49 protein-coding genes (1 of these 49 running past the window's edge) are annotated in these 57,671 nt (G+C 63.9%); 28 read left to right on the top strand and 21 right to left on the bottom strand.

The features are described from left to right. From VLT15_01740 to VLT15_01730, 3 genes are all read left to right on the top strand, one after another. Positions 1-929, top strand: partial view of a M20 family metallopeptidase gene (locus VLT15_01740; GenBank protein HSR43937.1) — the 3' portion only. The gene continues 274 nt to the left of window position 1, outside the view; 929 of the gene's 1,203 nt are visible here — the last part of the coding sequence; the start codon falls outside the window, past its left edge; it ends in the stop codon at positions 927-929. A 247-nt stretch (positions 930-1,176) separates the two neighbouring features. After that, positions 1,177-2,145, top strand: a complete 969-nt coding sequence (locus VLT15_01735) for an ABC transporter ATP-binding protein (GenBank protein HSR43936.1) — start codon at positions 1,177-1,179, stop codon at positions 2,143-2,145. Beyond that, complete coding sequence (locus VLT15_01730) at positions 2,142-3,554, top strand: ABC transporter permease subunit (GenBank protein ID HSR43935.1); 1,413 nt, start codon at positions 2,142-2,144, stop codon at positions 3,552-3,554. The genes VLT15_01735 and VLT15_01730 overlap by 4 nt, the downstream gene beginning before the upstream one ends. A 63-nt stretch (positions 3,555-3,617) precedes the next feature. Here the strand turns inward: VLT15_01730 and VLT15_01725 are convergent, their stop codons facing one another. Both VLT15_01725 and VLT15_01720 read right to left on the bottom strand, forming a co-directional pair. Then, positions 3,618-4,223, bottom strand: a complete 606-nt coding sequence (locus tag VLT15_01725; protein HSR43934.1) for a DUF2807 domain-containing protein — start codon at positions 4,221-4,223, stop codon at positions 3,618-3,620. Positions 4,224-4,345: 122 nt separating this feature from the next. Then, complete coding sequence (locus VLT15_01720) at positions 4,346-4,636, bottom strand: hypothetical protein (protein HSR43933.1); 291 nt, start codon at positions 4,634-4,636, stop codon at positions 4,346-4,348. A gap of 412 nt (positions 4,637-5,048) precedes the next feature. Here VLT15_01720 and VLT15_01715 point away from each other — a divergent pair, with 412 nt between their 5' ends. The 5 genes from VLT15_01715 (at position 5,049) to VLT15_01695 (ending at position 11,294) form a co-directional block, all read left to right on the top strand. After that, positions 5,049-5,522, top strand: coding sequence for a MarR family transcriptional regulator (locus VLT15_01715; GenBank protein ID HSR43932.1), 474 nt, complete (start codon positions 5,049-5,051; stop codon positions 5,520-5,522). A 3-nt stretch (positions 5,523-5,525) separates the two neighbouring features. After that, positions 5,526-6,251: an ABC transporter ATP-binding protein gene (locus tag VLT15_01710; GenBank protein ID HSR43931.1), complete on the top strand. Its 726-nt coding sequence runs from the start codon at positions 5,526-5,528 to the stop codon at positions 6,249-6,251. A gap of 9 nt (positions 6,252-6,260) precedes the next feature. Next, entirely contained in the window at positions 6,261-8,702 is a 2,442-nt protein-coding gene (locus tag VLT15_01705; protein HSR43930.1) for an FtsX-like permease family protein, read from the top strand. A 298-nt stretch (positions 8,703-9,000) separates the two neighbouring features. Further along, the gene (locus VLT15_01700) at positions 9,001-10,698 is read left to right on the top strand and encodes an ATP-dependent DNA helicase RecQ (GenBank protein ID HSR43929.1); all 1,698 of its coding nucleotides are present in this window, start codon (positions 9,001-9,003) and stop codon (positions 10,696-10,698) included. A gap of 122 nt (positions 10,699-10,820) precedes the next feature. Next, positions 10,821-11,294 (top strand): hypothetical protein, encoded by a 474-nt coding sequence (locus VLT15_01695; protein HSR43928.1) that lies wholly within the window; start codon positions 10,821-10,823, stop codon positions 11,292-11,294. A gap of 32 nt (positions 11,295-11,326) precedes the next feature. Here the strand turns inward: VLT15_01695 and VLT15_01690 are convergent, their stop codons facing one another. After that, a complete protein-coding gene (locus VLT15_01690; GenBank protein ID HSR43927.1) occupies positions 11,327-11,632 on the bottom strand; it encodes a hypothetical protein in 306 nt (101 codons plus the stop codon). A gap of 246 nt (positions 11,633-11,878) precedes the next feature. On the opposite strand from VLT15_01690, the gene VLT15_01685 reads away from it, so the two are divergent. Further along, the gene (locus VLT15_01685) at positions 11,879-13,021 is read left to right on the top strand and encodes an acyl-CoA dehydrogenase family protein (GenBank protein ID HSR43926.1); all 1,143 of its coding nucleotides are present in this window, start codon (positions 11,879-11,881) and stop codon (positions 13,019-13,021) included. 113 nt (positions 13,022-13,134) lie between these two features. On the opposite strand, the gene VLT15_01680 is transcribed toward VLT15_01685, so the two are convergent. Next, positions 13,135-13,497 carry an MbtH family NRPS accessory protein gene (locus VLT15_01680; GenBank protein HSR43925.1) on the bottom strand — a complete coding sequence of 121 codons (363 nt, stop codon included), beginning with the start codon at positions 13,495-13,497 and terminating at the stop codon, positions 13,135-13,137. Positions 13,498-13,518: 21 nt separating this feature from the next. Here VLT15_01680 and VLT15_01675 point away from each other — a divergent pair, with 21 nt between their 5' ends. Both VLT15_01675 and VLT15_01670 read left to right on the top strand, forming a co-directional pair. Then, positions 13,519-13,971: an SRPBCC family protein gene (locus VLT15_01675; GenBank protein ID HSR43924.1), complete on the top strand. Its 453-nt coding sequence runs from the start codon at positions 13,519-13,521 to the stop codon at positions 13,969-13,971. Positions 13,972-14,033: 62 nt separating this feature from the next. Next, positions 14,034-17,525 (top strand): adenylate/guanylate cyclase domain-containing protein, encoded by a 3,492-nt coding sequence (locus tag VLT15_01670; GenBank protein ID HSR43923.1) that lies wholly within the window; start codon positions 14,034-14,036, stop codon positions 17,523-17,525. Between the two features lie 46 nt (positions 17,526-17,571). Here the strand turns inward: VLT15_01670 and VLT15_01665 are convergent, their stop codons facing one another. Together VLT15_01665 and VLT15_01660 are read right to left on the bottom strand one after the other, a co-directional pair. Next, a complete protein-coding gene (locus VLT15_01665) occupies positions 17,572-19,161 on the bottom strand; it encodes an NAD(P)/FAD-dependent oxidoreductase (GenBank protein ID HSR43922.1) in 1,590 nt (529 codons plus the stop codon). 69 nt (positions 19,162-19,230) lie between these two features. Further along, positions 19,231-19,530, bottom strand: coding sequence for a YciI family protein (locus tag VLT15_01660; protein HSR43921.1), 300 nt, complete (start codon positions 19,528-19,530; stop codon positions 19,231-19,233). Positions 19,531-19,616: 86 nt separating this feature from the next. Between VLT15_01660 and VLT15_01655 the strand changes: the two genes are divergently transcribed. Both VLT15_01655 and VLT15_01650 read left to right on the top strand, forming a co-directional pair. Next, on the top strand, positions 19,617-19,865 hold the full coding sequence (locus VLT15_01655; GenBank protein HSR43920.1) for a hypothetical protein: 249 nt from the start codon (positions 19,617-19,619) through the stop codon (positions 19,863-19,865). A gap of 384 nt (positions 19,866-20,249) precedes the next feature. Further along, positions 20,250-20,453, top strand: coding sequence for a cold-shock protein (locus VLT15_01650; protein HSR43919.1), 204 nt, complete (start codon positions 20,250-20,252; stop codon positions 20,451-20,453). Between the two features lie 160 nt (positions 20,454-20,613). Here the strand turns inward: VLT15_01650 and VLT15_01645 are convergent, their stop codons facing one another. Next, entirely contained in the window at positions 20,614-20,787 is a 174-nt protein-coding gene (locus tag VLT15_01645) for a hypothetical protein (protein HSR43918.1), read from the bottom strand. 171 nt (positions 20,788-20,958) lie between these two features. On the opposite strand from VLT15_01645, the gene VLT15_01640 reads away from it, so the two are divergent. The 3 genes from VLT15_01640 (at position 20,959) to VLT15_01630 (ending at position 23,368) form a co-directional block, all read left to right on the top strand. Then, the gene (locus VLT15_01640) at positions 20,959-21,213 is read left to right on the top strand and encodes an RNA-binding protein (GenBank protein HSR43917.1); all 255 of its coding nucleotides are present in this window, start codon (positions 20,959-20,961) and stop codon (positions 21,211-21,213) included. Between the two features lie 317 nt (positions 21,214-21,530). Then, the gene (locus VLT15_01635; protein ID HSR43916.1) at positions 21,531-22,550 is read left to right on the top strand and encodes an LLM class flavin-dependent oxidoreductase; all 1,020 of its coding nucleotides are present in this window, start codon (positions 21,531-21,533) and stop codon (positions 22,548-22,550) included. 29 nt (positions 22,551-22,579) lie between these two features. Further along, the gene (locus VLT15_01630) at positions 22,580-23,368 is read left to right on the top strand and encodes an SDR family NAD(P)-dependent oxidoreductase (protein ID HSR43915.1); all 789 of its coding nucleotides are present in this window, start codon (positions 22,580-22,582) and stop codon (positions 23,366-23,368) included. A 24-nt stretch (positions 23,369-23,392) separates the two neighbouring features. Here the strand turns inward: VLT15_01630 and VLT15_01625 are convergent, their stop codons facing one another. Together VLT15_01625 and VLT15_01620 are read right to left on the bottom strand one after the other, a co-directional pair. After that, positions 23,393-24,373 carry an ornithine cyclodeaminase family protein gene (locus VLT15_01625; protein HSR43914.1) on the bottom strand — a complete coding sequence of 327 codons (981 nt, stop codon included), beginning with the start codon at positions 24,371-24,373 and terminating at the stop codon, positions 23,393-23,395. Positions 24,374-24,756: 383 nt separating this feature from the next. Further along, positions 24,757-26,073 (bottom strand): MFS transporter, encoded by a 1,317-nt coding sequence (locus tag VLT15_01620; protein ID HSR43913.1) that lies wholly within the window; start codon positions 26,071-26,073, stop codon positions 24,757-24,759. Positions 26,074-26,147: 74 nt separating this feature from the next. On the opposite strand from VLT15_01620, the gene VLT15_01615 reads away from it, so the two are divergent. Further along, positions 26,148-26,597, top strand: a complete 450-nt coding sequence (locus VLT15_01615) for a MarR family transcriptional regulator (protein HSR43912.1) — start codon at positions 26,148-26,150, stop codon at positions 26,595-26,597. Positions 26,598-26,679: 82 nt separating this feature from the next. Here VLT15_01615 and VLT15_01610 read toward each other — a convergent pair whose 3' ends face one another. Both VLT15_01610 and VLT15_01605 read right to left on the bottom strand, forming a co-directional pair. Continuing rightward, positions 26,680-27,507, bottom strand: a complete 828-nt coding sequence (locus VLT15_01610; GenBank protein ID HSR43911.1) for an MBL fold metallo-hydrolase — start codon at positions 27,505-27,507, stop codon at positions 26,680-26,682. After that, complete coding sequence (locus VLT15_01605; GenBank protein HSR43910.1) at positions 27,504-27,899, bottom strand: PAS domain-containing protein; 396 nt, start codon at positions 27,897-27,899, stop codon at positions 27,504-27,506. The genes VLT15_01610 and VLT15_01605 overlap by 4 nt, the downstream gene beginning before the upstream one ends. 185 nt (positions 27,900-28,084) lie before the next feature. Between VLT15_01605 and VLT15_01600 the strand changes: the two genes are divergently transcribed. Further along, entirely contained in the window at positions 28,085-29,938 is a 1,854-nt protein-coding gene (locus tag VLT15_01600; protein HSR43909.1) for a TM0106 family RecB-like putative nuclease, read from the top strand. Here VLT15_01600 and VLT15_01595 read toward each other — a convergent pair. After that, positions 29,851-30,927: a HAMP domain-containing sensor histidine kinase gene (locus VLT15_01595; protein HSR43908.1), complete on the bottom strand. Its 1,077-nt coding sequence runs from the start codon at positions 30,925-30,927 to the stop codon at positions 29,851-29,853. The two genes, VLT15_01600 and VLT15_01595, sit on opposite strands and share 88 nt — an antisense overlap. A gap of 103 nt (positions 30,928-31,030) precedes the next feature. Between VLT15_01595 and VLT15_01590 the strand changes: the two genes are divergently transcribed. The 3 genes from VLT15_01590 to VLT15_01580 all read left to right on the top strand — a co-directional run bounded on the left by VLT15_01590 (position 31,031) and on the right by VLT15_01580 (position 36,551). Beyond that, positions 31,031-33,373: a 1-deoxy-D-xylulose-5-phosphate synthase N-terminal domain-containing protein gene (locus VLT15_01590; protein HSR43907.1), complete on the top strand. Its 2,343-nt coding sequence runs from the start codon at positions 31,031-31,033 to the stop codon at positions 33,371-33,373. Between the two features lie 30 nt (positions 33,374-33,403). Continuing rightward, entirely contained in the window at positions 33,404-35,701 is a 2,298-nt protein-coding gene (locus VLT15_01585; GenBank protein HSR43906.1) for an aminotransferase class III-fold pyridoxal phosphate-dependent enzyme, read from the top strand. A gap of 118 nt (positions 35,702-35,819) precedes the next feature. Beyond that, positions 35,820-36,551 (top strand): hypothetical protein, encoded by a 732-nt coding sequence (locus VLT15_01580; GenBank protein HSR43905.1) that lies wholly within the window; start codon positions 35,820-35,822, stop codon positions 36,549-36,551. A gap of 41 nt (positions 36,552-36,592) precedes the next feature. Here the strand turns inward: VLT15_01580 and VLT15_01575 are convergent, their stop codons facing one another. Then, positions 36,593-37,069, bottom strand: a complete 477-nt coding sequence (locus VLT15_01575; protein HSR43904.1) for a CoA-binding protein — start codon at positions 37,067-37,069, stop codon at positions 36,593-36,595. Positions 37,070-37,363: 294 nt separating this feature from the next. On the opposite strand from VLT15_01575, the gene VLT15_01570 reads away from it, so the two are divergent. Together VLT15_01570 and VLT15_01565 are read left to right on the top strand one after the other, a co-directional pair. Next, a complete protein-coding gene (locus tag VLT15_01570) occupies positions 37,364-38,071 on the top strand; it encodes a hypothetical protein (GenBank protein ID HSR43903.1) in 708 nt (235 codons plus the stop codon). A 161-nt stretch (positions 38,072-38,232) separates the two neighbouring features. Further along, positions 38,233-39,129, top strand: a complete 897-nt coding sequence (locus VLT15_01565; GenBank protein HSR43902.1) for a radical SAM protein — start codon at positions 38,233-38,235, stop codon at positions 39,127-39,129. A gap of 13 nt (positions 39,130-39,142) precedes the next feature. Here VLT15_01565 and VLT15_01560 read toward each other — a convergent pair whose 3' ends face one another. Continuing rightward, complete coding sequence (locus tag VLT15_01560) at positions 39,143-39,802, bottom strand: hemolysin III family protein (GenBank protein ID HSR43901.1); 660 nt, start codon at positions 39,800-39,802, stop codon at positions 39,143-39,145. A gap of 168 nt (positions 39,803-39,970) precedes the next feature. Here VLT15_01560 and VLT15_01555 point away from each other — a divergent pair, with 168 nt between their 5' ends. After that, entirely contained in the window at positions 39,971-41,329 is a 1,359-nt protein-coding gene (locus tag VLT15_01555) for an MFS transporter (protein ID HSR43900.1), read from the top strand. Here the strand turns inward: VLT15_01555 and VLT15_01550 are convergent. The 5 genes from VLT15_01550 to VLT15_01530 all read right to left on the bottom strand — a co-directional run bounded on the left by VLT15_01550 (position 41,239) and on the right by VLT15_01530 (position 48,670). After that, complete coding sequence (locus VLT15_01550) at positions 41,239-42,045, bottom strand: hypothetical protein (protein HSR43899.1); 807 nt, start codon at positions 42,043-42,045, stop codon at positions 41,239-41,241. The two genes, VLT15_01555 and VLT15_01550, sit on opposite strands and share 91 nt — an antisense overlap. Before the next feature lie 54 nt (positions 42,046-42,099). After that, positions 42,100-43,605 (bottom strand): aminotransferase class V-fold PLP-dependent enzyme, encoded by a 1,506-nt coding sequence (locus VLT15_01545; GenBank protein ID HSR43898.1) that lies wholly within the window; start codon positions 43,603-43,605, stop codon positions 42,100-42,102. Between the two features lie 6 nt (positions 43,606-43,611). After that, positions 43,612-45,174 (bottom strand): FGGY-family carbohydrate kinase, encoded by a 1,563-nt coding sequence (locus VLT15_01540; GenBank protein HSR43897.1) that lies wholly within the window; start codon positions 45,172-45,174, stop codon positions 43,612-43,614. A 76-nt stretch (positions 45,175-45,250) separates the two neighbouring features. Continuing rightward, positions 45,251-46,267: an LLM class flavin-dependent oxidoreductase gene (locus tag VLT15_01535; GenBank protein HSR43896.1), complete on the bottom strand. Its 1,017-nt coding sequence runs from the start codon at positions 46,265-46,267 to the stop codon at positions 45,251-45,253. A gap of 111 nt (positions 46,268-46,378) precedes the next feature. Beyond that, entirely contained in the window at positions 46,379-48,670 is a 2,292-nt protein-coding gene (locus VLT15_01530; protein ID HSR43895.1) for a DUF6351 family protein, read from the bottom strand. Positions 48,671-48,843: 173 nt separating this feature from the next. On the opposite strand from VLT15_01530, the gene fadI reads away from it, so the two are divergent. From fadI to VLT15_01515, 3 genes are all read left to right on the top strand, one after another. Continuing rightward, positions 48,844-50,151, top strand: coding sequence for an acetyl-CoA C-acyltransferase FadI (fadI, locus tag VLT15_01525; protein HSR43894.1), 1,308 nt, complete (start codon positions 48,844-48,846; stop codon positions 50,149-50,151). Beyond that, on the top strand, positions 50,151-52,304 hold the full coding sequence (gene fadJ / locus VLT15_01520) for a fatty acid oxidation complex subunit alpha FadJ (GenBank protein HSR43893.1): 2,154 nt from the start codon (positions 50,151-50,153) through the stop codon (positions 52,302-52,304). Before fadI ends, fadJ begins: the two co-directional genes overlap by 1 nt. Positions 52,305-52,511: 207 nt before the next feature. Next, a complete protein-coding gene (locus VLT15_01515; GenBank protein ID HSR43892.1) occupies positions 52,512-53,705 on the top strand; it encodes a M20 family metallopeptidase in 1,194 nt (397 codons plus the stop codon). A gap of 24 nt (positions 53,706-53,729) precedes the next feature. Here VLT15_01515 and VLT15_01510 read toward each other — a convergent pair whose 3' ends face one another. Continuing rightward, positions 53,730-54,383: a hypothetical protein gene (locus VLT15_01510; protein HSR43891.1), complete on the bottom strand. Its 654-nt coding sequence runs from the start codon at positions 54,381-54,383 to the stop codon at positions 53,730-53,732. A gap of 93 nt (positions 54,384-54,476) precedes the next feature. Beyond that, positions 54,477-56,639, bottom strand: a complete 2,163-nt coding sequence (locus tag VLT15_01505) for a hypothetical protein (protein ID HSR43890.1) — start codon at positions 56,637-56,639, stop codon at positions 54,477-54,479. Positions 56,640-56,905: 266 nt separating this feature from the next. Between VLT15_01505 and VLT15_01500 the strand changes: the two genes are divergently transcribed. Further along, positions 56,906-57,517 carry a hypothetical protein gene (locus VLT15_01500; GenBank protein ID HSR43889.1) on the top strand — a complete coding sequence of 204 codons (612 nt, stop codon included), beginning with the start codon at positions 56,906-56,908 and terminating at the stop codon, positions 57,515-57,517. Positions 57,518-57,671: the final 154 nt, after the last annotated feature.

Raw genomic sequence — 57,671 nt, 5'->3', positions numbered from 1 at the left:
AGTACGACGCGCTGCCATCCGTCGGACACGCCTGCGGTCACAATCTGATCGCCACCGCCGCTCTGGGCACCGCCGTTGCCCTGCGCCCGCTCGTCGACGAGTTGGGAATCCGGCTCACCATTCTCGGCACCCCTGCCGAAGAAACCCATGGAGGAAAAGTCGACCTGATCCATGCCGGTGCCTTTACCGATGTTGCGGCCGCACTCATGGTGCATCCCACCCCGGAGGATCTGGCCGACCCGGCGGAACTGGCCATTCGGCACATCGAGGTCACCTTCCTGGGCAAGGAATCCCACGCGGCGATGGCGCCGCACCTCGGGATCAATGCACTCGACGCCTTCGTGCAGGCGTACGTCAATATCTCCACGCTGCGCCAGGCCCTCCCACCCACCGATCTCGTCCACGGAATCATCACCCACGGCGGCGAGGCCCCCAACATCATCCCGGCACGAACCCGCTCGTCGTGGTATCTGCGGGCGACAACATCCGGACGCCTGGCAGCCCTCTATGAGAAGGTCATGGCCTGTTTCGAAGGGGCGGCGATCGCTACCGGTTGCACGTTCGAAATCGAGGAACCGGGCCATGCGTTCGATAATCTCAAAAGCAACCCGCTGCTCGTCGATCTCTTCGTAGCCAACTGCGCCGAACTGGGCCGGAAGATGCCGCGACGCGCAGAAGCCCTGTCCGAGGCCGGCGGGTCCACCGACATGGGCAACGTGTCCCACGTGGTACCGGCCATCCAACCCACGCTTGGCCTGTACTCGGGCAACATCGTCAACCATCAGCCCGAGTTCGCCGCCTACACCCTCACCCCGAGCGGGACCCGGATGATGCGCGACGGAGCCCTCGCTATGGCCTGGACCATCATCGACCTGGCAGTCGGCAACCGTTGGCACGAGCTGGGCACGCACGGCACAGCGCTGCCGTGACAGCGGAGGATCGAATCGCGGGGCCGGCCGGCTGTAGAAACGGCCGTCCGCCATCCAACTCAACCTCTGTTCGAGGCGGTCACGATGCACGCGATTTGGGCCTTTCGCCGTCGGAACGCGTACTAGATTCGCGTTAGCTCCTTGTACATAGCAGACCACCGAACGCCTATCGGGACGGGAACCGCCACCAGCGAACGGAACTACATCTAGGGGATTGAGTTTGGACGGTTCGACTCCTCGGGCGCCGGTGCTGATTGCCGACGATCTTCGCAAGTCTTACGGGAAGAGACCGGCATTGCGTGGCCTGTCGTTCGCACTCGAGCCTGGCAGAGTGCTCGGATTTCTCGGACCGAACGGCGCAGGCAAGACGACCGCTATTCGCATACTCACCACGATCCTCGAGCCCGACAAAGGCAACTTCAGCATTGATGGCATAGGCTCCGAGCAACCCAAACTCGTGCGCCGAAGGATCGGCGTCCTTCCGGAGAGCCTTGGCCTTCCGAAGCATGTCACCGCTCTCGAGTACCTCGTGTTCTACGGCGGCCTCTACGGGCTGCCGACCGACGAGGCAAAGACAAGCGCTCTTCGACTGCTCGAAGATGTCGGATTGCGCAAGCGGGCAAAGTCATTGATTGGCAGCTACAGCCGCGGGATGCGCCAGCGACTGGGAATCGCCCGGAGCCTTGTCAACGACCCTGCGGTCGTGTTTCTCGATGAACCCACCCTGGGCCTCGACCCGCGCGGCCAGCAAGACCTCCTCGCATTAGTCAACCGGATAGCCCGCGAGCGCGACGTTGGCGTGATTCTGTGCAGTCATGCCCTGTCGGAAGTTGAGACAGTCTGCGACGACGTCGTGATCCTGAGTTTGGGCCAGGTAGTCGCCAAGGGATCGGTATCCGACGTCATCGCGCAGGCGAGGGGTAACGCCAAGCGGGGAGCAGGGGTGAGAATTCAGGTACCTCCCGAATCGACGGCTGCCGCCGTGAAGAGGTTGGATGGTCTTGCTTTCGTCAAGGCAGTCGAGGTCCAAAGCGATCGACCGGGCTGGCTGAGGGTCGACCTGGAGGAGACACAGGATCCCGGAGCGGATCTCCGCAACGGCAACAACGCCCTATCCGAACTACTGGCCGGGTCCGTCCCCGTGATGAGCTTCGAAACCCAGGGCGGACGTCTTGGTGACGTCTTCCTGCAGTTGACCGAAGGGGTGGGCGGATGAGCAACGCACCCGCCATCAAAGCGGCACCACAAGGGTCATCCCGCAAGGCCAGGCCCGCCTGGTGGCTGGTGTTCTCCAGGGAAATGACCGACCTTTGGATGGGAGGCAAGGCCCTCAACCTGGTTCTCGTGTTCTCAGTGTTGTTGGGTGGTGTGGCATTCGTGCTCGCCACCAATAGCGAGCTCAGCCTGATTCCTCCGAAAGAGATGGTCTTTGAGATGCTGCGGTTATCGCTCGCCGCGGCCGGTTTCATTTGCCTGATCATCGGTGCCGACAGCCTCAGCGGCGAGCGTGAGAGGTCCACGCTCGAGGGACTCCTCCTCACTCCCGTCAGCCGCCGCCAAATCGTCGTGGGCAAGTTCCTGGCCGCCGTTTCGCCCTGGCCCGCCGCGCTGGTGCTCAGCCTTCCATACTGGGCGCTTCTATCACAGGGTGACGAGGCCTTCGGGTTGGGCGCGCTCTGGGGGTCGATCCTGGGCAGCCTGCTCGTACCGGCCCTTGCCGCTATCGGGATGCTCGTCAGTTCCCGATCCAACACCAACCGGACGAGCATGTTCGTGAGCCTCGGCATCTACTTGTTGATCCTTGTTCCGACACAGCTACCGGGATCGGCGCAAGCCGGATCAGCCGGCCAACTCTTGAAGAAGGTGAGTCCGATGGAAGCCACGTACCACTTCCTGGAGAAGATCATCGTCAACAGCCGGACGGTGGGCGAGCTGACTGCGTTTCTAATCGCACCCGCAGCGCTTGCCGTGCTGGCGATTGGAACGCTGCTCTTCTACTCCCCGCCGCGCCTGGGCCTGGAAGCAGGCGGATCGGGCAAACGGCCCTCACGGGGAGGATCCGTCGCTGCAGCCCTGCTCGCCGTGATGCTGCTCACCGTCGCACAGGCTGCCCCGGCGACCGCCCAGGAGACCCAAGATGCCTTGATCGGGATCTCAATCGATATGGACGTCGCTACCGTCAAGACCGGTGATCCGGTCTTGTTCGATACATCCGTTACCAACGACTCCGACACCGAATCTCCGCCGCTGATCGTGGCCATGAACATCATCAACCTCGATTCCGAGGGAGATGTCGTCGACCCGGAAGACTGGTCACCCGAGAGGACCCAGTACGTGACGCCGATGGCAGCCGGCGAATCCGTCCGCCTCTCCTGGAGAGTGAATGCGATCCTGGAGGGCGACTACATGGTCTACATGGTCGTGGTCCCCGAGCCAGACGGCACCGATGCAACCAGTCACCCCGTCGCCAGTCCCGGCATCCACCTCACCGTTGATCCGTTCACCCGCCTCAACCCCGGGGGGGTTCTTCCTCTTGTCATCGCCATCCCGACCTTGTTGATGGCGGCTGTCGGGTTCGTCATGTGGCGCCAGCGGAGACGGATCAACCAGGTTGACACCGAGTGACCGCTTGTGAGTAGCGCAACCGGTTGATGCGGCCTCCCACCGTTGCGGGTGCTCGACGCGAGCTCAGTTCTCGAAATCGACGTTGGCACCGCCGCTGGTGTCGATCCCGGACTGATCGGGATCACCCGACACGGTCAGAGCCGCTCCACCCGACGCCTCACCGACGACCGACACCGAGGCAAACACACGGGCATTCGCTCCGCCGCTGATATCGACTTCGACGTTTGCCGCGTCCAGACCCGCCAGATCCACGTCGGCTCCGCCCGAAGCCGACAGGCGATAGTCGGTGGCGGTGCCAAAACCGTTCAGATCGGCGCCCCCGCTGACCTCGATGCTATCGAGGGAGTCGACGGTCACATCGACGAACCGGCCACTACCCAGTATGGAGACCGACCCGTCGAACTCGATCACCAGGGTGCCTCCGCGCACTTCGGTCACGAGCTTGCTCAGGAGGTTGTCGTCAAACGTCACCGACACAGATGGGACGGCGCCCGGGTCGACCAGCAGGTTCACGTTGATGCCCTCACTGACGTCGAGACCGTCGAATGAGCCGACGGAACGGCTCTCGGTGACCAGGTCACCCGAACCTACCGTTCCACATGCCACCACCATGAGTCCCAGCGTCACCGCCAGTACCACCAGGCCGACTCTTCCACTGAGGTGGCCCATGCACTCCTCCTTCTCGAAAGGCTGCCACAAGCCAAACCTACGCGGAGGAACCGCCCCTCGATTGTGGAATCCAGTAGCCGGACGGGCACCGGGCCCAGCAGGGCTTCAGCGGCGTTGAAGAGCTACGGACGCCTGCTGCTGATTCCTTGCAGTATCCAGGCGAAGACACCGACCAGGACGAGGGCACCGCCGACGAGCAGGCCGTATGCCCATTCGTCGGCGATGTCTCCGACCTGCCACGTGGCATCGAAGATTCCCAGGGACTGGTTGTCGCCGGCGAACATGATGAACAAGCCCAGGAAGACGGCGATCGCACCGAATATCGCCAGCATTTGCTTGACGAAACGCTGCCAGGTCGGGGGGGCCGCCTCTCTGGTCTCCTCATCGGGAGTCGTGTCGTACCTCGTTGCCATTCAGATCTCCCTTCCACCTCTCATTAGACGCCACCGAAGCGGTGGTGTCCAGAGGTGGGTGGAAGACGTCGCGAGGCCGACGGCCTCGGGCGCTCCTCCCGGATCACCGGGAAGGCGTGGCGGAGGTTCCCACCATTCAGCCGCAGGATGCAAGAAACGGGCGGGCGCCCATCCCCGCCCGACTCGCGCCTCCAGCGGGCGTCACGGCTCCGGCGCACCGAGCTTGCACTCGGCGGCCGTTCGCATACCGGACTCCGAACGAGCCTCTTGTCCCGCTGTGTTTCGCCCCTACGGCCGCGAACGGGCCGGGAACCGGAAGGCCGCGGTAGCTCTTTTCAGCAGATTCAGAACCTCTTGTAAATACTGTATCTTTGGAATATGCTTAAACAAGTCGATCAATAGAGGGAGACACATGAACGCCACTCCTGAAGAACAGCGATTCGCCGAAGAGAGCGGCCAGATGTTCGACCAGTGGTCCCTCCCCCGCATGGCCGGAAGAGTATGGGGTTTGCTCATCGTCGCCGAGGAGCCCCGCCTGTCCTCCCTCGAGCTGACCGAGCGACTCGGCACCAGTGCCGCCTCGATAAGCAGCGCAACGCGCTACCTCCTCCAGAATCAACTCATCGAACGGGTGCGCGTCCCCGGTGAAAGGCGCGAGTACTTCACCTTCAGCCCCGCCAGCCTCCGCTCGATCTACCTGCGGCGTATCGCAGCCGTTGCAGACATGCATCGTATGGCAGAAAGGGCCCTCGCCTCGTTCGAGGACCGGCCCATCGCCCATCGGCGACTGCAGGACATGCACGACTTCTACGAATGGCTCGAGCTGGAACTGGCCACCGTTCTGCGCCGCTGGGACGGCGAGAAGGGGCAAGACACCAAGGAGTAGAACATGACCGCCCCCGACCACCGCGACCTGATCGTGCTGGAGAGCGTGTCACGCAAGTACGAACTCGGACCGACCACCGTCACCGCCCTCGACGACGTCAACCTACACGTCGACGAGGGCGAGTTCGTGGTCGTGCTCGGCCCCTCCGGCTCCGGCAAGACCACTCTCATCAACCTCATCGGAGCTCTCGACACCGCCACGGAGGGCCGGATCCGTGTGGGAGAAGTCGACGTCACAACCGCCGGCCGCAAAGAGCTGTTTGCCTACAGGCGGCATCTGGTGAGCTTCATCTTTCAGAGCTTCAACATCTTCCCGGGCCTGACCGCCCGCGAAAACGTCCAGTTCGGCATCGATGCCGCCGGACGGCGGGGCGGACCCAGTGCCCAGGATGTCCTCGACCAGGTGGGCCTCGGCGACAGGGCCGAACACTTCCCGCACGAACTGTCCGGCGGAGAGCAGCAGCGGGTGGCCATCGCCCGCGCCCTGGCCACCGGCAACCCGATCCTGCTCGCCGACGAGCCCACGGGCGAACTGGACTTCAAGACAGGCGTTCAGATTCTCGAGCTGCTGCAAGCCCAGGCCGGCCCCGACAAGGCGGTCGTGGTTGTGACCCACAACCGGGAGATCTCGCGCATCGCCGACCGGGTCGTTGAACTGAGCAGCGGACGGATCGAACGCGACGGACCGCCGCGCGGAGGCCGCGCCGACGTGTCCGACCTGCATTGGTAGGAGGCCGAAATGAACTCTCTTCGCCTCTGGCTCCGATGGTCGTGGCGCGACCTCCGCAGCCACTGGGTGCGTGTCGGCGCCATCGCCTTGATCATTGCCCTCGGAACCGGCGCCTACGCCGGCCTGTCTTCGAGTGCTGCCTGGCGCCTTGCCTCCGCCGATCACAACTATGAGCTCCTCGGTATGTACGACCTGCGGGTTCGACTGAGCACGGGCAGCTTCCTGGACGAGGGTTCCCTGCTCGACCGGCTGCCCGACTCCGGGGCAATCGCAGCAGCGGAGGAAAGGCTGATCGTCCCCACTCAGGTCGATGCCTCCACTCCGGAGGAAACGATCCTCGTGCGAGGAGTCCTGGTGGGACTCGATGTCACCGACGGCGTCGCTCACATCAATCAGGTCTATCCCGCCGAAGGCCGCAAGCTGACCGGCCGTGATGCCGGGCGGCCGGCGACCATGCTCGAACGCAACTTCGCCAACTTCTACGATCTGCCCCCCACAGGGACCGTCCAGATCAGCGGCGGCCGAACCCTCGACGTGGTGGGCCACGGAATCACTCCCGAGTACTTCATCGTCCAGCCGGAAGGAGGGGCCTTCTTCTCGCAGGCCAACTACGCAGCCCTGTTCACCTCGCTCGATACGGCGCAGGACCTGGCCGGGATGCCCGATCAGGTCAACGACCTCGTGTTGCAAGTCGGCGAAGGTACTGAACCCGCCGCCCTGGCCCACCAGCTCGAGCGTTCATTTGCAAACAGCTTGCCCGACATCGGCGTGACGATCATGACCGCCGCAGATGACCTCACCTACACACTGGTCTACGAGGACATAGACAACGACCAGGCGTTCTTCAACATGCTGGCCTTCGTCATATTCGCCGGCGCGGTGGCTGCTGCTTTCAACCTGACCACCCGCCTGGTCGAACATGCCCGCCGGGAGTTCGGGATTGCAATGGCGCTCGGCGTCCCTCGCCGCCGCATCGTACTCAGACCCCTCCTGGTCGGCGCCCAGATCGCCCTGCTCGGCGTGGTGTTCGGGCTCGGCATGGGATGGCTGATCGCGGCCGGGATGCGCAACGTGCTGAGAGAATTCCTGCCGTTCGCAGAGTGGCTGACTCCCTTCCAGACCGGCCTGTTCGCACAGGCGGCCGTCACCGGGTTCGTAGTGCCATTCATCGCCTCGGCCATCCCGGCCTGGAGGGCGGTCCGGGTCAATGCGGTTGACGCGATTCGCACCGGGCATCTGGCCGCCCGTAGCGGAGGGATGTCTCGGGCGGTCAAGCGGGTCCAGATGCCGGGCAACACATTCACCAAGATGCCGTTCCGCAACTTCGTGCGTGCCCCACGCCGCACCGTCCTCACCATCCTCGGTATCGGTTCGGCGGTCGCCGTACTCGTGTTGATCCTGGGGGCCATCGATTCGTTCCTCACAACAGTCGACCGGGGCGAGATCGCGGCAACAGGAGGAGCGGAGAATCGAATCATCGTCGATTTGGACCAGGTCTACCCGACCAGCAGTCCGCCCATCGAGCAGGTGCTTGCCGCCGGATCCGTCGCCAGCGCCCACCCCAACCTGCGCGTCGGCGGGGTGCTCATCAACGCCGGGAAGGACATCGACGCAATAATCGAGTTCGTCGACTTCGACGGCGGATTGTTCCGACCGAACATAGTCGAAGGGACCGCGCCGGGCGCTCAGGCGGGTGTCGTGATCGCAGAGAAGGCGGCCGACGACCTCGACATTTCAGTGGGTGACACCGTGCGCCTTCGCCATCCCGTACGTGAGGGTCCGCTGGCCTTCTCGCTGCAGGAGACCGACTACCCGGTGACGGGCATACACGACCATCCGTTCCGCTTCTACGTCTACATGGCAGCCGAGAATGCCGGTGGGATGAGCCTCTCGGGCCTGACCAACTCGATCGACGTGGTGCCGGTCGAAGGCGCCGGCGTGGGTGACGTGCAGCGCGAGCTCTTCGAATCCTCGACGGTGGTCTCAGTGCAGAGAGCCGATTCATCAGCGAAGCTGATCCGTGATCTTCTCGATACGTTCATCGGCGTGTTTCAACTCTTCGAAGGAGTCGTCCTGCTGCTGGCCGTGCTCATTGCCTTCAACTCGGCCGGACTGGGCGTCGAGGAACGACGCCGGGAGTACGCCACGATGTTCGCCTTCGGCGTGCCACGGTGGAAAGCAGTGCGGATGATCATGATCGAGAGCACCTTGATCGGTGTCCTCGCCACCGCCCTCGGCACCGCGGGAGGCATGGGCCTGCTCGTCTGGTTCGTGCGCTCCCTCGCCTCTCAGTCGATGCCCCAGATAGGCCTGGACATCCTCCTCACACCATCATCGGTCGGCATCGCAATCGCCGTCGGGATCGTTGCCGTCGGCCTGGCGCCGTTGCTCACCGCGCCGCGCCGGCTGGGCAGAATGGATGTACCGTCCACTCTGCGGGTGATGGAGTAGGTAATCCGGGTCGGGATCAACGCCGAACCGGCATCACATACCCGGCCGGTCGGCCTAAGAAGTCCGGCACTTGCCCGGTGTCTCCTCCGAGACTCCACCGGTCGGCGACCCTTCCGTCACGGAGATCGAGGACTCTGCATTGTGTACCCTCCTCCAGGATCGCGGGCCGGCCGCCCGATCCCTGCATGATCCCCGCCGCGTAGCGCCTTTCCTCGAATGATCCATTACGGGCTTCTCGAGTTCCCGGCGGTACCAACTCATTTGCGGCTTTGTCACAGCCGGTTCGTATGATGCGCTGGTGAGCGATGCTGAGAACGGGCCGGGGACACACGACGAAGGCTATTGGGACATGCTGGCCGGCCTGGTGCCGGAAGCCGCCGAGTCGGAGCCGGTCGGAGATCGACCAGCTCCGGCCGGCCACACGACTCCACCGAAACCACCCGTTCGTGGCCCGTTCACAGAAGAGGAACTGGTCGGGACGCTCAGGGGGGCGTTCGGGTTCGAATCGTTCCGACCCGGACAGCGAGAGGTCGTCGAAACGGTGCTGCGAGGCGACGACTGCCTCGCAGTGATGCCCACCGGCTCCGGCAAGTCCTTGACCTACCAGCTGGCCGCCCGGCTGCTCGGCGGAACTACCCTCGTCATCTCTCCTTTGATTGCACTGATGAAGGACCAGGTCGACTCCGCACGGCAGACCGGCATCTCCGCCACCTTCATCAACTCCAGCCTCGAGCCCGAGGAGCGAGCCGCCCGCATCTCAACGCTGCAAGGCGGTGGATACGAGCTCGTCTACGTGGCTCCCGAAGGGCTGGCAGCCTCACTGAGATCGGTGCTCAACGGCGTCGACGTCCGGCTCATCGCCGTCGACGAAGCCCACTGCATCAGCCAGTGGGGTCACGATTTTCGGCCCGACTACCGCAAGTTGCAGAACCTGAAAGCCCGATTCGACGCACCGGTGCTGGCGCTCACCGCGACGGCCACCGCGCCGGTGCGCGCCGACATCGCGAAACAGCTCGGCCTCACGGCTCCGCTCGAGGTCCGCAATCCGTTCTTCAGGCCAAACCTCAAGCTACGGGCATACAAGAAGGGCACCCACGAAGGGCGCCGCGTGCGGGCGAGGGAACACATCGGCGCGATATGCGCGGAACGGCGCGGCGAGAGTGGGATCGTCTACACCCTGTCGCGGAAATCTGCCGAATCTACGGCAGCCTATCTGCGGGGGCTCGGCATAAAGGCAGCCGCCTACCACGCGGGGCTCGAGGCGGAGACCCGCACCCGGGTACAAGACGCGTTCGTGCGTGACGACATCCACGTCGTATGCGCCACCGTGGCATTCGGAATGGGCATCGACAAGAGCAACGTCCGCTTCGTGATCCACCGCGACATGCCCAAGTCGATCGAGTCCTACTACCAGGAGATTGGTCGAGCCGGCCGAGACGGACTCGACAGCGACTGCGTCCTCTTCTACTCGTGGGCAGACGTGGTCGGACTGGATCGGATGGTTTCCGGCAGCGACAGCTCGGAGACGCAGCGGCACCGGATCCGCCGTATGTTCGACTTCGCAGAATCAGACCTGTGCCGCCACGCGGCCGTCGTCCGCTACTTCGGCGACACGGTCGATCCCTGTGAATGGTCGTGCGACAACTGCACGGATCTGGGAGACGAACCGGCACCCGTGGCGGCCGAACGTCGCCTTCGGGATCAACCATCCGAAACACGAAGCAACCGCAGAGCCTCACCTCCCGATGCTTCGGAAGGTAATGAGGAGCTCTTCGAGGAGCTGCGCGCACTGCGGCGGGAGCTGGCCGACGCGCGGGGTTTCCCCGCCTACATAGTGTTCAACGACGCAACACTGCGGGAGATGGCGCGAACTCTCCCATCGAATGCCGACGAACTCCTCGCCGTCAACGGTGTCGGCCGGAAACGATTCGACTCGTACGGCGAAGCATTCCTGGAGGCAATCGGGAGCTGGTCCGGCAGGCACCGGCCCGGCTAGACCTTCCAAACGGCAACACGTCCAACGCGGCGGAATAGGGTCGGACGGCACTTGAAAAGTAGGCGCGGCTTCGGTCATCGTGTTCATTGCCGAGACAACCGGATACCAGGAGCCGGCCACGAATGAACACCGATCACCTCACACTGCCCGATCCGCAGCCGACCGGAAGGCGACCTACTGCAGTCGCCCGGCGCTTCGGCTACCTGATAGCAATCGCCGTGAACGCCGTCCTACTGTATGCCGTCAACAACCTGCTGGGCTGGGATGTCGTACCGTTCTTGACCGACGACCTCGAGCTGGCGATCCCGCTCATCAACCTCTCACTCATCGTGACGATGGTCGTGAACCTGAGCTACGTGTTCTTCGACGACCGCTGGTTCAAGTCGATCACCCAGATCGGACTGGCGAGCGCCAGCCTGGCGGCCACCGTGCGGTTGTATCAGGTGTTTCCCTTCGACTTCTCGGCCTACGACTTCGGCTGGGACACGCTGGCCCGGACCGTCCTGATCATCGCCATAGTCGGGATCGTCATCAGCATCTTCGCCGAGGCGGTGAAGCTCCTCGCGGCTGGGCTTCGACTGGTGAAGTCCATCTGACTTCTGAAGCCTGGAATGCCGACCCGAGAACTTCAGCCGTCTTCCCGACGCGCCCGATCCGCCTCGTAACGCTCCTCCCGGCGCGCCTTCTCGGCAGCTTCTCGCTCGACACGATGTGCCCGTTCGGCGGCTTCGCGCTCCTCCCGACGGACGCGGTCGGCTTCCTCACGCTCCGTCCGCTCTCGAGAGTCCGGATCATCCCCGTCCGCACGCCGCCCCTCGTCGTACTCGGCGCGGTCGCTCAAGCGCTCCGCCTCGTGCCGGGCATGATCCGCCTTGCGTTCCTCTTCCTCCCGGGCGCGCTCGTCACGATCCTCACTCGACCGTCTGCCATCCATCGTCTCGTCCCGTCTCGCTGCGGCGCCCTTCGCTCAGTCCAATCTACTGGCCCTTCACAGAGAGAGCTGCATGCGCAGTGAGAGCCGGCCGGGTTCAGCGTTACCATGGAGGCCCGAGCCGGGACAAAGAGGCGACCAGGTGAACTGCAGCCGGATTGCCCGCGATCTACGCCGGGAGCAGCGGGCGCGGCACGAAAGCGTGGCCCGTCAACGAATGATCCCACTCGAGAGACGGGAAGCCGAGACATGACCCAGCTGCCGATCTACACCGACGACCACGAGCTGTTCCGGCGGAACATCCGGGACTTCGTCGCCACCGAGATAACCCCGTTCGTCAACGAGTGGGACGAAGCCGGAGAGTTCCCCAGGGAGCTATATCGGAGAGTCGGAACCATCGGCCTGTTCGGAATCGGGTTCGACGAGCAGTACGGCGGCCTCGGCGATCACGACCCCATCCTCCTCAGCATCCTCGCCGAGGAGTTCGGCCGCTGTGGTGCCGGCGGAGTCGCAGCCTCACTGTTCTCCAACTACATCGGAGCACCACCGATCCAGACGGGAGGTTCCGACAAGGTCAAGGCCGAGATCATTCCCGGGATGCTCAAAGGTGACCTCATCTGCGCTCTCGCAGTCACCGAACCGGGCGGCGGCTCAGACGTCGCCGCCCTCGAAACAAGGGCGCAACGCGACGGCGATCACTACATCGTCAACGGACAGAAGACCTTCATAACTTCCGGCATGCGCGCCGATTATGTAACAGCGGCGGTGCGCACGGGCGGCGCCGGCCCGTCCGGAGTGTCTCTGCTGGTGGTCCCGACCAGCGCGGCCGGCTTCTATGCAACTCCGCTGGAGAAGATGGGCTGGTGGTGCTCGGATACCGCCACGCTCTACTTCGACGACTGCCGGGTACCGGCCGAATACCTGCTCGGAGTCGAGAACGCCGGGTTCGGGCTCATCATGGAGAACTTCAACTACGAACGCCTATTGCTGATCTCGGGAATGGTGGGAGCCTCCCGTCTTTGCTTCGACGAGGCTCTCGGCTGGGCCCGCGCACGACACACGTTCGGGCAACGCCTCGCCGACCATCAGGTCATCCGGCACAAACTCGTCGAGATGGACCGCATGATCAACGCCACGAAAGCCTGGATGGAGAAACTCGCCTGGCAGGTCCTGCACGGCGACAAACCCGTGGCCGAGCTGGCGGAGTGCAAGGTGCAGGCGAGCCTCACCATGGAGTTCTGTGCCCGGGAAGCTGCTCAGATTCTGGGCGGGGCCTCATACATCCGCGGCAACCCGGTGGAGCGCATCTACCGGGAGGTGAGGGTCAACGCAATCGGTGGAGGGTCTGAAGAGATCATGCGCGACCTGGCGGCCCGCCAGCTCGGTCTCTGAGCTACGCCGAACCGGTTGCCTCCGAACGCCGCGACGAAGCAAGGCCTCGACCTCGGGGCTTCGACCCGCAACAACCGGGCCGCGACAGGCCGAGTCGACTGCGGGCAGATAGATCACCGAAGTCCGAGCTTCATCCGGATCCGGCTCAGATCCACCGGCCGCATATCGGTCCACACCTCCTCGATGTACTCGAGGCACTCTTCCCTGGTTCCCGCAGAACCGGTATCCCTCCACCCTTTGACGACGGCGTTTCCAAAGGGGACAACCGAGTAATGGTTTTCGTTGTCCACGATGACCTTGTACTTGTCTTCTGAGATGTCCATCTCGTCCTTCCGGGAAATGCAGCATGAGCGTATCGGCACGCCGACGATATGGCCGACGGGCGGCGTCTTCGGCCCCGGCAGATGGGGTGAGTTGGGACGGAACACCAGCTCGATGGCATCCGCCACCCAACGGTCGACCTTCTCTTCGTGCACAATTAGATGAGAGGCGCCACGATGCGACGGCTGACGGATTCGATTCAGATCGACTCTCCTGTCGAGCCAATCTGGCGATGGCTCGCCGACCTGGCCGAGCACTACACCGATTGGCACCCCGACCACATCTCGGCCGGGTGGGAAAGTGGCGGCCCCGACAAGGTCGGTTCGGTCCTGAGAGCCGTCGAGTACATCGGGGGCAGACGCGAGGTCCTCCGGTTCGAGATGACCTCCATCGATCCTCCATCGGGATTCGAATACCGCATACGGGGTCCTATCTCGATGCTTCTCCCCCGGGGTTCTTTCGAGATCACGCCCTCCGACGGTGGATCGCAGTTCAAGGCAACCATCTGCTACAGGTTCGGCAAGCTCACCGAGAGCCTGTTCAAGAATCGAACAGGAGCGCTGAGCAGACACATGCGGGAGGAGGGCGAGAACCTGAAGAAGCTCATCGAGTCGGCCCGGCCACGATGATCGCCGCATCGAAACGGCTCTTCGGCCTGCTCAGAATCGTTGACGCCTTAGACTCGAACCCGATGCCTATCACCTGCCCATCCTGTAGCACGCCGGCGGCCGAAGACGCCCGATTCTGTGCTGCCTGCGGAACATCACTTGCGCCCGCCTGTGTTGCGTGCGGTTCCGAAGTCCCGCCTGGTTCGCAGTTCTGCCCTTCGTGCGGGGCTTCCCAGGCGACGCCTGAACCGGCGCCCACTCCCCTCCGGGCCGGTGAAGAACGGCGAGTCATCACAGCACTGTTCACAGACCTGGTCGGCTTCACCGCCCACACAGCCGCCTCCGATCCCGAAGACGTCCGCACTCGCTTGACCACCTATCACAAACGGTGCAGGGAAGACGTCGAGCGGTTCGGGGGGCAGATCCAGGAACTGCTCGGCGACGGGATATTCGCCGTGTTCGGTTCTCCGATTGCCCACGAGGACGATCCTGAGCGAGCTATTCGTGCCGCCCTCCGCATCCAGGAGTCCGTAGAGCAACTCAATGCAGATCAGCCCGACCTGGTACTCGCCGTCCGCGCCGCCGTCGCCACCGGGGAAGCGCTCGTGCAACTCGAGCCGCATCCAGACCGGGTGGCCGTGGTCGGCGACGTCGTGAACACCGCCGCCCGGTTGGAGCAACATGCCCCGCCGGGACGGGTGGTGGTCGACGAGCGCACCTACCTGGCCGCGCGGCGGACCATCGAGTTCCGGGAGAGAGAACCCGTCACCGTCAAGGGGAAGGCCGATCCCATCCCCATCTGGCTGGCTGAAGCCCCCCGCAGCCGCTACGGCGTGGCAATCGAGGAAGCCGCAGGTTCGTTCTTCGTGGGACGGTCTGGTGAGTTGAGCACGCTGACGGAGTCGTTCGAGCGGGCTCTCGCCCGCCGTGCTCCACAGATGGTCACGATCGTCGGCGAGCCCGGCGTGGGCAAGAGCCGCCTGGTTCGCGAGTTCAGAAGCCACATCGACAAACGCTCCGACCTCGTCTGGTGGCGCGAAGGGCGTTGCCTCCCGTACGGGGAGGGTGTCACCTTCTGGGCCCTGAGCGAGGTCGTCAAAGCCCAGGCCGGCATCCTCGAGGCCGAACCATCGGACGAGGCCGCCCACAAGTTGCAGGTGGCAGTCGATTCGCTGGTCGATGACGAAGACGAGGCTGCATGGCTGAGACTCCGACTGGCTCCCCTGGCCGGGACCGGGGACATCGATGTCTCAACAGAGCGGGGCGAGCTCTTCTCAGCCTGGCTGCGATTCCTCGAAGTGCTTTCGAGCCGTGACCCTCTGGTGCTGGTGCTCGAAGATCTGCAGTGGGCCGACGGGGTGCTGCTCGAGTTCGTCGAGTACGTGCTCGACTGGGCTGAGGATGCACCTATCTTGCTGGTGTGCACGGCCCGACCCGAGCTGTTCACCGACCATCCAGAGTGGGGTGGGGGAAAGCGCGATGCGACCACCCTTTCTCTTCCCCCGCTGGACCCGAAGGAGACCGCCGACCTGCTCATGGGTCTGGCCGGCCGATCGGTCATGCCCGCCAGGGCCCAGCAGGCACTACTCGAGCGAAGCGGAGGCAACCCGCTCTACGTCACCGAGCTGATGCGACTGGTCGCCGAGCAAGGCTCTCTGGACACGGCCGACGAAGACACCGAGCTCCTGCTCCCGGACACCGTGCAGGCGATCATCGCCGCCCGCCTCGACCTGCTCGAACCCGACGATCGACTGCTCCTCCAGGCAGCCTCGGTCATCGGCAAGGTCTTCTGGGCGGGGGCACTGTCGTTTCTCGGCGCCGGGGAAAGTGAGGGGATCCGGACCTCCCTGCGCACGCTGGTCTCGCGCGAGCTGATCCGTCCGGTGCGGCGTTCCTCGATGAAGGGCCAGGACGAGTACACCTTCGCCCACGTACTCATCCGGGACGTCGCCTACGGACAGATCACCAGAACGGAACGGGCACGTCTCCACGGCGAGGTGGCCCGCTGGCTCGAAGCGATCAGCGGCGAACGAGTGCTCGAAGTGGCTGAGCTCGTTGCCCAACACCACCTGCGCTCCCTGGAACTCCAACCGAGCGACGACGAACAGCGGCTCAACCAGGTCTACCGGTTCGTGATGTTGGCCGGCGAGCGGGTCCAGGCCCTAGACGTCGACAGAGGTACCTTCTTCTACAGGAAGGCGGCCGAACTTGCGCGCACGGCGCGTGATCGAGGTCGGGCTCTCCTGGCGTTCGGCAAGATCACCTCCGGTCACATCGATGAAGCCGCAGAGGCCCTCGATCAGGCGGTGATGGCCTTCCGGGAAGCCGGATCGGTTCTGGACGAGGCCGATGCGCTGTCAACCCGGGCAACCACAGAGTGGTATCGAGGGGATGCCGAAGTGGCAGATCGCTTCGACGACCATGCTCTTGAACTGGTCGAGGCGGCCGAACCGAGCGACCTGGTCGCCAGAGTGCTGGCCGGTCGAGCGGCCCACCTCCAGCTGCGTGGACGCAGTGAAGAAGGACTGGAGATGGCCGATCGGGCGATAGCCGTTGCGCAGCACGTAGGTTCGACCGAGCACTATGTGCGGGGGCTGTCGGCCAGGGGAAATGCGCTCCTCCAGCTGGGCGACCCCACCGGCGAGGACGACCTCCGGGAAACACTGCGAATCAGCCTGGATCGCAACGACGCCCGTTCCGCATTGGTGGCGTATAACAACGTCGCCACCCACGTCGCCGTCGTGGGACGCCTCACCGAGGCCAAGGAACTCATCGAGGAAGCGATCGAATACGGAAGTCAAAGAGGCTACCTGGCGGCGGCGGACTGGTCCCGCATGACCAGATGTGAAACGCTCTTCCCGCTGGGAGAATGGAACGCCACGCTGAACGCCGCCCGGCAACTGCAGGAGGCGGATCAAGCCCGGGGCGGTTCGCAGATCACCACTTTCGCAAAGGGCTGGGAGGCGATCGTGCTCTTCTACCGGGGCTCGACCGTACCGGCCAGGCAGCTGTGGGCAGAGGTGCTGGAGCAAGCACGGAAGATCCAGGATGCTCAGGGCCTCTTCCCCGCCCTCGCCAACGGCATCCTCATTTGGGAAGCGCTGGGTGAGGCAGTCGATGCCAAACGCATGGCCGACGAGTTCGCCGAGATCGCCAAAGACAATCCGGTGTTCCTGGCCATGCATCTTCCCGCCGCCGCCCGCGCGATGGTCTCTCTTGGCCTGGAAGACCAGGTTGAGCGACTGGTCCGGCTGGCGAAGCCCACCTCGGACTGGATGGCCGCGCAAATTGGAGGAGCGAGGGCTCACCTCGCTGAGAAGCGGGGAGACTTCGCAAAAGCCCTCGACCTCTTCAGGACCGTTGTGAAGGTGGGAGTTCCTCTCGAGCAACGCTTCTGGGTGGCGGTGGCCAGGATCGGCGCCGGTCGCTGCCTGCTGGAGCTGGGCCGGGATGATGAAGCCGCAGAGGAACTGAGAGCAGCCCGGGAAGCCGCCGACGCGATGGAAGCCGAACTCCTCCTCGACGAGATCGACAGGCTCGAATCACCGGAGGAAAAGGCCCTCCCGAGCGGGTAGCCGGAGCCGAGGGCCGCGCTTCCACCGGTTGGCGTAAGAAGACGGCTCAGACCGTCGGGCGCCTCATCAGCGGCTGCAGGAAGCGGGCTCCCTTGAGAGGTTCGGCGGCCAGCGCTGCCATGACCCCACCACTCAGGCCGCCGGCAACTCCCGGAGTCGAAACATCCACTCCGCCCAGGTAGAGGCCTCTTATCGAAGTACGCGGCAACAGCGACACATCCCCAAACCGCTCGGGTGTGGTGCCGAGACCGTAGATCGATCCCCTGGCCGAGGCGGCGAAGTGGCTGGTCGACAAGGGAGTCGACATCTCGGCGTGATCCACCATCCGGGCCAGCTCGGGGTAGTGCATCAGATACTGGTCCAGCAGTGTCTTCGTCAACTCGTCCTTGAAAGCGTCGTAGTCGGCCCCGCGCCGCTTCCATCTCGTGCCGGACCACCGGGAAAAGGACTCCCACGGTACGAACGTGATCACTTCCCCTGTGTTGCGCTGCACCGGACCCGGATCGTGCATCGGGTCTTTCAGAGAAGGAAAGCTGCAGAAGAGCACCGGAGAGGGCCCGATCGGCCGGTCGGGGCTGATGTCCCATCCCTCGACCTCCATGTCCCAGGAGTCGAAATACCACTGGCAATAACGCTCTGCACCGTGTGCGGCGATATCCCCTTTGAACCCCAGGTAGAGGCTGACATGGGCCGGTCCCGCCTCACGGTAAGGCTCGCCGGTCGCCGGCAGGCCCTGTTCGAGCATATTGGAGGTCGGAATGGCACCTGCCGCGCTGATGACCCGTTTGGCCGGGACCTCGGTGCCGTCCGACAGGCGCACTCCCGTGACACTGCCGCGCTGCACCAAGATCTCATCGACCGAACGCCGGACGGCCGTCCACCCACCGGCCTCTGCAACGGTGCCGAGCAGACCGTAGGCGATGCTGGTGGAGCCTCCGACCGGGTAGTAGGCGCCTCGCAGGAAATGCTGCACCATCATCGCGTGCATCGCGAACGACGACTTGGCCGGCGTGGCGCCGTAGTACCCCCACTGGGCGGACAGCACTGCACGCAACCGCACATCGTCGGTCAAGGAGGCCAGCATCTCGGCGGTGGTGATGCCCAGATATCGACCGGCAGAATCGGCGGCGCGTTTGCGTCCACCCGGTGAAAGCATGCGGGGCGTGGCTCTGGACTGCAAGAACTTGGAGGTGGAACGGGCGGCGGCCCGGACTGCGGTCAGATACTGGTCGATGGCGTCGCGCTCGGCCGGGAAGTAGTCGATCAAAGTCTCGCGAAACCGTTCTCGCGAATCCGGAAGCTGAATCGAGAAACCGTCCGGGAAGTTGAACTCGTCGTACACGCCGCCCACCGACTCCCACTGGAGCCGGCCGTCCGTCAGGTTCTGCAGGAGTCGGCCGAGGTAGCTCTTGTCGGACATCTCCCCCACGATGTGCACTCCGACGTCCCAGCGGTATCCCGGCCGCTTGAACATCTGCGTGAAGCCGCCCGGGATGTTGTGCTGTTCGAGCACGAGAACCCGCCGTCCGAGCTTGGAGAGCATTGCCGCGGCGACCATTCCGCCCATGCCCGAGCCGATGACGACGTAGTCCCAATGTGTGTCTGGGATCTCATGACTCCAGGGACGGTCGGTCATTGCCGGCTACCTCTCGCGACGATCTAAACGCCGATGGTTGCTCCTGCCCGAGTAAGTGTCAACAGCGGATCATTCGCGACCGCGCAGCAGCGAGACGCGGAAGGGCCGAAGCTCGCCACGCGCAAAACCACCGGCTATCACCGGGTCTTCCTCCATGATTCGCCGGGCAACTGCTTCGTCCGCGGCCTCGAAGATCGTGATACCGGTGTTCACCCGACCGAGCGTGGGACCGACCAGCACCAGCACACCCTCGGCATGCAGTCGCCGGAATCGCTCGAAATGCTCCTCCCATACCGCCTCCTCCTCGGCGGTCATGGTCGCCGCAAAATCCTCGCGGGGTGGATGGATGAAGTAGATCCATTCGGCCATACGTGGAGTGTACGAGGACCCACCGATTCACGGTGGCCGGCCGAGTCAACTACATTCGAAGGGGAAGATTCGAAATGAGAGGTGTCATGAAGAAGCTCTTCAAGTTGGCGCTGCTGGCGGCGGCCGTCGCAGGCGTTGCGAAGTTCATCGAGGGCCAGAAGGCGGCATGGACCGGACTGACGGAACCCGAACTCCGCGAAAAGCTCCATACCAAGCTCGACGACAAGATGCCGAGCGAGAAGGTAGAAGAAATCGGCGACAAGGTCATCGGAGAGATGCGCAAGCGCGGCATGGTCGGCGAGGAAGCCGCCGACGAAGTACCGGCCGACGCCTGATCGATACGCCACAATCCGGTCCCCCATCACACCGGAAAGTTCGGTACTGACCGGGTAGGAACGCTCAGGGTGGGCGCGCCCTTTCTGCGCGTCCCGACGACCGGGCTGTTCAGTGGCCGAGATCGCGGCTATCATCATTCGTGCCCGAACTAGATCGGGCCTCGCAGCGTCGCTCCTTCCTAGATTGATCGGCCTTTTGTCCTCGCGATTCTCAGGAGTCCGCAGTTCGAATGCGTGACGAGCCGGCTCGTGAGTCGGGCACAGGATCGAGTTAGCGACTCCGCTCCTCACCCCTCAAGTTTCCCGTTTCGAACACCTGCGGGAAGAACAACCCGGGTTTCAAACCCGGCGCGCCGAACAGCGCACGACCCAGGAGGTCGAGAAATGAAAGTCACCGGAACCGTCAAGTTCTTCAATGAACAAAAGGGCTTCGGCTTCATCACCACGCAGGAGGGCACCGACGTTTTCGTCCACGCGTCCAACATCGAAGGCGGCGGATTCCGCACGCTTTCGGAGGGCCAGTCGGTGGAGTACGAAACCGCAGCAGGGCGCAAAGGCCCGGAAGCGGTAAACGTCAGGCCCGTCTAGCGTGGCACAACGCGGGCGTGAAGGCATGGCCAAGCGCGCCCGGGAAAGGGCCCGCCAGGAACGCCAGGAGGCAAAACGCGAACGGCGTGAATCCTCATTGGAGTCTGCAACGGACCCGAGCGATGCCCCCGACGAGTCAAAACTGATGGAAGAATTCCATTCACTCTCCGAGCGCCATGCTGCCGGCGATCTTGGAGAGCAGCAATACCAGGAAGAGCGGCATCGAATCTTCGTCGAGCTCGGAATCGAGTCCGACGAAGCCGACTGAATACCGTCCGACACTCGAAACGGCGACCGCGACCGGAATCGCCGATCGTCTAGCCGTTTCGAGCACTACACTTCATATACAGCGTACGCACCATGTGTACACCGCCAGCTCCGCCTCCCAATGTTCCGTCGGCGGAGTGACCGCAGGACATGCAGGTTCTCGTCGAAGCCGCCGGCTCCGACCCCCCAACGCAGATCAGGCGAGGCGTTGGCCCCCGACGGTTCGCAAGGAGAGACTGTGTCCAAAAACCTATACGTGGGCAACCTCACGTTCAACACGACTTCCGCCGACCTTGAGCGGATGTTCGCCGCACACGGCGATGTCGACAAAGCTCAGGTGATCACCGATCGCGACACCGGCCGCTCACGCGGTTTCGGCTTCGTGGAGATGGCGACCGCAGAAGGCGCCAACGCGGCTATCGAAGCCCTCGACGGCCAGAACGTCGACGGACGCGCCCTGACCGTCAACGTCGCCAAAGAACGTTCGCGGTGAAGTCCGGTCCCGCCAGGAAAATCGACGGCGGGAGACAACGTTGCGTTGGGTGCGGTCATCCTCGCATGGAGCATCGTGGCTCCGAGGAATGCACTGTACCGAAATGCGTTTGTCGCAAGCACGAGCTGGCCGAGCCGAAAGGAAACCGGTCGTAAGCTCCAGCTTCTAACTACTGCCGGCCCCGCCTGCAAAGGCGGGGCCGGCTAATTCCGGAACTTCAATGCCCTTCCGTTTTCTCAGCAATACTGACGTTCCCAGCGCGCAACAGTATTGCTGAGAAAACTTCTAGTCCGCCGTTGTCGGCATAATGCCCGCCCATGGAACTAGGCATCACCACATTCGCCGAGACTCACCCCGACCCCGAGACTGGGAATACGATCAGCCACGGCGACCGGCTCCGCCAGGTTCTCGAAGAGATCGAACTCGCCGAGCAGGTGGGACTCGACGTCTACGGCATCGGCGAACACCACCGGCCGGACTTCGCCGCTTCCTCTCCGGCCATCGTGCTGGCCGCTGCAGCCGGTCGTACCAGCCGGATCCGGCTCATCCCGGCGGTGATCATCCTGTCGTCGGCCGATCCCGTCCGCACCTACCAGGACTTCGCCACTCTCGACCTGCTTTCGTCCGGCCGGGCCGAGCTGCTCGTAGGCCGGGGTTCGTTCATCGAGTCGTTCCCACTGTTCGGCTACTCGCTCGCCGACTACGACGAACTGTTCGCCGAGAAACTCGACCTGCTACTCCTGATCCACGAGAACGAGCGGGTGACCTGGTCGGGAAGATTCCGACCACCGATCGATGATCAACCCGTCTATCCCCGCCACGAGCAGTTGCCCATCTCGGTGGCCGTCGGCGGTACACCCGCCTCCGTCATCCGGGCGGCTCAGCGCGGGCTGCCGATCACGCTGGCAATCATCGGAGGGAGCCCGGACCGTTTCGCCGTCTTGACGGATCTCCACCGGAGAACACTGGTTGCATCCGGGTTCGACCCGGCGGATGCGCCGCCGGCACTGCACGCCCATGGATACATCGCGGACGGCAGCGAGCAGGCCGCCGAAGAGTTCTATCCCTCCTATGCAATCGCCATGTCCCAGCTAGGGAGCGAGCGAGGTTGGGGTCCCATGACCAGGCAGCAGTACGACATGATGCGAGGCCCGGGCGGCTCGCTGGTGTTGGGTGACGTGGAGACGGTCGCCCGCAAGATCCTCCACCTGCGCGATATGCTCGGGATAGATCGTTTCATGCTGCACATCAGCGTCGGGACCCTCCCCCACGACAAGGTACTCCGCTCGATCGAGCTGCTGGGTACCCGGGTCGCCCCGCTCATCCGCGACGCCTGAACAAGCCGGTTCTTCGATAGGATCCTGTCGTGACACCCGCACTCTTCTCGCTCGACGAACGCGTGGCCCTGGTGACGGGAGCCGGCAGCCCGTCGGGTATCGGCTTCGCTTGCGCCCGCCTCATCGGAGAGCTCGGCGCGAGTGTCATGATCACATCGACAACCGACCGCATCCACGAACGAGTCTTGGAACTGCAGAAATCCGGGATCGACGCAGGAGGCTCGTTCGGCGATCTCACCGACGAGCGGTACGCCGACGAACTGATCGCAGAAACGGTCGAGGCGTTTGGGAGACTCGACATCCTGGTCAACAACGCCGGAATGACGAGCGTGAGCCTTCCCGGCGAAGCCGAAGCAGGAGAACTGGCCACGCTCCCCACCGAGGTTTGGCGGGCATCCCTCAGACGCAACCTGGACACCGCTTTCCTGGTTTCCCGTGCCGCCGTCCCCCACATGCTCGAGAACCAGTGGGGTCGGATCATCAACGTGTCGAGTGTCACCGGGCCGGTCATGGCGATGCGGGCCGACCCGGCCTACGCCGCCTCGAAAGCGGCCCTCGAAGGGCTGACCCGCTCGATCGCCGTCGACTACGCCCGGTACGGAATCACCGCCAACGCGGTTGCCCCGGGATGGATTGCGACGGGCTCCCAGACGGAGGATGAAGTCGGACAGGGACTCGCCACGCCAATGGGACGAAGCGCTGCGCCGGACGAGGTGGCTGCAGCCGTCGCCTGGCTGGCCACTCCGGGAGCCGCCTACACGACCGGCCAGAGCATCATCGTCGACGGCGGGAACTCCGTCTCGGAAGAGCGAAGCTGACGGCGGACCCGGATTGCCGGAGCTTCACCCGCCCCGAATCACCGTGCCGAGTCCGAGCGCCCGTGCTCTTCTGTAGGCCTCTGGGAGGATGGCCGCGTATTCGCCCCAAATGCCGAGCGCCACAAAGAGGATGACCTCCGAGTCGGTCTGTCTGCCGGGAGCGCGCCCACCGACGATGTCCGGCCATTCGATCGCGTCTCCGCTGCTCAAGCGACCCTCACCGATCAGCTTGACCATCTCCGGTATGCGGTAGCTGACATATTGCCAGCGGTCCACCACCAGCCGATCGGCCTCTTCGAACAACTCCTCGGCGACCTCCTGGTACGAGCCGAGTCGAGCGACGAATGCACCGGGCTTGACCCATTCCGGTCGAACGTTGACTGCACTGCCGGTCGTCACCGTTACAACGATGTCCGCCCCGCGCACGGCTTCCTCAGCGGAGTCGATAACGCGCACCGGCGCCTTCAGCCTGCCGGCCATCTCGGATACATACCGGCCGGCAGCTTCCGGGACGGCATCGACGATGCGCAACTCGTCGAGGTCGAAGAGATGGTCGATAGCGTCTGCGTGGTGACGGCCGAGAACGCCGGCACCAAAGATCGTGGCAACTCGAGAATCCGGACGGGCCAGGCGCCGGGCCGTGGCCCCGGTCGACGCACCCGTCTTGAGGCCGGTGATCCAGTCTGCCTCCATTAGGGCGACCGGGAGCCCGGTCTTCGCATCGAACAGCAGAACTTGCGAGTCGGTTGCCGGCAACCCTTGGGCCGGATTGCCCTCGAAGAAGCTGAAGCTCTTCACATAGGCGAACTCCTCACCGGCCATGTAGCCGGAGAAGGGTTTGAGGAACCCGTTCTCCCCCACCGACATGTAGAACTTGTCTCCGGCGACGTCGCCGGCGGCATCGGCTTCGATTCCGCGCTCGGCCAATCCAATGGCCTCGGGCATGGCCAGAGATTGCCGGACTTCTGCCTCGGTCAGGAACACGAGACCCGGTCGCTTCAACACCCTGCTACCTCCTCATTGCGAACGCCGAACGGCGCCCGATGTCGGGATGAATGTACTAGCCGTGAAGTCGCGTGGAACGGGTCGCGTTGTTCAACCGCCCGGCGACCATTCGGACCAGTTGAACCGGTCATCTCCGTCGCCCCGGCAGCCGGCGGCACCGGCGTAGACCTCCTCGCGCGGAGGGTCTCGGGGGTGGCTCTTGCCGGGCTAGTTGCCGATCGCCGGCCGGTTCGAGACACCGGTGCGGGCATCGGTCTCGGAAATCAACCAACCGGGGCCTCCGCCGGAGGTGGCGCGGCCTCGTCGGCGGAGTCCTGCTTCCCGTCTCGGCCGAGAGGTCGTCCGGACAAGGGCCGGCCGCTTGGAGTGTCGGGCAATCGACTTCAGTTCGAAATTCGAACCGGTTCCAAGTCGGGGATTTCAGTCTCGAGGTTCTTGATCCTCGGATGGTTCAGCGCCACTGCCACCGTGGCTATCGCAAGCAAACCGGCGAGGGCAAACATCAACCCGATCCCCCGCCCGGGGCCGGAGCCGAATACGACCCCCAGCAAGCCGGAAGCGTCGAGCATCAAGGGCTCGAAGAAATGGTCGGCGAGCACCCCGGCCAGCAGAAAGGCGGCGGGAGAAGCCGCGATTGCCGAGACCTGGCGGATTGCGAACACCCGGCCCTGGAGTTCGGGCGGGACTTTGGACTGCCAGATCGACTGACTGCTCCCTCCGGCGATCGGATGGGTTGCGTTTATCAGGAGGATGCCTGCCATGACGAAACCTACGACGGGTCGGATTCCCATCAGGACGAGGCCGACCCCCATTGCCAGAATCGGGTAGTAGACGCCGGCGATCCTGTTCCCGGGGCCGCCCCAGGCGCTCAGCGCCAGGCTGCCGAGCACGACCCCACCCGACCCGATTGAGACGATCAAGCCGGCGGTCTGCTCGTTCGTCAGGTTCAGCAGCAGCGGGATGATCAGGACACCCTGGAACGCGAACGCGAAGTTCACCGTGACGAAAGACAAGACGAGGATGAAGAGGCCACGGCGTTCGAGAACGAAGTCGAGGCCTTCCCTGGCCTCCAGAGCGAGTCCGCGGATGCCGCGTCCGCGCCGCTCACTCTTCTCGGCTGCCGGGAACCGCACTGCGAGAAGGGTTCCGATCGCGCAGAGAAAGGTTGCGAAGTCAATGATGAAGATGAGCACGATGCCCTGCCAGACGATGGCCGCCGCCGCCATTACCGGCGCGGCGATGCCGCCGATGCTTCCTGCCAACTGGACCAGACCCGAACCGCGCGCGTAGTGCTCCTTGGGTATGAGCAGGGTGGTAGCTGCCGAATAGGCGGGGAACTGGAATGCCCTGAAGATGCCGCTGACCGACAGGCATCCATAGAGATGCCACGTCTCCAGATTGCCGGTAACGAGGAGGAGCATGATGGCCAGGGTCCCGAGAGAAGCCCCGGCGTCGGCGAGAATCATCGCCGAACGGCGATCCCACCGATCGATCAACGCCCCCGCGAATGGAGTCACCAGCAGCATCGGCACCGTGGCGGCCGCGACGATGAGAGCCAGCTGCAGCGCCGAGCCGGTTTCTCTATAGACCCAGATCGCCAGGCCGAAGCCGGTCATCGCCGACCCGAGGTTCGAAATGAGCTGACCGAGCCACACAATCCCGAAGGTTCTGAATCCGGGTATCCGAAGGAGTTCTCTCACGACAATCTACTTCGCTAGATTAGTTTTCTAGTATACTATATGCGAAGACAGCATCTAGTGCAAGAATGTGGGCCATGGGATACGACCAGCAGCCTCTCTGGCGTCAGGTAGCGGCACAAACGCTGCACGCCTCCTTTCTGCTCAAAGCGAAGATCGAAGAAGTGCTCCAGCAGGAGACGGGTCTGTTGCTCGCAGATCACGAGGCGCTGCTCAACCTCGAGCATGCCCGGCAGCCGCCCCGCATGTCCGACATCGCCCAGAGCCTGACACTCTCCGCCGGCGGCACCACCAAGGTCATCGATCGGCTCGAGGCGCTCGGCTACGTGGCCAGAAGCCCCGATCCCGCCGACAGGCGGGCAACCGTTGTGGAGATCACGCCGGAAGGCCGGGAGGCACATGCACGGACCCGAAGAGTCGTAGACGCCGAGCTGGAAGCCGCCTGGGCGAAGCACATGACGGAATCAGAAGCGAAGGTCATCGTCGAGGTGATGAGGCGAGTGCTCGACGAGCACCTCCACGACTGACCGCCGGCCAGGTGAACCACCGCGACAGGACCCGCCGGGATGATCGGGAACCCGGGCTTGCGCGATGATTCGATGAGCCGGCCTAGGCTTCGATCGTGGCGCCTGCCAGACCGGGCACCAGGTCGAAGGGCAGGTCTCGATCTCGCTTTATCTCATCCATCAGGTGATCGATCAGCTCATCCGTGTGGTCCGGTGAATGATGGAACATCACCAGCTTTCCGACGCCTGCCATCGCTGCGAAATCCGCTGTGTGGGAGAGCGTGCTGTGACCCCATCCGACCCTGGTCCGGTACTCCTCGTCGGTGTACTGGGTGTCGTGAATGAGCACGTCGACGCCCTCGGCCAGTCCGAATCCCGACGTCCACAGGGGTTCCGAAACCAGGTTCTCACCGCCGAGCGCCGGCTCATGATCCGGCAGATAGGCGAGACTGCGCCCGTCGGCCGACACCCGATAGCCGAGCGCGCGCCCCGAGTGGATGATCAAGTCGGATGTGACTGAAAACGGTCCGATCGAGAAATCCTCGGAACCGATCTCGTGAAGAACGAGGTTGGGAAGATCACGCAGATGAACCGGAAACAGCGGCGGGGAGAGGTATCTGCCGAGGCGGGCCGCCAACGGTCGATGGGATGACTCCGGCCCCCAGATGTGGACCTCGATATCTGGATTGAAGAGCGAGCTGAGGAACCCGAGTCCCTGGATGTGGTCCATGTGCAGGTGGGTGAGCAGCACATGAACCGGTGCCGAACCGGCCGCCGGCGATGCGTGGACCACACCCGACCCGGCGTCCAGCAAGAGCACGGTGCCGTCATCTGCGCAAACCTCGACCGCCGACGTGTCGCCGCCGTAGCGAACGGTGGCAGGTCCCGCCCGGCCCACCGATCCTCTGGTGCCGAGGAGAGTGGCTTTCAACCGTCGAGCTCCCAGAAGGTGGCCAGAGCCCCGACCCTGCGGTCGCCTACTCCGACCAGCGGGATGGCAGTCACTCCGATGACCCGCCATACCCCGTCGAAGGACCGGATCCGCATCGGTCGATGAGCGGGAATCCAATCCCTGAGGGCGATCACGAGGGGAAGATCATTCGCCGGCATCTCGGTTCCGTCCAGATCCTCGGTCACGAAGCGCTCGGCGAGCGCAGAAGCTGGCATCTCCCCCGCCTCGCCGAACCGCACCCCGAGGATCCCTTCAGCCGGTTCGTTGTAGAACACGAGGTTGCCGAGCGCATCGGAGATCCACACGGGATGGGACATAGATTCGGCGAGCCGTCTGGCCAGTATCAGCTCAATCGGATGTTGGGTCGCCATGTATCCCCCGAGATGGTAGGTGGATTCTACGCCAAGAAACCGGGCAAGGCACAAGACCCACCCGGCGTTCTGGTCGAGGGCTCTGATCTCCCGGCGCGCAGGCCGTCATGCCGGATCCGACCACATCCACCCGGCCACCGAACGATGGCATCCGGGAGGCCGAAAGCGTCCTAGGCTCGCCGGGCATGCCGACTCGATACGACACAACCTCGGTTCCCCTCCAGGGCGGATACATCGCAAAGCAATGCCCGGTTGTCGCGCATCTTGCCAACGACCCGACCCTCGAGGTGGTGGCGCTCGATCGGCCGGACGACGCTCAGTTGCGCATCGACCGCGGTATCGAGTTCGAGGCCGAGATAATCGCAGAGCTCGTCGCTCTGCATCCTGAGGGGATCGTCGTCGACCGCAGTGCCCCTCCAGTCGATCGTGAGGCTGCCACCCGGGCGGCGATGGAGGCACAGGCCGGACTGATCATCGGCGGTCGCCTCTCACCCGACATCCACGGCAAACGCGTCGGCGAACCCGACCTGCTCGTTTCAATGAGCGAGCCGGACGGAAGGACGTCCTACCTGCCGGTCGACGTCAAGCACCACCTGACGATCGAGGAAGGCTCCGGCGCAGCGATGGTCGAGGTGAGTCCCCTTGCGGCTCCCCGACCCGATCACGCAGCACCCGAAGCGGGATCGTTGCGCTCCCGGGAGGATGACGCACTGCAACTGGCTCATTACCACCGCATGCTCGAAGCGGCGGGATTCGCCCACACGAATCCGACCGGCGGGATCATCGGCAAGGAACACCGGGTCGTCTGGTACGACTTGACCGAGCCGATGTGGAAGTCGGGCGGGCGGACCCGAACGACACTCGAGCGCTACGACTTCGAGTTCGACTTCCGTCTCGACATCATCGCCGTAGCCCGGCAGCGGGGAGACGATCCATCGCTGGAGCCGCTCGTCGTCCCGGTCAGAATCGCCGACTGCGACTCATGCGACTGGTGGGAAGTGTGCCGGCCGGTTCTCGAGAGCAAGGACGACGTGAGTCTGCTGCCTCGAATCGGCTGGCCGCAATGGCGCGACCTCCACCTCGGCGCCATCACCACCACCGGGCAACTCGCCTCGCTCGACTGGGAAACCGCCGATCTCATCGCTCGAGGAGTCGATCTGCGCACATATGTGAATCGAGCGCCGGATTTCCCGCCCTCGGCACCGGTCGCCGACGTAATCGGCAAAAGGCGCACCAAGCAGATCGCCGATCTCGAGCTCGCCGGGTTCTCGACCGCCGGCGACGCGCTCCGGCTCGACGGTTCCACCATCGACGTGGCCTACGCACGCGGGGATGCCCCACTGAAATCGCTGGCCGCTCACATCGACACCGCCCGTGCCCGCCTCGGCCCGGCCCCCGCCTATCGGCGCCGCGGAATCGAGGATGTGCTGGTTCCCCGCGCCGACGTCGAGATCGACATCGACATGGAGAACACGATCGATGAGGACGCCTACCTCTGGGGTGCTCTGGTCACGGACCCGTCCGGCCGCACCTACCACCCGTTTGTCACCTGGGAGCCGATGGATGCCGGAGGTGGCGCCCGCCGCGAAGTATTCGATGGGTTCTGGAACTGGCTCAGCGGGCAGATCGAAACGAACTCGGCTGCCGGACGAACGGTGGCCGTCTATTGCTACTCCAGCCAGGCCGAGGAGCGGCACATGCGACGGGGACTCACCGAGGATGATGCAGGGCAAGTCGAGTCGGTCGAAGCCCTGATCCGCTCGGAACGCTGGATCGACATGAGGAAAGTATTCGAACGGCAGCTGATCACCGGCTCGGGATCCGGCCTCAAGGTTGTGGCAGGGCTGGCCGGGTTCCGGTGGCGGGACGACGACCCTGGAGGTGGTCGGTCGATGGTCTGGTACGAGCAAGCGGTCGCGGGAGACGAGGCGGCGCGGATGAGGCTGCTCGCCTACAACGAGGACGACGTTCTGGCAACCGCCCGGTTGCGAGCGTGGATGGACGAATCATCATTCCCGTCCATTGCCTCGGCGACCTGACCGGTCGACACCCCATCGGATCCGGAGACCGCCGGGAACGACAACCGGAACGTGCTCATTCCGTCCTCGTAGACATAGGTGAGTTCCCCATCCATCATCCTGGCGAGCTTGCGGGCCACCGTCAGACCCAGCCCTACCGAATCAGACACGGCGAGCACCTGGGCGGAACTCTGGTACGGCTCGAATACTCGATCTCGATCATGCTCCGGTATGCCGTCCCCGTTGTCGCATACGCAGATAGTCACCACGCCGTCGCTCGACCGGGTCACGATCCGACGCTGCGGGCCCCCGTACCGGACGGCGTTGGTCAGGAGGTTGCGAACGATCTGTCGAACTCGAGTCGCGTCGACCTCGGCAACGGCGGGCTCGAGATCCAGCTCGAAGGAGTCCCGCTCGGCCTGAGTGCAAACACAACCGGCAAATACCGTACTCACCTCTTCGGCGAGGTCGTGCACGTCCTTCACAATGGCCACCGCTCCGATGTCGGCGCGGGCTGTGAGGAGCAGGTCTTCGATGATGAAGCTGAGCTCCCTGCTCTGGTCGGCTATCACCTCGAGGAGCTCGTGCTCTTCGGCTTTGGAGAGATTCACATCATTATCGACGAGCTCCTGAGCGAAACCGCTGACGACGGTGAGCGGCGTGCGAAGCTCGTGGCTGACGACCGCCAGAAACTGATCCTTGGCTCGGGCGTGCTCCTCGAGTCGACGGTTGCTCACCTCCAACTCGGCCGTGCGCTCGTGCACCTTCTGATCGGTTGCCCGCAGAGCGCCGACCAGCTTGGCGTGCTCGAGTCCGATCCACATGGCGGCTACGGCAAGAACGAACGGGGCAAGATTGACTATCCACAGCACGGGCTGCTCTGCGTATGCCTCTGAGAGGCCCACCCGGCCGGCGCGAGTGGCGACAACCCACCCGATCAACGGGAACAGGGAGCCGAAGAGAAATCCTAAGACTCCCCATCGGGCAATGGAGTCTCTCCGTTTACTCACCGATAAGTAATCGGTTTCTGCGCGTGCACTCTTGAGCGATACGGCCGGGAGACGCCCCGATCTTCGAGCAGGCGGCGGTCCGACCCGCGAGAATGCTGCCACGATGCCCCACCCGGACCGTTCATCGACCACGCCGGACCTCGACGTTCTGCGCGCAATCGAACAGCGGATCCTTTGGCTGGCGGTGCGGATGGTCGATCATGCGAACCGCTCAGACTCAGGCGGAATCAAGACCGGCGGCCACCAGGCGTCGTCGGCGTCGATGGTTTCGATCATGACCGCTCTCTGGTTTGGTCACATAGGCGGCGAGGACAAGGTGGCGGTCAAGCCACACGCTTCTCCCGTCTACCACGCCATCAAATACCTGACCGGTGAACTCGACCGCGCCTACCTCACACGCCTCCGCCGCATGGGCGGCCTCCAGGCGTACCCGTCCCGCACCAAGGACCCCGATGTGGCCGACTTCTCCACCGGGTCGGTCGGACTCGGGGCAGTAGCCCCTCTCTTCTCGGCGGCCACCCGCCGCTATCTGAACCATCACTTCGAACAACGGCCGGCTGCCCGCTTCATCGCCACGGTCGGGGATGCGGAACTCGACGAAGGCAACGTGTGGGAGGCAATCGCCGAACCGGCCCTCCAAGGTCTCGGCAACGTGATGATGATCATCGACCTGAACCGTCAAAGCCTCGACAGAATCGTGCCGGGAATCCGGGCGGGCAGGCTCCAGCGCTTCTTCGCGGATGCCGGGTGGCATGTCGTCGAAGCCAAGTACGGGAACCTCCTTCACGAAGCATTCGCCAGGCCCGGTGGTGAGATACTCCGACGACACATCGACGAGATGTCCAACGAGGAGTACCAGAGCCTGTTCGCATACCGGGGTGCCGAACTGCGGCAACGCTTCCTGGCCAACGCACCCGCAGATCTGCGCACGTTCCTCGATGACGTCGGCGACGTTGACCTCGCCCCGTTGATCGGCGACCTCGGCGGCCATGACCTCGATCTGCTGATCCGCGCCTACCGCGAGTGCGATGCCGAGAAGGAACGCCCGAGCGTCGTGTTTGCCTACACCGTGAAGGGATGGGGGCTGCCGATCGCCGGCCACCCGCTGAACCACTCTGCATTGCTCACAGCCGAGCAGGTGGGCGATCTCCGCGCGGGAGCCGGTCTGAGCGAGGACACGGAGTGGGACCGGCTCGATCCCGATTCGCCTGCAGGTCGCCTGTGCGACGCGGTCGGGCGCGAAATCAACAACATGCCCCCGCCATCCAGGCCGGAGATCAACATCGGCCGCGAAACCGCGCAGCACCCCTCCACACGCCCGACGTCCACCCAGGAACAGTTCGGGCGCATCCTCACGGCTCTGGGCAGCGACCCGGCCGTCGCGGAGCGCCTCGTCACCGCTTCCCCCGATGTTGCCACCTCGACCAACCTGGGAGGGTGGATCAACAAGATGGGCGTCTACTCGCCCGTCGAGCGAACGGACTACTTCGACGATGAACGCCTGTTGCGCTGGCAACCCGGGCCGAAGGGAAGGCACATCGAACTGGGGATCTCCGAGATGAACCTCTTCCTGCTTCTGGGGCAACTCGGACTGGCTCACGAACACCACGGCCAGATGCTCGTTCCGATCGGGACGGTCTACGACCCGTTTGTGTTGCGAGGCCTCGACGCCCTCGTCTACTCGCTCTACAACGGCAGCCGGTTCGTTGTCGCCGGGACCCCTTCGGGAATCACGCTGGCACCGGAAGGAGGAGCACACCAGTCGAGCGTTACACCTTCGATAGGGATGGAACTGCCCGGTATCACCGCCTGCGAAGCCTCCTACGGGCGGGCGCTCGACTGGCTTCTCTCGGACGGAATTCGCCGCCTCTCCGAACCCGACGGAGCGAGCCTCTACCTGCGGTTGTCCACCCGGCCCATCGACCAGGCCCCGTTCGAGGCCGCCGTCGGCCGGCTGGGTGTTGAAGCCGTTCGGCAGGACGTGCTGGCAGGCGGATACCGGCTCCGCGAGCCTGCCCGGGAGTCGCCGTCCGGGATCATCATCGCCGCCACCGGACCTCTGATGCCCGAGGTCCTGGCCGCGGCTGACGGTCTCGAAGAGGAAGGCATCGCCACAACCGTCCTCGACATCACGAGCCAGGACCGGCTGTTCGGGGAGTGGAGAGAGGCCCTGGCCCGATCGGCCCGGAACCAGGCCGTCCGGAGCGCACTTCACCTCGAGAAGATCATCAACGCCGCCGAGCGGCACCTGCCGATCCTGACCGTCCAGGACGCATCGAGCCACACCCTTGCCTGGCTTGGCTCGGTGTTCGGCCAGCGCGTCGTCCCGCTGGGCGTCGACCGATTCGGCGAATCGGGAACGATAGGTGAGCTGTATGAGTCCTTCGGCTTGCTTGCCGACCAGATAGTCAACAGCGGTGTGGCCGCGGTCAACCTGCCCGGCTGAACGGCCGACGAGGCGGGTATTCTCTTGGCCGTGAAACCTTCAGCAGACCACCTACTCGAACAGCCGGTCCCGGAAGTCGGAACCGAGCAGGCGGAGGAGACGGCCCGTCGCCTGTTCGGCATTGTCGGAGAAGCTTCCCCCCTGGAGAGCGAGCGTGACCGAAACTTCCTGATCGACGGCGACCGGGGGTCCTACAAGCTGAAGTTTGCCAATCCTGCGGAGGACTCCTCGGTTCTCTCCATGCAGGCAGCCGCCCTCACCCACATCTCCCTCGTCGACCCCGGCCTGCCGGTACCCAGAAACCTTCCGACCGTCGACGGGGCGGCGGTCGGCTCCGTCCGGGTTGACGGCCTGATGCTGCCGGTACGGATGGTCAGCTTCCTGCCCGGCGCAACACTCGAGCAGGGGATCTCGTCGGACCGGCTGCGGGAGAGCATCGCCACCACCCTCGCCCGCCTCGGACTGGCCCTCCGGGGATTCTTCGACCCTGAAGCCGGCCGTGTGCTGCTCTGGGACCTGAAACATCTACCCGCCATGCGGTCAAAACTGGACTATCTCCGGCCCGACCAGCAGTCTCTGGTCGGAGAGTGGCTCGACCGTTTCGACCAACACGTTGCGCCTCTCCTCCCTCACCTACGGGCACAGGTGATCCACAACGACTTCAACCCCGAGAACCTGCTCGTCGACCCGGATGACCCCGCCCAGATCACCGGCATCATCGACTTCGGAGACCTGGTCCATGCGCCGCTGATCGTCGACGTCGCCGTTGCAATCAGCTACCAGACACTGGGCCTGGAGGACCCGACCGCCGCGATAGCAGGGATGACCCGGGCATATCACGCGACCGTGCCGTTGGAAGAAGCGGAACTGGAGGTTCTCCCCTACCTGATCGCCGGTCGCCTTGCGCAGTCTCTGGTTATCGGCGCATGGCGAGCAGAGACCCATCGAGAGAACACCGAATACATCCTGTCCTACTCGGACATCAGCTGGTCGACGCTCCGGCAGCTCTCCTCGCTGACGGTGGAGTCCATGACGGGTGCCATTCGGAAGGCTTGCGGGATGCCTGCGGAGCGGCGCGGTCGACCGGCCGACCTTTCGTCGCTGATCGAACGGCGCTCGAATCGTCTCGGAGCCGGGATGCGCCTGTCCTACTCCGACCCCTTACATGCGGTCGCCGGTGAGGGAGTCTGGCTGATCGACGCAAACGGCGAACGCCACCTCGACGCCTACAACAACGTCCCGCAGGTCGGACACAGCCACCCGGCGGTGACCGCCGCCATCGCCGGGCAATCCGCCACTCTCAACACAAACACCCGCTACCTCGTCGAGGGTGTGCTCGACTATGCGGATCGCCTCGTCGAGTTGTTCCCCAAAGACCTGAGCGTCGTCGTGTTCGCCAACTCCGGCAGCGAGGCCAACGACCTGGCGTGGCGGATGGCGCAGACGGTGACCGGCAACAAGGGAATCGTCATCACGGAGCACGCTTATCACGGCGCGACTGCTCTGACGATGGCTACGTCACCCGAGGAACTCGGTATCGAGAACCTCGAACCGTGGGTGGCGACCGTGCCGGCTCCGGATCCCAGGCGGGAACCGGACGGCGACCTGGAACGAGCCCTCGCCGAACTGGCGAAACACGGGCACCGGCCGGCCGCCCTCGCCTTCGATACCGTTTTCTCCAGCGATGGGATCTTCGATCCTCCGCCGGGTACCTTCCGTGCCGCGGCGGAGCAGGTTCGCGAAGCCGGCGGCCTGTTCATCGCTGATGAAGTACAGGCGGGATTCGGACGAGTCGGCGAGCGGATGTGGGGTTTCGCCGACCAGGGCTTCGTGCCCGACATCGTCACTCTCGGCAAGCCCATGGGCAACGGGCATCCGGTGGCTGCAGTGATAACCACGCCGGCAATCGCCGGAGCGTTCAAGCGGCGCGGCTACTACTTCAGTACCTACGCCGGGAACCCGGTTTCCACCGCAGCTGCCATGGCGGTCCTCGACGTGATCTCGGCGGAGAATCTACCGGCCAAGGCCGACCGGGTCGGGTCGTACCTGAGTTCCGGTCTCCGAACGCTTGCCGGCAGACATCCGTCGATCGGCGACGTGCGCGGCCCCGGCATGTTCATCGGAGTCGAGCTCGTGACCGACGGGCGTCCCGATCCCGACCTGACCCGCCGCGTGATGGATGAGATGCGGCGGCGGCGGGTTCTCATCGGCAGGACCGGACTGCACGGCAACGTACTGAAGATCCGTCCGCCGCTCGTCTTCGACGAATCGCACGCCGATCTGCTGGTCGAAACACTCGACGAAACTCTCACCGTTACTAGAGCCTGATCTCGCACCCGGTATCGGTTCCGGGGACATCCGCAATGACTAGTCATTCCGGGGTTCGCATCTTTGTGTCTCGATCATTCCGCGTTTCGGCCGATGACCGTCACATAGGAGCACGCAGATGAGGTCAAAGGTGGGCGAACGCTGTGATTTCTGCGGCGGCAAGGCCGTCGCCTATCAGCACGGCTCCAGAGTCTGCGGGCAGTGCGGTACTCGGCGAACCCTCAACGAACTAGACCCTCCGCGTCGGACCAGAAGAGCGGCCGTCATCGGTGTGCTCTCGTCAGGACTGCTGTTCAAGATGATGCTGGGCTCCGTTGCGCTGGCTGCGGTCGGTGGTTGGGTGGCCAACTCCGCCTTCGCTCCTCCATCGCAGATAGCGACCTCCGATTCCGGGGAGGCGACCTCCTCGACAACACTCGCGGGCGGGCCTGCCGGCGTGACTCGCGAGGCGCCGGACGAGGCCGCCGTTGACATCATGTCGATGGATGAACTCCTGTCGATTGCCGCCGACGAAGCCATGAGAGCACACGAATTCGCAGCCGCCACCCGGGAGTGGGCGGACTGTGTCTCGGCGTCGGCAATCGCCAACAGGGGCACGGGGTTCTCGCCGTGGGAGGCGTGTCCCGATCATCCCCAACTCTCCGACTTCGGTCTCGCTGAGGACGATGGTCGACCCGACTCTGCTCCCGGCGAGGCGAACAAGCCCGAACGTCCCGGCGGGGCGAACAGCGGACCGCCGGGCGAGCAGGCCCAGGCAGATGAGAAAGAGGGGCCGAAAGGGCGGCGCGGAGTGGGCAAGGGGGCCGGGGACCAGAGCGACCCGGACGCCTCAGGCGACCAGAGCCGATAGCAGCAGCAAAAGACCGGCGACCAGACGTGAGCGGGCGATTCTCACACCGTCCTGGGTACGGCCCCGGTCAGAGTCAGGATCGGTCGCATGCACTTGTGACCGAAATCGGCGGTGGGATCGAACATCAGCGGGCAACCTCCGTCGATGACCGTGACCCCCTTGTCCCGGCCTGCGGCCGTCGCCTGATCTGAAACGCTCCCCGATCCGAACGACCGATGCATCCAGACGCGCGAGATCCCTGCGGCCACGACATCCTCCATGACGGCAGGAGCGTTGGCCGGGCTCGTGCCGATCACCACCGCGTCGACTCCACCCGGGATCGAACCCAGGTTCGGATAGCACTTATCGCCTTCGATCTCGTCTGCGTTCGGGTTGACGGCGAATACCTCGTAGCCCCGGTCCCGCAACCGTTGATAGACGATGTTGCTCCCGTGGCCCTGTGGGTTCCTGGACACACCAACCACGGCGACACGCTTCTGAGCCAGGAAGTCGGCCGCAGCTTCTTTCACCGTCGTCATTGTGGGAGCTCCTAACACTGGGCGTGCTTCTCAATGAGAAGTCTCTCCGACCGTGCGAAGGATGAACAGGGCCGAAGTGCCCGAGGTCGGAGACGGGTGGACCGGCCGCCCACGAAGAGCCTTTTCGCGCGACATTCGGTACCCATAGGGGCAGAAAGTCGCGCGAAAACGGAAGTCGAGTGGGGTCGAAAGCATCTATCGGAGTTGGACCGGCGGCGCGATCATTGAGGATGAAGCGCGCAGCCAGGCGACCTCGACTGCGCGCGCTGGCAGACAACCGAAAGGAGGTGGATCGTGCAAGGATCCGCCAAATGCCGGACCCGTGCTGTGGTCGTGTTCTTCTCTCCACTGGTTCTACTCGGCGGGTTGCTGACCCTTCCCTACCTCAGCAACTTCGAGGAAGCAACGCTTGCCACCGAAGTGGCGGCAGGAGTCGAGCGGTGGCAATGGGCGTCCCTGCTCATTGCAGCCGGCATCGGATTGATGGTGCTCGTGGTTTTCGCCGCACGCACCTACCTACGAGATCACGGCGAGGACTTCTGGAGCTTTCTCGCAGTACCCGCCGCGACCATTGGCGGCGCATTGCTCCTGTACCGCTTCGGGTTCGAGGGCATGACGAGAGCCGGCTTGGCGACAACGAGCGAAACGGGCCGCTCCTTCGCACAAGCCACGCCTGAGATAGCGAGCAACCTCTCCACCTGGAGGCTCTGGATCGGGGTGGCGGGAGCCGGGCTCATGGGTATCGGATGGCTGGCGCTGGCCGTCTCAATGATGCGCAGCGCCCGATTCAACATTGCCCATGTGACGCTGGTCACGCTCGGCGTGCTGGCGGGAGTTGCCGCCATCTTCATTCCGTACCACTGGGCGCTCTATCTGCTGGGGGGCGGCGTGATCTTCGCCGCCTGGCCCATCGGCGAGCGGATGTGGTCGGACACATCGGAGCCACAGCCCGTTCTGGAACTCGTTGGCCGCCACGATCGAGAGCATGCGGTAGCCGGGTAGGGGTCGGGCGCCGGAACAACCCAACCCGTTTTCGCGCGACATTCGTGCCCTATGGGTTCCGAATGTCGCGCGAAAACCATCTTGCGCGCCGCGGAGGGGGATTTGATCCAGGCGGGCCGAAGGTTCGCTATGTTCAGGAGTGCCCGTAGAAGGACAGCGTGATGCTTTCACAGCTCCATATTCTTCTCACCTACACCTGCCCCTTCGAGTGCGACCACTGCTTCGTTTACTCGAGCCCGTACGCTGAGGGAACATTCACGGCTCCCCAGCTCCACGCCCTCCTGGATCAGGCGCAGGATGTACCCACCATCGACTGGATCTATTTCGAGGGCGGCGAGTCCTTACTCTTCTATCCGTTGCTGCTCGAGGGCGTTCGTTCGGCCCGGGAGCGCGGATTCGAGGTCGGGATCGTGACCAGCGGATTCTTCGGGACCACCGAGGACGACGCCGAGCTCTGGCTTCGACCACTGGCCGAACTGAGGATCGCCGATCTGAGCGTCAGCGACGACGCCTTTCACCATGGAGATCAACCCGACAACCCGGCCAAACGCACGATGCGGGTCGCCGAACGGTTGGGGATTCCAACCGGACCGATATCCATCGATCCACCGGAGGTGGGAGGCCCCCCCGGCCAGGACAAGGGAGAGGCAGTATCCGGCGGGAAGGTCATGTTCCGGGGTCGCGCCGTCGACCGCCTCGCCCAGGGAATGCCGGATCGGCCGTGGCACACGATGACCGAATGCCCGTATGAGGAACTGGAGGACCCGACCCGGATTCACCTGGACCCCTACGGCCATATTCAGCTGTGCCAGGGAATCTCCATCGGCAACGTATGGGAAACCCCGCTCAGGAAGGTGATGGAGCAATACCGGTCGGGCGACCATCCGATTTGCGGCCCGCTCGTGGAGGGTGGCCCCCAGGAACTCGCCTCCGCCTACTCCTTCGATCCGCAAGATAGGTACGTCGACGAGTGCCACCTGTGTTTCGAGACACGGCGGTCCATGTTGCATCGTTTCCCGAACGAACTGACCCCGCATCAGGTTTACGGGGTGGCGTAGTCCGGCGATCGCCCTACGAGTACACAGTCAGCGACACTGCGATGTAATGCACCACGAAGGCTGCCACCGTGAGTGCGTGGAATACCTCATGGAAGCCGAACCATCGTGGTGAGGGGTTGGGCCGTTTCAACCCGTAGATCAATGCTCCGGCGCTGTAGAAGATGCCGCCGACGAGGATCAGAACGAAGACGGGAAGCCCTCCTTCACGGAGGAAGTCGGGCAGGTAGAACACGGCGACCCAGCCCAGTGCGACGTACACGGGCGTGTACAGCCATCTGGGCGCACCAACCCACAGCACACGGAAAGCAATCCCGACCAGCGCCCCAATCCAGATGATCCAGAGAAGGACCCGGCCTTCACTCTCGCGAAGGACCAGCACCGCGAACGGTGTGTAGGTCCCGGCGATGATCAAGAAGATGTTCGAGTGGTCGAGGCGGCGCAGGACTCCGTGGATCGTCGGTGACCAGTTTCCACGGTGAAACAGCGCGCTGGTTCCGAACAGAAGAGCCGCGCTTGCGGCAAATATGGACGATGCAACGCGCTCCTCGGTCGTATCTGCCAACGCCACCAGGACGATGCCCGCCACCAGAGCGACAGGGAACATGACCGCGTGCGACCATCCGCGCAGTTTCGGCTTCAGGCTTTCACGGCCGGGGGGATCGGAGGCAGCCATTTGTGAGACGCTAACAGTCGTCTGCTGATAGCAGCCGGTCGTGCTCGGTTCAGCCCGAGGACGTCGCATGTGGAGGCACCCCTGCAGCAAACCAGGGGCCTCCCCTGTGGAAGTCGGCCCAGCCTCAGGCGACAATGGAGCCGAACTCACCCCCGGGAGCGGTCGAGCATGTTGCGGCGAACGAAGATCGGATACGCCATCGGCGATCTCGGACTGTCGATCGCCTACTTCGCCGTCGGGTTCTTCTTTCTCTTCTACCTGACCGATGTCGTGGGCCTGTCCGCAGCCGCGGCCGGCACCGTTGTGTTGATCGGGAAACTCTGGGACGGTGTCAACGACCCGATCATCGGCGTGATGAGCGACCGCACCCGCTCACGGCATGGGCGGAAGAGGGTCTACATGTTGTACGGCGCTATCCCCTTCGCGGTCAGTTTCGGCCTCCTCTGGTGGATACCGCTGGGCGCGTCTGCGACCGTCCAGTTCGTGCTCGCCTGCGCGGCGATCCTCTTCTTCGCCACCGCCTACTCGATCGTCGCGGTTCCCTACATGGCCATGGTTCCGATCATGACGGTCGACTACGACGAACGAACGCAGGTGATCGGCTTCCGGGCCATGTTCTCGTCGTTCGGGACGATCACCGGCGGGGGCATCGCGCTCCTCGTCTCGAAAGAGGACGGCGTGGAGAGTGCTCTGCGCGGGATGTCCGTCGGTTTCGGAGTGTTCTGCGCGCTGGCCGTCTTCGTAGCGGCCGCCAGCATCAAGGGCCTCGAGGCACGGCATGATGCCGACATCTCCCGCGTGCCTCTCCGGAGATACGCCGAGCTGGCTCGGGAACCCAACGTTTCGACCCTCCTCTGGTTCAAGCTCCTCGGCGCCGTCGCCACCGGTGTACTGACGGCCTCCCTGCCGTTCTTCGCCGAACACGTCATCGGAAACACCGGTATCGCCTCGATCGGCCTGGCCGTCTACACCATCACCGCGGCCGCTCTTGTACCCCTGACCAACCGGCTCACTCACCGATTCGACAAGCGGTATCTCCTACTGACCGCCAACATCTTCGCTGCAGCGCTTCTTGCAATCCTCGGCCTGGTGGTCGACACCGACTCGGCTGCCCTGTTCTTGATCGGATCGGCACTGCTCGGTGCGTCGATGTCTGCCTATCTCCTCATCCCCGGCTCACTGGTGCCCGACCTCGTCGACTTCTACGAGTACGAGCGCGGCGAACGCCACGAGTCCGTGTTCTTCGGCTTGTGGCTGACCATCCACCAACTCGGGTTCGGGATCGCGGGACTACTCCTGGGAGTCTTCCTACAGGTCTTCGGCTACAACGGATCGAACGACGTGCAGACCGAGTCCGGCATACTGGGTGTCAGACTCGCCTTCGGGGTCGTTCCCGGCCTCTTCCTGGTGATTGCCGCTCTCGTCCTCCTGAGGTATCAGATAACGCGCGACCGTTTCGAGGAGGCGTTGAAAGCACTCGGGTCGGTCACCCCTCGACCGACCGAAGACGGGGAACCTGAGCCCTGAGGTCGAGCCACAGGTCCGGGACCGGACTTCGCGCCGCTCTCGGCGCGGCGCTTGATCCCGCGGAACATCGTGGTCACGTGGAAGAGATCGACGAGACCGAAGAGCGTCTCGGTGACCCGCACCCAGGGTGGATAGAGATCCGAGCGAACTCGCAGAAGCAACCTGGTCGTCCCCTCTTTCGCCGGACGGAGAACGAACGTCCAGCTGAAGTCGATGTAGACGCCACCCTCGATCAGCTCCCTCTCACGTCGCGCTACTGCCTCTTCATCCGTCGGGTCAACCGGCCGGCCCCGGTAGGGATGTCGTATCGAGTGATACACAATCGTCTCGTTCTCCCGGAGCTCCAGGACCCGGAAGTAGGCGGCAAATCCCGGACCGTCGGGGACGATGTCTCCAACTTGCAGGTTCTGCCACTCCGGCAGCAGCACCTCGGAGCTCTTGTTGTCGACTCGCCAGACGAGGCGATCGAAGCGTTCGTTCGTGTACCAGCCTCCCCGGCCGAAGCCCATCTGCACAAGCCAGGGCCACACGTCCTCGGGCGGGGCGTTGATCGTCGTGGCTCGCGTCCACTCGATCATGGGATGCGGCATCACTTCATCGCCGGGCAGCGAGCCGTGGAACTCCTCGTCCGTCACGCCCGAGCGGCGCGCCAGGCGACGGATCGTCGAGTAGACACTCAAGGTCCATAAGACGCGAAGTAGCGATCGAACGGTCACCGGGCGCCTCGCTCCCGACCCGGGCGGGAACATCGCAGGAGCCGGACCATCTCACTACACCTCGAAGAGCAGGTCGACATAACGCTCCAGGAGCTCATCGACTACTGCCCTGGCCGGGACTGTGGCCGCCATACCGTATACCGGCGCCACGCCACCGGCCTCACCCGGATGAGCCTTCGCCTCTGCGACCGAGTCCTCCAGGTCCTCGATGAACCGCCGGGCAACACCATCCGCAGTATGCCGGAGCGTCACTGCGATGTGAACTGCAGGAGGGTGATGCAAGCCGGTCAGGCTCCAACCTCGTTCGGCCATTCGTTGCAACACCTGGTAGATGTCGACGACCTCCGACCCGAAGGCGATCACGAACATCGGATCACCGAGCATGCGGAGGTCGGAGATGTTCTCGATCCCGGATCGAATGACTGCAGCGGTTTCGAGGATTCGGGCGGTGGCCTCGAGGTAACCCTTCTCGCCGGTGGAAACCATCGCTGCCCAGCAGGCGGCGCTCAGGGCACCCGGGCGGCTCCCCGCCAGGGTCGGCGAGAAGTAGAGACCGCCCGGCCACTCGGAAGCGGTGAAGTACTGGTGACGGCGCAGCTCCCTCCCGCGATACATGATCACCGACGTCCCCTTCGCCGCGTATCCGTATTTGTGGGTGTCGGCCGACATCGACGTGACCCCAGGAAGGCGGAAGTCGAATGGAGGAACCGGGTGGCCGAGCCGCTCCGCCCAGGGGAGTACGAACCCTCCCAAGCAGGCGTCGGTGTGGAAACCCACCCCTCGACCGGCAGCCAGGGAAGAGAGATCCTGGATGGGGTCGACCGTGCCGTGCGGGAAGGCCGGTGCCGAGCCCACCATGAGCACCGTATTGCGGTTGATCGCTGCGGCCGCTGCCGCCACGTCGGCGCGGTAGTCCCCGTCGACCGGAACCTTCACCATCTTCAATCCGAAGTAGTGGGCCGCCTTGTCGAAGGCGACATGGGCAGTCACCGGGGCGATCATCTCCGGGCGTCTGATTCCGTGCGCGACGGCCCGATCGCGATAGGTCTTGACTGCGAGCAGAATCGACTCGGTTCCACCGGAAGTGACGGTGCCCACGACCTCGTCATCAGTTTCCGCGGCGCCCAGCATGGCGGAGGTCATGGCCACTATCTCTGCCTCGAACTTGGTGGCCGACGGCCACAGGTCGGCATGGAGCGGATTGACCTGCGAATGCAGGGCGATCACGTTGCTGAGGAAGGCGATGTGTTCATCCTCGCCGTGATAGACCGCTCCGGAAGCGAACCCGCCCTTCCATCCGGCTTCCTCTCTACCCGCCAGATCTGCCATCAAAGACAACACCTCTGCTCGATCCAACCCGTTGTCGGGCAACCGCCGATAGGAACTCAGCTCATCCCGATACGGCTTGACGGAATCCTCCATCCCGGCAACGACGTCGTCGAACTCCGCCTCCAATCGACGGCGAACGGGAGGGATCCGACGCATCACCGAGTAGGCCCATCCGGCCAGACGTGGGTTGATACGCTTCACGGGTCCGGAGAGCAGTTTCTCGAGGTCCATGGCTCCTCAATCGGCCCGGTTCAACCGGGCGTAGATCTTGCGATTGGCTTTGTACAGCTTGCGGTACTCCCGGTAGAGGCGGTCGTAGACCTGCCGCCGCTCCGGATCGGGTTCGTGGACGCCGGCCACTTCGACTTTCGCCGGGATCTCGTCGTAGCCGAGGAAGCCGAGCTTGGCTGCCGCCAGAAACGCCACACCGCGCAGTCCGGCCAGGATCGGGTCCTTGACCTGGAGGATCCTGCGGTCGAGCACGTCCGCATGGATCTGACACCACACCGCCGAGTTGGCTCCTCCGCCGACCGCCCGCAGTTCCGGCATCGGTCGTCCGGCGAACTTCTCGACGTAACCGAGCAGCCAGCGGGAGTTGAAGGCGACGCCTTCGAACACCGCCCGGATCAGATCGTCGGCCGTCGTATCGAGGGATTGATTGAAGAACCCGGCCCGCAAATAGTGATCGTCCACGGGGCTGCGCTCCCCGTTGAGCCAGGGAGTGAAGATCACCCCGCTGTTTCCGGCAGGGACCCGCTCAGCGACACGGTCGAGGCCCTGATACACAGAACCCGCGTCGGCGTCGCCGCGTATACCCAGGTTCTCGACCAGGTAGGTGAGGCAGGCTCCTGCGCTCTCCTGCTCGTTGGCGGCGAAGTAGCGACCGGGAATTCCAGAGGGCAGCGCGCCGATGCCGTGGAAGAGATCAGTCTTCTTGAACGGCACGTGGCAGCTGATCCACGAGGAGGTTCCGAGATACAGATGCCCCTGAAAGTCGCGGACGGCCCCGGCTCCGATGCCGGCCGAGTGCGTGTCCGGCGTTCCCATGACGACCGGGATCCCCTCAACCAGTCCGAAGTCTGCGGCGGCACCGGCGGAAAGCGGGCCGAGCACGTCGTCGGTCGGCCGGAGCGGCGGCAGCTTGGCCGGGTCGATGCCCGACATGCGAATGAGAGCCGGATCGTAGGTCACCTTCGCGGGATTCCGGTTGTCGGTCACCCAGTGCAGGGCGATCGAGTCGAATCCGGCCGCCGCGACTCCGGTCAAGCGAAGGTTCAGATAGTCCTTCGGTTCGAGGAACATCTCTGCCGCTCGATAGATCTCCGGGCGGTGGTGTTTGAGATAGAGAATGTGCGCGATCGGATCCTTACCCGAATGGCCGGGCGCTCCACCCGTCCGGCGGATCCAGCGGAACAGCTTGGGCACCGAGTATCCCGCAACGGATACCGGACCGCCGTTCAGCTCACCCATCTCGGAGGCACCCCGCGCGTCCATCCAGATGAGCGCGTTTCCGACATGGTTGGATCCGGCCACCGGGACCGTCCCCGACCACTGGGCTGTCACGCCGACGGCCACTATGTCATCGACTTCGACGGATCCCCGGTCGATCACTTGCCGGCCCGCGGTAGTGATCGCCCGCCACCAATCATCGGGGTCCTGCTCGACCCCGCCCTCGGCGGTGAGGATGATCGGAACTCGTTCGAAGCTCCACTCGGCTACGCGGCCGGCAGTGGATACCAGCCCGACTTTCGGTCCGGATGTACCCAGGTCGATGGCCAGCACAAACCGTTCGATCGACATAGAGCGACACTAGCGATACGACCGGTCACTCCCCGGAATAGGAACACGACGGGCGAATCGAGTCCCGCCGGTGGGCTCAGAGGTGAGGGCCGACCTCCTCGGCCAGCCGCTGCAGGACCTCGACCTGGCGGTTGTAATCGAGCGTGTGGAAACAGGAACGGGCGACGAACTCCACAGGTACGCCGACGCGGTCCCGGATCGCACGCAGGTCATCGACGATCTGCTCGGACGGGCCGACGAATGCCGAGCGCCACCGCATTTTCTGCTCATCGGCTTCGGTCAACCCGGGTGCATATCGAACCGGCCCGGAGCGCGTAGCCGATTCCTCCATATCGCCGTACTTCCAGGCCATATTCCAGACTTGCTCGCCGATCTCCTCCCATCCCTGCGCCTCCGAATCGGCCGGGTAGAGGATCGAGTAGTGGATGAAACGGAAATCGATAGGGTCTCGCCCGGCTTTCTCGAGCTCGTCGAGGGTCCACTCGACCTGTTCGGCGAACCGATCGACCGGCGCATTGGCGAAAACTCCCTGGGTCATTCGAGCGGCACGCCTGACGGCCGGTTCTGCGCTGCCTCCGATGACGATCGGGATGGGAACATGCGGCGTCGGCCGCACTCCGAGTTCGGGCAGGTCGTAGACGGACCCCGTGTGCTTGAACGGCTCGCCGGTCCAGGCGTTGGGGAGGATCTCGAGGATCTCCTCCATGGCTCTCCCCCGCTTGCCCGGGTCGGCTCCGAAGGCCTCGAACTCGATCGGATTCCATCCGAGGCCGAGGCCGAGAACAAAACGTCCTTTGCTCAAGAGCTGAACCGTGGCAGCGTCCTCCGCCAGGCGAATCGGATCGTGCAGGGGAGCGAGGATGACACCGGTGCCGATTTCGATCGACTCGGTCGCAGCCGCCACGGCCGCGCTAACGACCATCAGGGAAGGCATGTAGCCGTCGTCGACGAAGTGGTGTTCGGTGGTCCACACCGAGGAGTAGCCCAGCCTTTCGGCCTCGACGGCCAAGCGGACCGTCTCGTCGTAGGCGGCCGCCCAGTCGGAGTCGCCGGGCCGAAGTTGAGCGCTGAGTAGTCCAAATCCGAGATTCATGCGTTGATCATACGCGGAGGGGGCCGGTCACGATCGCCGACCGGCCCCCTCGCGTAGTTTTCTCAGCAATGCTGTTGCGCGTGGGGAACGCCAGCATTGCTGAGAAAGTTCCTAGTAGTTGCACACCCCGGTTGGGAAGATCGATTCCAGCATGGCGATCTGCGCTGCATCCGGTGCCCACGATCCGTATACGCCGTCGGCAATCGCCGATTCCACCGACTGGAGTTCGCACTTGAACACGTCGCCCGTGATCGGGCCGCCCGCCACAATGCGCGACGTCGAGTAGAGGTGGAACGCCGATGTGCAGGCTCCCGGATCCCCATCATCGAGGATTCCCGACCAGGCATCGTCACCCGCGTAAATCAGATCTCCGGTGATGTCGAAGCAGGAGTCGACTGCGTCGGCCGGCTTGTTCTCGGCCACTCGTCGCTTCGGATCGGCGGCGATATTCGTCATCCACTCGTCGATGACTTCAAAAGCCATCGGTGTCTGGTCAAACTCGTCGCCGGCATCGTTGCCGTCGGTGAACCAGATCACCTGATTCGAGGCATCGCCGTCATGGTTGAGCAGGCGCTGCCGTGAGGCAAACGACTGGTGCGAGTTGTGCATGTTCAGCTCCCGCTCCAGATAGTTACGCCAGTCGATGATCGGGATCTCGATCGCTCCAACGTTGACCATTCCGCTCGAGAATGCCGATGCAATTGCCCCCGGATCGGCTTCTTTGCGGGGAGCCGGCGTCGCGCCACCGTCTGGTGACAGGGCCATATTGCGCGCCGACCACACGTCGATCTGTTCAGGCCATACCCCTGGGAACGGAGGCGAGACAGTGGGATCGACCAAAGAACAGAGGAAGGAAAGGAACGGACAACCTTCTTGCACCATCTCGGGCTCGTTCTTCCACGACCCGGCATTGGCATTCAGGTCGAGGAACTGCTCTGGTGTGATGTTGCCGTCGACCAGGGCCTGCAGACCGTACTGCACTCCAACGTTGTCCCAGGTGCTGGCCGCGAATCCGTCCGCGGCGTAGCCGTAGATGTTGATCAGGTCGGCGTAATGGGACCACTCTGTGGAGGCCTGTTCGGCGGGTGAAATGCCCGGGGCCGTTCCGAAATGCGGGTTGAGGGCGAGTGGGGACAAACCTCGCCAGCCCTCGATGCACTCGGACGATCCTGCCGGGTATCCCGGCGGCATCACCGCTCCAAACCCGTTCGCAACGGTATTGGAGGCGTTCAGCCCCTCGAGCCAGGTCCGATGCTCCCAGTCGGCCCACGTCACGTCGCCGGAAAACAACTCGAAGTCCATCCACCGTTCCAGCAGCTCGCAGTCGCCGATGTGGATGGTCTGAGTCACCATATCGGGATATGAGTACTGGGGTATAGCTGCATCGATCAATCCCGGATGGTTCTGGGCATAGACGTACTGCTGGATCCCACCACCCGAGCCGCCGACTCCAACCGTGTACACGGGGTTCCCGTAAGCAGAAACGAACCGATCCTTGACCATGATGGCCGTCTCGCCACCTAGTTGCAGGTTGTAGTGAGTCCCGGTCTTGGTACCGGTCGAATAGACAACCGCATAGCCCTTTCCGAGGCCGTAGTCGTAGAGCATCCGGCTGCGACTGGGGTCGCCCTGGTAGTGGCCGATGGCAACTCCACCCTGGAAGTAGTAGATCAACTTGCCGTTCCAGGCCGACAGGTCGGGGTCGGCGTCCTGTGTATCGGGCGACAGCACTGCGATCGAGTAAATGAAACGGTTGATGGTTCCCCGCTCCCAGCGCACTATGTAGTCGACCTCGTCGCCGTCCATGGTGGTCGTCGTGGCCATGTCTGCCGGCGGCGACGCCGGGTCGTAGTCATTCCAGGCTCCTGACGTGTTTTGGTACTTGAAGGACACGACGGTCTCTGTGGCGCAGTCATCATCGATCGCCGGGCCAAGTTCGGCGTTGGCCCTGTCGCCGTTGTCGGAGCACAGGAAAGGTTCTTGCTGGGGGCCCGAGAACATCGGACCGGAGATCGGGTAGTTGGTCAAGGTCAAAGACGACGCGGCGCCACGAGCTCGGTCATTCGGCCTCACCTCGACGACGTTGTCTCCTTCATCGAGGTCGTACACGACCCCCTCGAGTTTCGAAGTCCCCGGCACCACGGAGAAGTCGCCGGTGACGTCCTCACCATTGACGTATATGTGCGCCCGATCGAGATTGCCCTGCGGTACCTCGATCATCAGTCGCGCATCGCCACCACTGACCAGATTCGCAGGGCTCGAGAGCACCTCAATCGCGTAGGACCTGGTGCGGTCCAGCTTTGGGGCAGCGTTGGCGGGCAACACTGCCAGGACCATTGCCCCGACAACGATGAGAACCAGCATGACTCGAAGCGACGATCGCCGCTTGGGAAGCAAAGACATAAGAAACCCTCCCGTCTCTTCCGCCTCTTCGAACCTATCGAACCGGAAAGGTCCGATCGCGTCCGAATCGGAGTTTTCTCAGCAATGCTGTTGCGCGTGGGGAGCGCCAGCATTGCTGAGAAAACTTCAGAGGCGCGATACTGGTTAGTAACAAGACGAATCGAGGAGCACTGATGGCCAAGAAGAGGCCGGGAGTCGTCGACGGGCGCCGGGTCGCCATCGTCGACGGCCTCCGCACACCGTTCGCCAAGTCGGGGACGGTCTTCAAAGACGTTTCCACCCTGGGTCTGGCCCAGTCCGTCGTCACCGAGCTGCTGATCCGGTCCGGCCTCGAGGGAGGACGGATCGACAGAGTCGTCTACGGCAACGTCGTTCAGGATGTCTCGGCACCAAACATCGCGCGGGAGATCGTCCTCTCCACGACCATCCCCGACGAGACCGACGCCTTCTCTGTGAGTCGAGCCTGTGCGACCAGCACGCAATCCTTCGTCGACGGCGCCCAGGCGATCTTGCTGGGCGAGGCAGAAATCGTCATCACCGGCGGCGCCGACTCGCTATCCCGGCCACCGGTCATGTTCAGCGACGAGTTCGTCGAAGTCATGATGAAGGCACAATCCGCCAAGGACCCGATGTCCAGGGTCAAGGCGCTGGCCGGACTTCGCCCGAAGGACCTCGCTCCCCATCCGCCCGCCATCGCCGACCGATCGACCGGCGGAAGCATGGGCGACAGCGCCGAGAAGATGGCCAAGATGAACGGCATCGACCGGGAAGCACAAGACGCCTACGCCTTCAACTCCCACCGCAAGGCCGTCGAAGCCTGGGAGAAGGGCATCTTCGACGACGAAGTCATGCTCTTCCCGGTTCCGCCGCAATACAGGACGGTGGTCGAACGAGACAACATTCCCAGGGCCGACTCGACGATAGAGAAACTCTCGACGCTCAAGCCGGTGTTCGACAAGCGATACGGAACCGTCACCGCCGGCAACGCTTCCCCGCTCACCGACGGCGCCTCCGCCCTCTTGCTGATGGAAGAGAAGACTGCCGAGCGACTCGGCTTCGTGCCAAAGGCGTTCCTGCGGTCCTATGGATTCGCGGCGGTCGATCCCAACTGGCAGTTGCTCATCGGCCCGGCGTTCGCCACGCCGATCGCCCTGGACCGGGCCGGTCTGAGCCTCGACGACATCGACGTCGTAGACATCCACGAGGCATTCTCGGCCCAGATGCTCTCGGTGATGCAGGCCTTTGCCTCAGATGACTTCGCCAGGAAGCATCTCGGCCGGGCGAAGGCCGTGGGCGAGATCCCCGAAGAGAAACTCAATCTCTATGGAGGATCGATAAGCCTCGGCCATCCGTTCGGAGCCACCGGCGCACGCCAGTTGCTGACGATGGCCAACGAACTGACCCGTCGTGATTCGGGCACCGCCCTCATCACCCAGTGCGCCGCCGGGGGTCTCGGCGCCGCCGTCGTATTGGAGCGCTGATGCACGATCTCACCCATTTCCAGTTCTCGGTCGACGAAGGCGTCGCCACCGTCCTGATGGACCGGTCCGGGGAGGCGATGAACACACTCGGACCGGTCATCTTCGACGACCTCAACGCCATTCTCGACCGAGTCGAAACCGATGATTCGATCAAGGCCGTTGTCTGGGGTTCGGCTAAGCAGGACTTCCTGGTCGGCGCCGACATTCGCTGGTTCGCCCAGTTGACCGACGCGTCCGAAGCGGAGAAGGCCATTCTGGACGGCCACCGGATGTTCGCCCGCATCGAAGAGCTACACGGCAAGCACGGAAAGCCCGTCATCGCTGCCATCGCCGGGGCGTGCCTGGGCGGTGGCATGGAACTCGCCCTGTGTGCCTCGTGGCGGATCTGCACGGATCATCCCAAGACCCAGCTCGGCCAGCCGGAGGTCCAACTCGGGGTCATACCGGCCGGCGGAGCCACTCAGCGCCTTCCGGCTCTCATCGGGATCGCCGGCGCGCTCGAGCTGATCCTGACCGGTCGGCCCGCCCGGCCCCGCAAGGCCGGGAAACTCGGCCTCGTCGACGAAGTGGTACCCCCCGAACTCCTGATGGAGATCGCCACCAAGCGCGCCTACGAGGCGATCGCAGCTGCGCCGAAGAAGGCGAAGAAGAGGAGCCTCTTCTCGATGGACGGTCTTCAGGAACTGGCCCTAGAGACGAACCCGATTGGACGGAACGTGCTGTTCAAGCAGGCCAGGGAAGGTCTCCTGAAGCAAACGAAAGGGCTCATGCCCGCACCCGAACGCGCCCTCGAGGCCGTTCGGATCGGTATCGAAGAAGGACCGGAGGCCGGGTACGCGGCAGAGGCGAAGTTCTTCGGCGAGTTGGTTGTTTCCCCCGAGTCGCTGGCGCTGCGTTCGATCTTCTTTGCCTCCCGAGAGCTGGAGAAGAAGACCTGGGTCGCGAAGGGTGTGGAGCCGAGACCCGTCGACAAGGTGGCCATGGTGGGCGGTGGCTTGATGGGCGGTGGAATTGCGGCAGTGACGACCCTGAAAGCAAAAACGCCTATTCGCATCAAAGAGATCGATGCCGCCGGCGTCGGCCGGGCAATTGCCTACGTGAAGAAGGTCGTCGACCGAGATGTCCAACGTAAACGTCTGCGTGACTTCGAAGGCGAGAAAGCGATGCTCCGGGTCACCGGAGCCACCGATTGGCAAGGCTTCGCCGACAGCGATCTCGTCATCGAAGCCGTTTTCGAGTCGCTCGAACTGAAGCAGTCGATCCTCAGAGAGGTCGAGACTATTACCGGACCGGAGACGGTGTTCGCTTCGAACACTTCCTCGCTGCCGATCAGTGGGATCGCCGCGGCGTCGTCACGGCCGGAGAACGTCCTGGGGATGCACTACTTTTCGCCGGTAGAGAAGATGCCGCTGCTGGAGATCATCGTCACCGACCAGACGGCCGACTGGGCGACGGCGACGGCCGTCGAGTTCGGCAAGAAGCAGGGCAAGACCGTGATCGTGGTCAAAGACGGCACCGGCTTCTACACCACCCGGATACTGGGGCCCTATTCCAATGAGGCAATGTATCTGCTGTCGGAAGGTGCGTCCGTCGAGGCAATCGACGGAGCGATGACGGCCTGGGGCTTCCCGATAGGTCCGGTTCTGTTGTCCGATGAAGTCGGCATCGATGTGGGAGCGAAGATCGCCGTCATCATGCTCGACGCATTCGGAGAACGGATGGCAGGTCCTCCGGTGGCCGAGGCCTTTGCCGAGGATCGCAAAGGGCGAAAGAACGGGCGTGGCTTCTACCTCTACGACGAGAAGGGCAAACGCGGCGACGTAGACGAAACCGTCTATGCCGCCCTCGGGTTCGGTGAGCGCAGAGAGATACCGGTCGCAGATATCCAACGGCGGATGTGGCTGGCCCTCGCCAACGAAGCCGCCCGCTGCCTCGAAGAAGGAATCCTCGGCTCGGCTCTCGACGGCGACATCGGGGCAGTAATGGGCCTGGGCTTCCCGCCGTTCCGCGGCGGCCCGTTCTTCTGGATCGATCAGGTCGGAGCTGGTCGAGTCGTCGCCGACCTGGAGAAACTGGCCGCCGAACACGGCGAACGGTTCACTCCGGCCCGGATCCTGGTTGAGAAAGCAGACGCCGGAGGCAAGTTCCGGTAGACGGGCGAGCCGACCCGGACCGCGTTCACTCCGACCGTGTTGCCGGCCTGCGGGGGCATGGCATCAGCTGCGACGCGGCATTTGGTCGATGCCCGATCCGTCTTTTCGCAGCGGCGTGCGATCGCGACTGCGAGAACCCGATCTCCGCGAGCACCGCCGACGGGCGAAGGAGTTGAGTCCTGTTCTGCTGCTCCTACCATTCCCGCCATGGACTACGCCACGCTGCTCGCAGAATCCCGCCACATGCTTCCCGAGATCAAGAAGCTCCGCCGCTCGCTCCATCAGATCCCTGAGGTCGGCAATCACCTGCCCAAGACGAGAGCTGCGGTGCTCGCAGCTTTGGAGGGCCTACCCCTCGAGATCCACCTTCACGAGACAACCTCCGGTATCGCCGCGGTCCTGGACGGCGGCCGACCGGGCCCGACCATCGTGCTGCGCGGTGACATGGACGGCCTGGCCATGCCGGAGAACACCGGGCTCGATTTCTCCTCGGAGCACACCGGCCGGATGCACGCATGCGGCCACGACCTCCACACGTCGATGCTGGTCGGCGCGGCCCGCATGCTCTCCGCCCGGCAGGCAGAGCTGTCCGGCAAGGTTCTGTTCATGTTCCAGCCGGGCGAGGAGGGCCATTTCGGGGCGCGTTACATGCTCGATGAAGGTCTGCTCGATCAGGTCGATCCTTCGCCGACGCGGGCATTTGCCATTCACGTGACGAGCCTCCATGCAGCCGGCACCGTCCACTTGAAGCCGGGCCCCTACATGGCGGCCGCGGACAAGGTGGTGGTGACCGTGCACGGCAAGGGCGGTCACGCCTCCGCACCGTGGAACGCGGTGGACCCGATCCCGGTGGCAGCCGAGATCATCACTGCGTGCGAGGTGGCCCTCACCAGGCGAGTCGATGTGTTCGACCCGGCCGTACTCACCTTTGCCCAGATGACTGCCGGCACGGCCTACAACGTGATCCCTGCCACCGCGACACTGGCCGGCACCACCCGCTCCGTGTCTGACGAGCGGCGCGACCAACTGCACGCGATGATCGAGCAAGTCGTGGCGGGAGTCTCAGCGGCACACGGGGTGACCGCCACCGTCGAGATCGAGCGTGGATACCCGATCACCGTGAACGACGACGTGGTCGCCGCCGAGGTGACGCAGATCGCCGCCGACCTCCTGGGAACCGACCGGGTGGTGGAAGCACCGCACCCGATGATGGGAGCCGAGGATTGGAGCTACGTTTTGCAGCGGGTTCCTGGCGTGATGGTCTTCCTGGGTTCGTGCCCGACGGACCTCGAGCCGGGCGTCGCACCGGTCAACCACTCCAACCTGGTCCGATTCGACGAGGACTCGATGGGGGCCGGAGTTGCCTTGCACACTGCGGTAGCGCTGGACTTCCTGAGCTAGGGGTTCCCGGGCTCCGGGGCACGGCTACGGCTCCGCCGGTGCCAAGTCCTTCACGTAGATGGTGCTGCCGTCGTCGTCCGCAGCTCTCTCGAAACCCATCTTCTCCAGATACTCGACGTTGCTGGAGGTGCCGGGGCGGCTCCAGGCGCGTTTGCAGAGGGGATCGGTGAAGACTCCCGAACTCGGCGAGAAGAGGAACTCGGCGATCCGGAGGTCCCGATAACGGGGAATCACGTAATCGAGCTCCACCTCGAAGGCATGATCTGCACATGGCCTGCCTATCAGCAGCCCGGCCGGGACGAGATCGCGCAAAACGAACACGCGGATCTGATCCTCGCGCGGCTCGAACCGGAAGTCCTCCCGGTAGTTGCGAATGTCGTCCTCGTGGAACCTCAGGAAGTAGTCGAGGTAGCGCGAATCGCCTCTCACCTCGAGCGTGGTGAACAACTCGCTCTTCCTGGACAGCAGCCCGCGCAGGAAGTAGAGGTGAATCCCGACGATGACGATGTTGACCACCGCGATCGGATAGGCCTCGATTATCACGCTGTAGACAACGAAGAACGCCGCTCCCGCCAGTCCGAACAACCTGAGTTTGAGAATCGAGGTACGGGTCAGCGACACGACGACGAACGCCGAGCCGACGTAGCCGATGAGTTCGACGATGAAATCAGAGTTCACAGCTCTCGCCAGAGTAGGGCGAACCGGAGCAGGGCAAAGTCCAGCACGGAGACGGCAACACGAAATCAGCCTGTTTTGCTGCTCTCCCGGCGGCTATTGCGCGGGCGTGCCGATCAGGATTGCGACGGTGGTCGGCCCGCTTCTCATCTCGGATTCCCAGGGGTATGAGTCTCCCCAGTCCATTCCGGCCACCAGCACCCGAGAGTCTCCAACCACCAGGCCGCTGACGTAGTCGACTCCCGGCGCGTCCACCTCGACCTCGAACCACTCGCCGTCGATCTCGACGAAGAGGACCTGCTGTCTCGACGACCGGTACTTCTCATCACGGACGCGTATCCCTTCACGGGCTTCGTCGTCGGTGATGGCCATCACCAGATTGCCGTCTCGATCGAAGAATCGGGTTTCCCCGTCCTCATACGAGATCCGGTCACCTATGCCGCCCGACTCGAACTCGCCCCAGGAGAGCGCGAGCAACTCATCGCCGGTGGAGTCTTCGGTGATCCGGACGATGAACTCGCCCTCGAACTCGGCGGTCAGTCCATCCTTGGCGATCGTCAGCGGTCCGAAAGCGTCGATCTCCTCTTTCGTGCCTGCCACAACCGTGCCCAGAGGTCCATGGTCCATCGCCGACAACCAGACGTACCGGCCGTCGTCCTGCGGACCCACGGTGAAGGCCGTCTCCCAGGTCAACCCGTCCGGCGACGACCAGACGGCCTGTCCGCCCGGCCCGTCACCAATGCTCCGATAACCGTCCGCGGTCGGGACCGTGCTGTGAAGGTACCGACCGCCTCCTTCGGGGGATTCGGTGATCTCCCAGTCGATTCCGTCGTCAGAAGTCCACAAAGATCGGGTCTCGCCGTGTTGATCGAACCTTGTGACGTTGAGCACGAAACCTTCCTCAGTCGCGATTACTTCGACCGATGATCCGGCGGAACTCGAGGACACCGTGGTCTCTTCCCAGACACTGCCATCGGGCGAGTACAGGACGACCGTATCCGTGTGATACCAGCCTTCGCCGTAGACGACCTCTTCGTGCTGCTCCCACGAGATCGACTCTGCCTTGTCCCATTCCTCCCAGGTGACCGAGAGAATCAACTCTCCGGTCTCTGAGTCGTGGAAGGCGGGCGCAGGACCCCGCCATATGTAGTCGACCGGGCCGCCGGCAACGAGGGAGCCGGATTCTGCGTCGGTGACCTCGAAGACCCCTGCTTGTTCGTCGAGCATGATGACCAACCCATCCCATTCGACGACGAACGGCGGGGAGACGTAGGGATCCGCGGGTTCGATCGGGATCGGGAGCGGCGAACCGCGTGTGCCCCCGTCGTAGGCGGTGTTCCACCCTTGTTCCCAGACCGACCAGGGCACCGTTGTGAGCAGGTCGCCGGTGTCCGGGTCGAAGATCCCCTGGCCGTGGTCCTGCCAATGCCAGATGTCCGCAACCGGCCCGGCGGCCACTTCCCTCCCGGACGGGTCGGTCAACTTGTAGCCGCCCGCTCGGTGGTCTATCTCGACGGTGAAGCCCTGGATTTCGATCACCTGTGGCGGTTCCACTGGATAGCTTTCAACGGTCAGGGCCAGGACGATCCCCGTGTCGTTCGCCGCAATCCCCTGGACAAAGGAGTAGCCGGTGCCTTCCTCGGTGTCGGGCACTGCGAACTCCGTCCACTCGATGCCGTCGAGGGAGGTGTAAGCAAGGCGCGTCGGAGCCGTCCCGCCTGCCCAGGCCTCTCCGATTGCATAGAGCCTTCCGTTGGACCCCACCACCTGGTTTACGGAGGTTTGAGCCGGAAGAGCGAGCGCCCCGACCTCGCTCCAGGCGCGGCCGTCGGCCGACTTCCACGTCGCGAGGTACTGGGTCTCGCCGGGCTCGGGCAACTTGAGCGCTACCGCCGCGTACTCGTCTCCCAGTCGCCCGAGCCACCGGAGGTCAATACCGTCGTCGGTAGGAATCTTCACCGTCTCCCAGTCGAAGTCCATCAAGGGGAAGTTGGCCACAAACGCCACTTCGGTGGGTCCGAGATCGCTATCGACGGTGTCGGCCGACACTTCCGCCGTTTCAGAAACGACCAGAGGGAGGTCGTCCAGCGTTGCCGCGGCGGGAGGTGCCTCGACCGGGGCGCCGGCCGCGTACAGCGTGCCGAGCCCGAACCCGGCCGCCATCACCAACGCGGCCAGCAGCCAGGGCACCCAGCGGTTCCTGCCCGCGGGTTGCTGCCTACCCGGTTCGGTTGCATCGGAAGGCGGGATGTCGACCACCAGGACCTCCTAGGGGGGATCTGCACGTCTGCGCCCCTTCAACTATGAACGCATGATCCGTGGATGTGGTTCCCCACGAATTGTAGGCCGGCCGGCCGGAGGTGTTCCGGTTGCATGCCGCGGTTCGGAGAAAGCGGAGGTGTTGCTCCTGCCGTCCGCGGAGTGCTCGGCTGAACGCGAAAACGCGCTTTGCGACCTGCTGGCATGGAAGGAAAAGCAAGAGTACGATCGCGATGTATGTCGTTTGCTAACGATAGGTAAGGATCGTGGGCCCACGGGGATCTCTGGCCGTACTCACGGCTGCCTCTCTTCTCGTCGGCGCGTGCTCCGCTTCGACGGAGCCGACCGCCACCGAAGCCTCTGAGCCGCCGGCACCCACCTCGATCACCGCCGCTGCCGTTGCTACGACCTCGACAGAGCCTTCCACCACGACCACGACCGAAGCCGTTCAAGTGCTCCTGCCTGCCAACGACGTAGACGACCCGACAGAGGCCATCGTCGCGATCTTTGAATACGTCAGTTACCTCGCCACCACACCAGAGAATGCGCGCGACTTGCTCAAGTATGCATACGCGGAATCTTGCGACTGTTACGAGCGGCTCTTGGCTGACTTCGACACTTATGTCGAGAATGGCTGGATCCAAGACGACGAGGGGATCAGAGTCACAGGAGTCCAGATTTCCCAAGAGTTTGCGAACTCGGCACTTCTCGAGGTGACCTATTCATGGTCGCCACAGTATGCGGTTACCGCAGATGGCGAGTTGATCCGGCTCGTCGAAGATGAGTGGATTGACCGAGTTTCATTGATTGGGCTCGATCTAGGCGCCGACATGCGCTGGCGGGTAGGGGTTATTGGAGTCATTGGAGAGAGCCAGTGATGCGAACAGTACTGAGACTGCTCGTCCTCACCGCATCATGCGTTCTTTCTCTCATGTTGGCTGGCCCATCGGCAGGAGCCGCTGGCGAAGGAGGCGGTGGAATCTCCGATGGGGCCGTCACCACCTGGATCAGTGTCCAGTCCGACGGATCGTT

The sequence above is a fragment of the Acidimicrobiia bacterium genome (assembly GCA_035471805.1).
Lineage (GTDB): Bacteria > Actinomycetota > Acidimicrobiia > Spongiisociales > JAHEDJ01 > JAHEDJ01.
The sequence above is the reverse complement of the archived record's forward strand: the minus strand, read 5'-3'. Positions and strand labels throughout refer to the sequence as shown.

Excerpts from the sequence above, each read along its gene's own strand:
- VLT15_01660 (HSR43921.1), bottom strand. The coding sequence starts at position 19,530 with ATGGCCGAATGGATCTACTTCATCCATCCACCCCGCGAGGATTTTGCG.
- VLT15_01730 (HSR43935.1), top strand. The coding sequence starts at position 2,142 with ATGAGCAACGCACCCGCCATCAAAGCGGCACCACAAGGGTCATCCCGC.
- VLT15_01555 (HSR43900.1), top strand. The coding sequence starts at position 39,971 with ATGTTGCGGCGAACGAAGATCGGATACGCCATCGGCGATCTCGGACTG.
- VLT15_01575 (HSR43904.1), bottom strand. The coding sequence starts at position 37,069 with ATGACGACGGTGAAAGAAGCTGCGGCCGACTTCCTGGCTCAGAAGCGT.
- VLT15_01615 (HSR43912.1), top strand. The coding sequence starts at position 26,148 with ATGGGATACGACCAGCAGCCTCTCTGGCGTCAGGTAGCGGCACAAACG.
- VLT15_01725 (HSR43934.1), bottom strand. The coding sequence starts at position 4,223 with ATGGGCCACCTCAGTGGAAGAGTCGGCCTGGTGGTACTGGCGGTGACG.
- VLT15_01655 (HSR43920.1), top strand. The coding sequence starts at position 19,617 with ATGAAGAAGCTCTTCAAGTTGGCGCTGCTGGCGGCGGCCGTCGCAGGC.
- VLT15_01590 (HSR43907.1), top strand. The coding sequence starts at position 31,031 with ATGCCCCACCCGGACCGTTCATCGACCACGCCGGACCTCGACGTTCTG.
- VLT15_01665 (HSR43922.1), bottom strand. The coding sequence starts at position 19,161 with ATGACCGACCGTCCCTGGAGTCATGAGATCCCAGACACACATTGGGAC.
- VLT15_01720 (HSR43933.1), bottom strand. The coding sequence starts at position 4,636 with ATGGCAACGAGGTACGACACGACTCCCGATGAGGAGACCAGAGAGGCG.
- VLT15_01530 (HSR43895.1), bottom strand. The coding sequence starts at position 48,670 with ATGTCTTTGCTTCCCAAGCGGCGATCGTCGCTTCGAGTCATGCTGGTT.
- VLT15_01715 (HSR43932.1), top strand. The coding sequence starts at position 5,049 with ATGAACGCCACTCCTGAAGAACAGCGATTCGCCGAAGAGAGCGGCCAG.
- VLT15_01635 (HSR43916.1), top strand. The coding sequence starts at position 21,531 with ATGGAACTAGGCATCACCACATTCGCCGAGACTCACCCCGACCCCGAG.
- VLT15_01580 (HSR43905.1), top strand. The coding sequence starts at position 35,820 with ATGAGGTCAAAGGTGGGCGAACGCTGTGATTTCTGCGGCGGCAAGGCC.
- VLT15_01545 (HSR43898.1), bottom strand. The coding sequence starts at position 43,605 with ATGGACCTCGAGAAACTGCTCTCCGGACCCGTGAAGCGTATCAACCCA.
- fadI (HSR43894.1), top strand. The coding sequence starts at position 48,844 with ATGGCCAAGAAGAGGCCGGGAGTCGTCGACGGGCGCCGGGTCGCCATC.
- VLT15_01690 (HSR43927.1), bottom strand. The coding sequence starts at position 11,632 with ATGGATGGCAGACGGTCGAGTGAGGATCGTGACGAGCGCGCCCGGGAG.
- VLT15_01535 (HSR43896.1), bottom strand. The coding sequence starts at position 46,267 with ATGAATCTCGGATTTGGACTACTCAGCGCTCAACTTCGGCCCGGCGAC.
- VLT15_01675 (HSR43924.1), top strand. The coding sequence starts at position 13,519 with ATGCGACGGCTGACGGATTCGATTCAGATCGACTCTCCTGTCGAGCCA.
- VLT15_01695 (HSR43928.1), top strand. The coding sequence starts at position 10,821 with ATGAACACCGATCACCTCACACTGCCCGATCCGCAGCCGACCGGAAGG.
- VLT15_01605 (HSR43910.1), bottom strand. The coding sequence starts at position 27,899 with ATGGCGACCCAACATCCGATTGAGCTGATACTGGCCAGACGGCTCGCC.
- fadJ (HSR43893.1), top strand. The coding sequence starts at position 50,151 with ATGCACGATCTCACCCATTTCCAGTTCTCGGTCGACGAAGGCGTCGCC.
- VLT15_01515 (HSR43892.1), top strand. The coding sequence starts at position 52,512 with ATGGACTACGCCACGCTGCTCGCAGAATCCCGCCACATGCTTCCCGAG.
- VLT15_01540 (HSR43897.1), bottom strand. The coding sequence starts at position 45,174 with ATGTCGATCGAACGGTTTGTGCTGGCCATCGACCTGGGTACATCCGGA.
- VLT15_01670 (HSR43923.1), top strand. The coding sequence starts at position 14,034 with ATGCCTATCACCTGCCCATCCTGTAGCACGCCGGCGGCCGAAGACGCC.
- VLT15_01710 (HSR43931.1), top strand. The coding sequence starts at position 5,526 with ATGACCGCCCCCGACCACCGCGACCTGATCGTGCTGGAGAGCGTGTCA.
- VLT15_01565 (HSR43902.1), top strand. The coding sequence starts at position 38,233 with ATGCTTTCACAGCTCCATATTCTTCTCACCTACACCTGCCCCTTCGAG.
- VLT15_01650 (HSR43919.1), top strand. The coding sequence starts at position 20,250 with ATGAAAGTCACCGGAACCGTCAAGTTCTTCAATGAACAAAAGGGCTTC.
- VLT15_01705 (HSR43930.1), top strand. The coding sequence starts at position 6,261 with ATGAACTCTCTTCGCCTCTGGCTCCGATGGTCGTGGCGCGACCTCCGC.
- VLT15_01560 (HSR43901.1), bottom strand. The coding sequence starts at position 39,802 with ATGGCTGCCTCCGATCCCCCCGGCCGTGAAAGCCTGAAGCCGAAACTG.
- VLT15_01600 (HSR43909.1), top strand. The coding sequence starts at position 28,085 with ATGCCGACTCGATACGACACAACCTCGGTTCCCCTCCAGGGCGGATAC.
- VLT15_01685 (HSR43926.1), top strand. The coding sequence starts at position 11,879 with ATGACCCAGCTGCCGATCTACACCGACGACCACGAGCTGTTCCGGCGG.